Annotated in this window: 33 protein-coding genes and 1 pseudogene (1 of these 34 running past the window's edge); 14 read left to right on the forward strand and 20 right to left on the reverse strand. The window is 68.5% G+C overall.

Annotated features, from left to right (window positions below; translation table 11 throughout):
- From ACTHNC_RS04680 to ACTHNC_RS04735, 12 genes and pseudogenes are all read right to left on the reverse strand, one after another.
- Positions 1-274 (reverse strand): annotated as a pseudogene (locus tag ACTHNC_RS04680) (lysine--tRNA ligase); the annotation flags it as partial.
- Between the two features lie 109 nt (positions 275-383).
- Positions 384-656, reverse strand: a complete 273-nt coding sequence (locus ACTHNC_RS04685) for a PTS sugar transporter subunit IIB (protein ID WP_440293437.1) — start codon at positions 654-656, stop codon at positions 384-386.
- A 31-nt stretch (positions 657-687) separates the two neighbouring features.
- Entirely contained in the window at positions 688-1,161 is a 474-nt protein-coding gene (locus ACTHNC_RS04690) for a PTS sugar transporter subunit IIA (RefSeq protein ID WP_440293438.1), read from the reverse strand.
- 56 nt (positions 1,162-1,217) lie between these two features.
- Positions 1,218-2,357, reverse strand: coding sequence for an adenosine deaminase (locus ACTHNC_RS04695; RefSeq protein WP_440293439.1), 1,140 nt, complete (start codon positions 2,355-2,357; stop codon positions 1,218-1,220).
- A gap of 87 nt (positions 2,358-2,444) precedes the next feature.
- The gene (locus ACTHNC_RS04700) at positions 2,445-3,728 is read right to left on the reverse strand and encodes a thymidine phosphorylase (RefSeq protein ID WP_440293440.1); all 1,284 of its coding nucleotides are present in this window, start codon (positions 3,726-3,728) and stop codon (positions 2,445-2,447) included.
- Positions 3,721-4,146 (reverse strand): cytidine deaminase, encoded by a 426-nt coding sequence (locus ACTHNC_RS04705; protein WP_440293441.1) that lies wholly within the window; start codon positions 4,144-4,146, stop codon positions 3,721-3,723. Before ACTHNC_RS04705 ends, ACTHNC_RS04700 begins: the two co-directional genes overlap by 8 nt.
- Before the next feature lie 37 nt (positions 4,147-4,183).
- Positions 4,184-5,479 (reverse strand): ABC transporter permease, encoded by a 1,296-nt coding sequence (locus ACTHNC_RS04710; protein ID WP_440293442.1) that lies wholly within the window; start codon positions 5,477-5,479, stop codon positions 4,184-4,186.
- Entirely contained in the window at positions 5,476-6,789 is a 1,314-nt protein-coding gene (locus ACTHNC_RS04715) for an ABC transporter permease (protein WP_440293443.1), read from the reverse strand. The genes ACTHNC_RS04710 and ACTHNC_RS04715 overlap by 4 nt, the downstream gene beginning before the upstream one ends.
- Positions 6,786-8,354, reverse strand: a complete 1,569-nt coding sequence (locus tag ACTHNC_RS04720) for an ABC transporter ATP-binding protein (RefSeq protein WP_440293444.1) — start codon at positions 8,352-8,354, stop codon at positions 6,786-6,788. Before ACTHNC_RS04720 ends, ACTHNC_RS04715 begins: the two co-directional genes overlap by 4 nt.
- A gap of 99 nt (positions 8,355-8,453) precedes the next feature.
- Positions 8,454-9,536 carry a BMP family lipoprotein gene (locus tag ACTHNC_RS04725; protein WP_440293445.1) on the reverse strand — a complete coding sequence of 361 codons (1,083 nt, stop codon included), beginning with the start codon at positions 9,534-9,536 and terminating at the stop codon, positions 8,454-8,456.
- Between the two features lie 175 nt (positions 9,537-9,711).
- Entirely contained in the window at positions 9,712-10,830 is a 1,119-nt protein-coding gene (locus ACTHNC_RS04730; protein ID WP_440293446.1) for a mannose-1-phosphate guanylyltransferase, read from the reverse strand.
- 30 nt (positions 10,831-10,860) lie between these two features.
- Positions 10,861-11,649: an LLM class flavin-dependent oxidoreductase gene (locus ACTHNC_RS04735; RefSeq protein ID WP_440293447.1), complete on the reverse strand. Its 789-nt coding sequence runs from the start codon at positions 11,647-11,649 to the stop codon at positions 10,861-10,863.
- A gap of 183 nt (positions 11,650-11,832) precedes the next feature.
- Between ACTHNC_RS04735 and ACTHNC_RS04740 the strand changes: the two genes are divergently transcribed.
- The 5 genes from ACTHNC_RS04740 (at position 11,833) to ACTHNC_RS04760 (ending at position 16,444) form a co-directional block, all read left to right on the forward strand.
- Positions 11,833-12,657, forward strand: a complete 825-nt coding sequence (locus tag ACTHNC_RS04740) for a hypothetical protein (protein WP_440293448.1) — start codon at positions 11,833-11,835, stop codon at positions 12,655-12,657.
- Between the two features lie 279 nt (positions 12,658-12,936).
- Positions 12,937-13,359, forward strand: a complete 423-nt coding sequence (gene sdhC / locus ACTHNC_RS04745) for a succinate dehydrogenase, cytochrome b556 subunit (protein ID WP_440293449.1) — start codon at positions 12,937-12,939, stop codon at positions 13,357-13,359.
- Positions 13,356-13,808 (forward strand): succinate dehydrogenase hydrophobic membrane anchor subunit, encoded by a 453-nt coding sequence (locus ACTHNC_RS04750; RefSeq protein ID WP_440293450.1) that lies wholly within the window; start codon positions 13,356-13,358, stop codon positions 13,806-13,808. Before sdhC ends, ACTHNC_RS04750 begins: the two co-directional genes overlap by 4 nt.
- Positions 13,809-13,853: 45 nt before the next feature.
- Positions 13,854-15,656 (forward strand): succinate dehydrogenase flavoprotein subunit, encoded by a 1,803-nt coding sequence (gene sdhA / locus ACTHNC_RS04755; protein WP_440293451.1) that lies wholly within the window; start codon positions 13,854-13,856, stop codon positions 15,654-15,656.
- Positions 15,656-16,444 carry a succinate dehydrogenase iron-sulfur subunit gene (locus ACTHNC_RS04760; protein WP_440293452.1) on the forward strand — a complete coding sequence of 263 codons (789 nt, stop codon included), beginning with the start codon at positions 15,656-15,658 and terminating at the stop codon, positions 16,442-16,444. Before sdhA ends, ACTHNC_RS04760 begins: the two co-directional genes overlap by 1 nt.
- Before the next feature lie 18 nt (positions 16,445-16,462).
- Here ACTHNC_RS04760 and ACTHNC_RS04765 read toward each other — a convergent pair whose 3' ends face one another.
- Both ACTHNC_RS04765 and ptsP read right to left on the reverse strand, forming a co-directional pair.
- Positions 16,463-17,767, reverse strand: coding sequence for a GNAT family N-acetyltransferase (locus ACTHNC_RS04765; RefSeq protein WP_440293453.1), 1,305 nt, complete (start codon positions 17,765-17,767; stop codon positions 16,463-16,465).
- Between the two features lie 35 nt (positions 17,768-17,802).
- Complete coding sequence (ptsP, locus tag ACTHNC_RS04770) at positions 17,803-19,446, reverse strand: phosphoenolpyruvate--protein phosphotransferase (protein ID WP_440293512.1); 1,644 nt, start codon at positions 19,444-19,446, stop codon at positions 17,803-17,805.
- Positions 19,447-19,524: 78 nt separating this feature from the next.
- Here ptsP and ACTHNC_RS04775 point away from each other — a divergent pair, with 78 nt between their 5' ends.
- The 4 genes from ACTHNC_RS04775 to ACTHNC_RS04790 all read left to right on the forward strand — a co-directional run bounded on the left by ACTHNC_RS04775 (position 19,525) and on the right by ACTHNC_RS04790 (position 23,538).
- Positions 19,525-20,901, forward strand: a complete 1,377-nt coding sequence (locus ACTHNC_RS04775) for a YihY/virulence factor BrkB family protein (RefSeq protein WP_440293454.1) — start codon at positions 19,525-19,527, stop codon at positions 20,899-20,901.
- Positions 20,902-20,911: 10 nt separating this feature from the next.
- On the forward strand, positions 20,912-21,751 hold the full coding sequence (locus ACTHNC_RS04780; RefSeq protein ID WP_440293455.1) for an exodeoxyribonuclease III: 840 nt from the start codon (positions 20,912-20,914) through the stop codon (positions 21,749-21,751).
- A 24-nt stretch (positions 21,752-21,775) separates the two neighbouring features.
- The gene (gene trpS / locus ACTHNC_RS04785) at positions 21,776-22,786 is read left to right on the forward strand and encodes a tryptophan--tRNA ligase (protein WP_440293456.1); all 1,011 of its coding nucleotides are present in this window, start codon (positions 21,776-21,778) and stop codon (positions 22,784-22,786) included.
- Positions 22,787-23,052: 266 nt separating this feature from the next.
- On the forward strand, positions 23,053-23,538 hold the full coding sequence (locus ACTHNC_RS04790; protein WP_440293457.1) for an HAD family hydrolase: 486 nt from the start codon (positions 23,053-23,055) through the stop codon (positions 23,536-23,538).
- A 178-nt stretch (positions 23,539-23,716) separates the two neighbouring features.
- Here the strand turns inward: ACTHNC_RS04790 and ACTHNC_RS04795 are convergent, their stop codons facing one another.
- Complete coding sequence (locus ACTHNC_RS04795) at positions 23,717-24,274, reverse strand: hypothetical protein (RefSeq protein WP_440293458.1); 558 nt, start codon at positions 24,272-24,274, stop codon at positions 23,717-23,719.
- A gap of 947 nt (positions 24,275-25,221) precedes the next feature.
- Here ACTHNC_RS04795 and ribD point away from each other — a divergent pair.
- From ribD to ACTHNC_RS04820, 5 genes are read left to right on the forward strand one after another with little or no spacing between them, the layout of a single operon-like run.
- Positions 25,222-26,355, forward strand: coding sequence for a bifunctional diaminohydroxyphosphoribosylaminopyrimidine deaminase/5-amino-6-(5-phosphoribosylamino)uracil reductase RibD (gene ribD / locus ACTHNC_RS04800; protein ID WP_440293459.1), 1,134 nt, complete (start codon positions 25,222-25,224; stop codon positions 26,353-26,355).
- A gap of 2 nt (positions 26,356-26,357) precedes the next feature.
- Positions 26,358-27,062 carry a riboflavin synthase gene (locus ACTHNC_RS04805; protein WP_440293460.1) on the forward strand — a complete coding sequence of 235 codons (705 nt, stop codon included), beginning with the start codon at positions 26,358-26,360 and terminating at the stop codon, positions 27,060-27,062.
- Complete coding sequence (gene ribB, locus ACTHNC_RS04810) at positions 27,059-28,432, forward strand: 3,4-dihydroxy-2-butanone-4-phosphate synthase (RefSeq protein ID WP_440293461.1); 1,374 nt, start codon at positions 27,059-27,061, stop codon at positions 28,430-28,432. The genes ACTHNC_RS04805 and ribB overlap by 4 nt, the downstream gene beginning before the upstream one ends.
- The gene (ribH, locus tag ACTHNC_RS04815) at positions 28,429-28,908 is read left to right on the forward strand and encodes a 6,7-dimethyl-8-ribityllumazine synthase (protein WP_440293462.1); all 480 of its coding nucleotides are present in this window, start codon (positions 28,429-28,431) and stop codon (positions 28,906-28,908) included. The genes ribB and ribH overlap by 4 nt, the downstream gene beginning before the upstream one ends.
- A 53-nt stretch (positions 28,909-28,961) precedes the next feature.
- On the forward strand, positions 28,962-29,375 hold the full coding sequence (locus ACTHNC_RS04820) for a hypothetical protein (protein WP_440293463.1): 414 nt from the start codon (positions 28,962-28,964) through the stop codon (positions 29,373-29,375).
- Positions 29,376-29,382: 7 nt separating this feature from the next.
- Here ACTHNC_RS04820 and ACTHNC_RS04825 read toward each other — a convergent pair whose 3' ends face one another.
- From ACTHNC_RS04825 to ACTHNC_RS04845, 5 genes are all read right to left on the reverse strand, one after another.
- Positions 29,383-29,868, reverse strand: a complete 486-nt coding sequence (locus tag ACTHNC_RS04825; protein WP_440293464.1) for a DUF2269 family protein — start codon at positions 29,866-29,868, stop codon at positions 29,383-29,385.
- A gap of 45 nt (positions 29,869-29,913) precedes the next feature.
- Positions 29,914-30,747, reverse strand: a complete 834-nt coding sequence (locus ACTHNC_RS04830) for an ABC transporter permease (RefSeq protein WP_440293465.1) — start codon at positions 30,745-30,747, stop codon at positions 29,914-29,916.
- A complete protein-coding gene (locus tag ACTHNC_RS04835; RefSeq protein WP_440293466.1) occupies positions 30,744-31,634 on the reverse strand; it encodes an ABC transporter permease in 891 nt (296 codons plus the stop codon). The genes ACTHNC_RS04830 and ACTHNC_RS04835 overlap by 4 nt, the downstream gene beginning before the upstream one ends.
- Positions 31,631-32,557, reverse strand: coding sequence for an ABC transporter ATP-binding protein (locus ACTHNC_RS04840; RefSeq protein ID WP_440293513.1), 927 nt, complete (start codon positions 32,555-32,557; stop codon positions 31,631-31,633). Before ACTHNC_RS04840 ends, ACTHNC_RS04835 begins: the two co-directional genes overlap by 4 nt.
- Positions 32,558-32,632: 75 nt before the next feature.
- On the reverse strand, positions 32,633-57,671 hold the 3' portion of the coding sequence (locus ACTHNC_RS04845; RefSeq protein ID WP_440293467.1) for a matrixin family metalloprotease. It continues 3,890 nt past the right edge of the window; 25,039 of the gene's 28,929 nt are visible here — the last part of the coding sequence; the start codon falls outside the window, past its right edge — the gene reads right to left on this strand; its stop codon occupies positions 32,633-32,635.

Here is a 57,671-nt window from a genome sequence, read left to right on the forward strand (position 1 = left end):
AGCACAGCTTGCCGGTGTTGCGCAGGTGCACGACGCGGCCGGCGATGCCGACGAACTCGCCGGTGGAGGCATCCGCTTCCAGTTCGCCGTACTTCCCGCGAAGCTCGGGAATGGTCGCGGTGATCGGCACCCCGACCGGGTACGCCCCGCCCGCGGCATCCGCCTCCGCGAGCAGTCGCTCGCGCTTGGCGAGCCGCACGGCCTTCTGCTCGCCGATCTCGTCAGCTGCCAAATCGTCGGCGCTCAGTTCAGCGGCGGGCTGCTCGGTCGCCATGGGTCCTCTTCGTGTCGGTGTTGTGGATTTGATTTCGATACGCGGCCTTCGGCCGCTACTCAACCGGCGGAAATGGCATGAGCGGCGGACAGCGGGAACGACTGTAGCTTCAGCCGATCGCCTCTTCGAGCTTGCGCTCCAGCTCGGTGACGTCGAAGTAGTTGTCGATCACGACGATGTCCGCGTTCGTGCGGGGAATGCGCTCGACCAGCTCGGGCGACGTCAGGATGACCTGAGCATCCGCTCCCGTCGTTGCGAGGCCCGCGACATCGGAGGCGCTGACATCCGCCGTGAGCCCCAGCCGCTCGAGCGCCCGCTCGGCGTTCACCTTCAGGATCGCGGAGGTTCCCACCCCGGCACCGCAGATCGCGACGATCTTCATCAGCGTCCCTCGCTCGAGAAGTTGTCCGGGCTCAACGAACGGCAGACACGTCGCGCGGCAGATCGGATGCGCCGATCACCCGCCACACCTCGTCCGCGCTGGTCGCGCTCGCGAGCGCCGGGATGGCCTCCGGGTTATTGAACACGTTGGCGAGCTCCGCGACGGAGTGCACGTGGGCATCCGGTGTCTCGACGGCCAGGCCGACCACCACGCTGACGGGGTCGTTGTGCGGATGCCCGAACGTCACCGGAGTCGCCAGCGTGATGACGGAGAGACCGTCGGCAAGCACATCCGGGCCCGGTCGCGCGTGCGCGAGAGCGAGACCCGGGGCGATCACGATGTAGGCGCCGAACTCGTCGATGACCTGGATCATGCGCTCGGTGTAGCTGTCGCGGGTGGCACCCGAACGACGCAGCGCATTGCCCGCGAACCGCACGGCGGCGCGCCAATCCGCCGCGTGCACACCGAGGTCGATGGCAGAGTCGGGCAGCGGCGGAAGCGACATGGTCACAAGCGTATCGCGACCCTCCGTCAACGCTTGCTGAAGAGGAGCCGAGAATTCTACGCAGCGTCGAATCCGGCGGAGATCACCTCGGCGATGTCCTCCCGATCCTCCAACGGCAGGAACGACGACCTTGCCGCATTGAGCTGGAACGTCTCGAGATCGTCGAGGTCGTAACCGAATGCATCGGCCAGGATGGCGAGCTCGCGACTGAGTGTCGTGTGGCTCATCAGACGGTTGTCGGTGTTCACGGTCACGCGGAACCCGAGCTGATACAAGAGGTCGAACGGGTGGTCGATGAGCTCGTCGCCCCACGCCGCGATGGCGCCGGTCTGCAGGTTCGACGACGGGCTCAGCTCCAGCGCGATCTCGCGGTCCTTCACCCACTGCGAAAGCCGACCGAGCGAGACGTAGATGTTCTCGTCGTCCTGTCGCTCGATCGTGATGTCCTCGGCGAGCCGGACGCCGTGCCCGAGCCGGAGGGCCCTGCCGTCGATGAGAGCGCTCTGGATGCTCGCCGGTCCGTCCGCCTCGCCCGCGTGCACGGTCGCCGGGAAGTACTGCTCGGCGAGATAGTCGAACGCGACCCGGTGGTTGCTCGGCGGGAATCCCGCTTCGGCACCTGCGATGTCGAAGCCGACCACGCCGGCGTCGCGGTGGCGGACGGCGAGCTGCGCAATCTCCAGTGCACGATCCGCGTGACGCATGGCCGTGACGAGCTGACCGACGCGGATGCTGACGCCTCCGGCCCGCACATCCGCCACGCCCTGCTCGAGCCCGCTCTGCACCGCCTCGACGGCTTGGTCGAGGCTCAGGCCCCTCCCCAGGTGCTGCTCGGGCGCCCAGCGGACCTCGCCGTACACGACGCCGTCGGCGGCGAGGTCGAGCACGAACTCACGCGCGACCCTGGCGAGCCCGTCGCGGGTCTGCATGACGGCGGTCGTGACGTCGAACGTCTTCAGATACTCGACGAGCGAGCCCGAATCCGCCTGCCGGGCGAACCATTCGCCGAGAGCGTCGGCATCCGTCTCGGGGAGATCCAGGCCGATGTCGTCGGCCAGTTCGATGATGGTCTGCGGTCTCAGGCCACCGTCGAGGTGGTCGTGCAGCGACACCTTGGGGAGGGTCTGCACGTCGACCCCGTCGACGACGTGGTGGGCTGCATTCGAGGGTTCGGTGTCGACGGGCTCTGCGCTCATTGCTCCAGGTTATGGGTCGGTGGTGCGGCTGGGTAGGTTGCTGCGCAGACCGGGCGTTGCCGCTCGCGCACGTGAGCGGGAGCCCGCTCAGCCGATCCGCTCGACCACAAGCGGACCGCGCTGCGGGGCGGCATCCGCGATGTCCCACGCTCCGTCGAGCGCTTCGAGGGCGCGCTCGAACCGCACAGGGTCGTCCGTGCCGAGCGTGAAGAGCGGATCCCCCTCCGACACCCGGTCACCGACCTGGGCGTGCAGGTCGATGCCTGCCGCGTGCAGCACAGGGTCCTGCTGCCTGGCGCGCCCAGCACCGAGCCGCCAGGCGGCCACACCGAACGCGAGGGCGTCCTGTCGCGAGACGACACCCGAGCGCTCCGCCGTGACCGTGTGGGTCTCCCTGGGGTGCGGCAGCGGGGCATCCGGGTCGCCGTCCTGCGCGCGGATGAGGGCGCGCCATGAGTCCATCGCCCTGCCGGACTTCAGCGCGTCCTCGACGTCCGCGTCTGGCTGTCCGACCAGGCGCAGCATCTCGCGGGCGAGCGCGAGCGTGAGCTCCACGATGTCCGCAGGACCGCCGCCTGCCAGCACCTCGACCGACTCGCGCACCTCGTTCGCGTTGCCGATCGCGCGGCCGAGCGGGGCGTTCATGTCGGTGAGCAGCGCGGACGTCGCGACGCCGGCATCCTGCCCGAGCTTCACCATCGTGCGGGCCAGCTCGCGCGCCTTCTCGAGGTCGCGCATGAATGCGCCCGCACCGAACTTGACGTCGAGCACCAGCGAACCGGTGCCCTCCGCGATCTTCTTGCTCATGATCGAGGACGCGATGAGCGGGATGGCCTCGACGGTTCCCGTGGTGTCGCGCAGCGCGTACAGCTTCTTGTCCGCTGGGGCGAGACCGGCACCGGCCGCGCAGATCGCGCCGCCCACGTCGCGGAGCTGGGTCATCAGCTCCTCATTGCTGATGGCTGCCCGCCACCCCGAGATGCTCTCCAGCTTGTCGAGCGTGCCGCCGGTGTGCCCGAGGCCCCGCCCGGAGAGCTGCGGGACGGCCACGCCGAAGCAGGCGACGAGCGGCACCAGCGGAAGGGTGATCTTGTCGCCGACGCCTCCGGTGGAGTGCTTGTCAACGGTCGGTTTGCCCAGCTGGGCGAAGCTCATCCGCTCGCCGCTGGCGATCATGGCGAGCGTGAGATCGCGGATCTCACGGCGTGACATCCCGTTCAGCAGCACCGCCATCGCCCACGCCGACATCTGCTCGTCGGCGACGAAGCCGCGCGTGTAGGCATCCACCAGCCAGTCGATCTCGGCGGTGGAGAGCTCGCCGTGGTCGCGCTTGGAACGAATCAGGTCGACGGCGTCGAACCGCTCACCCATGGAACTCCTCGAGATCGCGGCGACCGAACGCGTCGGGGATGACCTCGTCGATCGAGCGGATGCCCGAAACGGTCTCCAGGAGCATGCCGGGCACCGAGTGCTCGTACAGCAGCTGACGGCAGCGGCCGCACGGCATGATGACCTCGCCGTCGCCGTTCACGCAGGTGAACGCGACGAGCTGGCCACCACCGGTCATGTGCAGCATGGAGACCAGCGAGCACTCGGCGCACAGCGTGAGGCCGTAGCTGGCGTTCTCCACGTTGCAGCCGGAGACGACACGGCCGTCCGTGGCAAGCGCCGCGGCTCCCACCGGGAACCGGGAGTACGGAACGTACGCCCTCCTCATGGCTTCTTCGGCCTCGGCGCGCAGCGCGCCCCAGTCGACCTCGCCCGAGAAGGGCGTCGTATCGTCACTCATCGCTTCGTCACTCCTCGTGCTTGGTTCCGTCACTGTCTCACGACTTGATGTACGGCTTTCCGGATGCCGCCGGCCCGCGCACGTATCCCACGAAGCCTGCGACCGCGAGGATCGTGACCACGTACGGCAGCATCAGCAGGAACTCGCTCGGCACCGGCGATCCGACCGCGGCGAGCGTGTACTGCAGGTTGCTGGCGAAACCGAACAGCAGGGCGGCGAGCGTGGCGCGGATCGGGTCCCAGCGGCCGAAGATGACCGCGGCGAGTGCGATATAGCCCTGGCCGCCCGTCATGTCCTGGCTGAACGAGCCGACCGACCCGAGTGTGAAGTACGCGCCGCCGAGACCCACGATGGCGCCGGCCAGCGAGACGTTCCAGAACCGGGTTCCGGTCACGTTGATGCCCACCGTGTCTGCGGCCTGCGGGTGCTCGCCCACCGATCGGAGCCGCAGGCCCCACCTGGTGTGGAACAGTCCGATGTAAACCGCGGCGACCGCGATGTACATGAGGTACACGATGATCGACTGGTCGAACAGCACGGGGCCGATCACCGGGATCGCTGACAGGCCGGGAATCGGCAGATTCGGCAGCCGGGGCGGGTTGTTCAGCAGCGAGGAGTTCTTGGCCAGCACCTCGCTGTACAAGAAGTTGGTCAGGCCGAGCACGAGAACGTTGATCACGACGCCGACGATCACCTGGTCGACGTAGTACTTGATGGCGAACGCCGCGAGGATGAACGAGACCAGAACGCCCGCGACCAGCGCCGCGATCAGACCGAGCCAGATCGACCCGGTCATGCTGCCGATCATGGCGGCGAGGAACGCGCCGGCGAGCAGCTGACCTTCGATGGCGATGTTCACCACACCGCTGCGCTCCGAGAGCACGCCGCCCATCGCGCCGAAGATGTACGGCACGCTCAGGCTCACCGTGCCCAGCAGCAGGCTCGTGATCGGAAGCGGTCGCGAGTTCGCGCCGGCCGCCCACGTGAGGAACGTCACGACGAACAGGAACCCGAAGACGCCGGAGTACCACAGCGGCGTCTTCGCGAACCGAGCCACCAGCCACCAGCTCAGCGCGGCCATGACGGCGAGCACGATCGTGAGGACGACGCACGTGGCCGTCGTAGGCAGCACGAGTTGCGGCAGACTCGGCGCGACGCGGCCTCCGGCGAACGTGAACGTCGTGTCCCCGCCACGGCGGAAGATCACGAACAGCACGATCGACAGCACGGCGACGGCCGAGAGGATGATCGGCGTCTTGTAGCTGCGCACGACCGTCTTCTCGAGAACGATCGGCGAAGCATCCGGAATCGTGTGATCGACGGTGGTCGTCACTTCGCCGCCACCTCCTTCGGTGCCAGGGATGCCGGGGTCGCCGGCGCCTTCTTCTTCGGTGGTCGCCTGCCGGGCGTGGGGAGCCGGAAGATGGCGCGCACCAGCGGCGGCGCCGCGATGAACAGCACGATCAGCGACTGCACGACGAGCACGATGTCGATCGGGATGTCGTTGGCCGCCTGCATGAGGAATCCCCCGGCCTTGAACGCGCCGAAGAGCACGCTGGCGATGAAGATGCCGAGCGGACGGGACCGGCCGAGGAGCGCGACGGTGATCGCGTCGAATCCGATGCCCGCGTCGATGCCTGAACCGAAGCCGGTGGTGGAGGTGCCGAGCACCTGGCTGGTCGCGGCGAGGCCGACCAGCGCGCCGCTGATGACCATCGCCCAGACGACGGCGCTGTTCACGCTGATGCCGGCCACCCGCGCGGCGTGCGGGTTCTCACCCACTGCGCGGAACTTGAAGCCCATGCTGGAGCGCTCGAGCAACCACCACACGAAGATGGTCGCGGCGATCGCGATCACGAAGCCCCAGTGCAGCGAGTACTGCGGCCCGAAGATCGGCGGCAGGATCGCGTTCGGCAGGATCGGCGGCGACTTCGGGTTGTTGGTGCCAGGCGCCTGCAGCGCTCCAGGCGTGCGCAGCAGGTAGGAGATGAGGTAGAACGCGATCCAGTTGAGCATGATCGTGACGATCACCTCGTGCGCGCCGGTCCGAGCCTTCAGCACACCCGCGACCGCAGCCCAGATCGCGCCGCCGACGGCTCCGGCGGCGAGTGCCACGATGAGGTGGATGACCGGCGGCAGGTGGAACGACCAGCCGATCCAACCGCAGAATGCGGCGGCGATGAGCATCTGCCCCTGCGCACCGATGTTGAACATGCCGGTGCGGAAGGCGAGCCCGACGCCGAGGCCGGCCGCGATGAGCGGCGTGGCGAACGTGAGCGTGTCCATGAACGGACGGATGCCCGAGGCGAACGTTGGACGCCCGAAGTTGTAGATGGATCCTTGGAACAGCGACGTGTAGGCGCCGGAGACCACGTTCCAGATGGCCTGGAACGTGTCGGTGGGCCGGGCGAAGAAGTAACCGGCGGCCCTCTGCACACCGGGATCCGTGACCGCGATCAGGATCGCGCCGACGATGAGCGCGAGCACGACGGCGAGGATCGAGATGACCACGCTCCCGCCCATGATCTGACGCAGCGCATCATTCCAGCGGTTCGGCTGCCGATTCTCCGGCGGGACCTGCGCGCCCGTCTCGAGCGCGACATCCGCTTCGCCGGCGGCCGTCGCCACGTTCTGCTCGCTCACGCGGCCTCTCCTCTCGCGCCGACGTCGTCATGACCGAGCGGTGGAGGCGGTGGCTCGTGCGGGGCATCCGGTCGTTCGCCGGCCATCATGATGCCGAGCGTCTCGCGGTCCGTGCCGCCCGGCACGATGCCAACGATGCCGCCTCGGTACATCACCGCGATGCGGTCGGCGAGCGCGTCCACCTCGTCGAGCTCCGTAGAGACGACGATGACCGGGATGCCCGAGTCGCGCGCCTCGACGATGCGCTTGTGGACGAACTCGATCGAACCGACGTCGAGCCCGCGGGTCGGCTGTGCCGCGACGAGCAGCCGAAGCTCGCGGCTCAGCTCGCGGGCGAGCACCACCTTCTGCTGGTTGCCGCCCGACAGGGTTCCGACCGGGGTGTCGATGCTCTGCGCCCGCACATCGAACTCGCGCACCTTCTCGGTGGCGAACTGCGCCCGGTAGCCCAACTGCAAGCCGCCGCCCTTGACGAACGGGGCCGAGTCGGAGCGGTCGAGCATGAGGTTCTCGGCGATCGAGAAGCCGCCGACCAGGCCATCTTCGTTGCGGTCCTCCGGGATGAAGCCGACCCCGGCGTCCAGAACCTTGCGCACGCTGAGACCGTTCAGCTTCTTGCCGTCGAGCAGGATGTCGCCCTCGACGTGCTCCTGCAGGCCGAGCAGCGCTTCGGTGAGCTCGGTCTGCCCGTTCCCCTGCACGCCGGCGATCGCCAGGATCTCGCCGGCGCGCACCTCGAAGTCCACATTGTTGACGACCAGCTGGCCGATCGGGTCGACGACGGTGAGGCCGCGCACCTGCAGGGCGCCGTCGCCGGGCTTCGCGGGCTCCTTCTGCACGGTCAGCTCGACGGAGCGGCCCACCATGAGCGAAGCGAGCTCGGAGTTGCTCGCCGTCGGCGAGGCCTCGCCCACCACCTTGCCGAGCCGCATCACCGTGATGCGGTCGGCCACCTCGCGCACCTCGCGCAGCTTGTGCGTGATGAAGACGATGGCGGTGCCGGCATCCCGCAGCTGCTTCATGATGGCCATGAGCTCATCGGTCTCCTGCGGCGTCAGCACGGCCGTCGGCTCGTCGAAGACCAGCACCTTCGCGTCGCGGGAGAGCGCCTTGATGATCTCCACGCGCTGCTGCACACCGACCGGCAGATGCTCGATCAACGCGTCGGGATCGACGTCGAACCCGAACCGCGAGGAGATCTCCTGCACGCGCGCGCGTGCATCCTTGTGGTTGAGGAAACCGGCGAATCCGGTGCTCTCGTTGCCCAGCATCACGTTCTCGGCGACCGTGAACACGGGGATGAGCATGAAGTGCTGGTGCACCATGCCGATGCCGGCCTTCATCGCGTCGCCCGGTCCGTCGAAGTGCTGCACGACGTCATCCAGCAGGATCTCGCCCTCGTCGGCCTGCAGCAGGCCGTAGAGCACGTTCATCAGCGTGGACTTGCCAGCGCCGTTCTCGCCGAGGATGCAGTGGATCTCACCCGGCTCGACGGTGAGCGAGATGTGATCGTTGGCGGTGAGGGAGCCGAATCGCTTCGTGATGCCGCGAAGTTCGAGCTTCATGGGGGTCAATCTACCTTTCGGGGGTCGCTCCGTTGCGACCGCAAAACGCTGAGCTCCCCAAGCATGCGGGTGCACGCTCGGGGAGCTCAGCGTTGCTGATCAGGACTTCGGTGACGCCGGAGACGTGACCTTGATCGAGCCGTCGATGATGCCGGACTTGATCTTGTCGAGTTCGGACTTCAGGTTCGGGTCGACCTTGGACGCGAAGTCGTGGAACGGGGCCAGTCCGACGCCGTCGTTCTTCAGCGTGCCCACGTATGGCGTGTTCGAGAACTTGCCGTCAGCGGCCTGCTTCACCACGGCGGAGGTCGAAGGCTTGATGCCCTTCATGACCGAGGTGAGCAGGATGCTGCGCACCTTCGGGTCGGTGTTGTAGACATCCGCGTCCACACCGATCATCGCGATGTCCTTACCGGAGTCGGTGATGGCCTGCGCCGCCGACTGGTAGATCGGACCGCCGACCGGCATGATCACGTCGGCACCCTGGTCGATGATGCCCTGCGCGACCTGCTTGGCCGTGTCGTTGGCGTCGAACCCACCGGTGAAGGAGCCCTTCTGGCTGTCGACGTCCCAGCCGACGACCTGGACGTTCTTGCCCTTCTGCTGGTTGAAGTACTTGACCCCGTCGACGAAACCGTCCATGAAGATGGTCACGGTCGGGATCTGCATGCCGCCGAATGTGCCGACGACGCCGGACTTCGAGTAGCTCGCCGCGGCGTAACCGCCGAGGAACGCGGCCTGAGCGGTATCGAAGATGATCGGCTTGACGTTCGGCGCGTTGATCGAGTTGTCGTCGATGATCGCGAAGTCGGTGTCGGAGTTCGCCTTGGCGGCGGCCTTCGTCGCGTCGGCGAGCAGGAAGCCGACCGTGATGACGAGGTTGCAGTTCTGGTCGACCATGCTGTTGATGTTGGGCGCGAAGTCGTTCTCGGTCTTCGACTCCGCACTCTTGTACTTCGTGCCGAGGCTCTTGGCCGAGTCGACGAGTCCCTCATAGCCGAGCTGGTTGAACGAGTGGTCGTCGAAGCCGCCGGAGTCGGAGACCATGCACGGCAGGAACTTGGATGCCGCTGCCTTCGTCGTGCTGCTCGACGACGGCGCCTGACCGCAGCCCGCCAGGAGGGCGAGCGCGCTGGCTGCGGCGAGTCCCGCGAGCGCTACCTTGCGTACTTTGAATGTCACGTTGTCCTCCACCTAGAAGAAGATGCGCGTGCGCGCGAGACGCCGCCCAAGCGACGTTACTCAACGTTACGAACGCCTTGGATTCAGGTATGGAGTTCCTGCCGTCGCCGTTATCATCTTGTTTCTTTTGAGCAGCGACGGCCAATCTCATGCTCAAAAGTGCAGGCCGTATGGGCTACAAGACCTCGGTCGAGCCGGTCAGACGCAGCGCCTCCACCACCGATTTCACGCGCTGGGCGTTCTCGCTGGTCGTCACCAGCAGGGCATCCGGGGTGTCCACGACGACCACGTTCTGGATGCCGATCAGGCTGATCACGCGACCGGTCTGGCTCACGACGATGCCGCTGGAGGCATCCGAGAGCACGCGGGCGTTCTCGCCGAGGATGGCCAGGTCGGTCGCCCGGCCGCCGCTGTTCAGCTTGGCGAGGGAGGCGAAGTCGCCGACGTCGTCCCAGGCGAAATGGCCGGGGATGACGGCGAGCTTCCCTGCCGCCGCGGCGGGCTCGGCCACGGAGTAGTCGATCGCGACCTTCGTCAGCGTCGGCCAGATGCGGTCGACGGCAGGGCCTCGCGTGGCGGGGTCGTCCCACGCTTCCGCCAGCTCGAGGAGTCCGGCGAGGAGCTCGGGCTGCGACGAGCCGATCTGCTCGAGCAGCGCGGACGCCTTCGCGATGAACATGCTCGCGTTCCAGAGGTAGTCGCCGCTCTTCAGGTACTTCGTCGCGGTCTTCAGATTGGGCTTCTCGACGAAGGAGACGACCTGGCGCGCCGACGTGGCGCCCTCGATCTTGAGCTGCTCTCCGACGTGGATGTAGCCGAAGCCGATCGCCGGCTCTGTTGGCGTGATGCCGATCGTGGTGATGTAGCCGGCGCGCGCCGCCTGGACCGCCTCGATGACTGCTGCGCGGAACAACGGCTCGTTGCCGATCACGTGGTCGGCGGCGAACGAGCCGATGATCACACCGGGTTCGCGGCGCTCGAGGATGGCGGCGGCGAGGCCGATGGCCGCCGTGTTCTCGCGCGGCTCGCTCTCCAGCACGACGTTCGCATCCGACAGCGCCGGGATCTGACCCTCGACGGCGGCACGGTGCGCCCGGCCGGTGACGACCATGACGCGCTGCGCTCCGCTCAGCGGCGCGAGCCGATCCCACGTTGCACGTAGCAGCGTGGATCCCGACCCCGTGAGGTCGTGCAGGAACTTCGGCGCGTCGGCGCGGGACAGCGGCCAGAGCCGTGACCCGACGCCGCCGGCGGGAATGATGCAGTAGAAGTCCTGCAGGGGCAGCGCACTCATGCCTCTCAGGATAGGTGCGCGGAGGACCGCTCAGCTGAGCAGGTCGGCTGCCGTCTCCACGAACCCGAGGTGGTCGTCGACCGAGTCGGACGGCACGATCACCCGCAGCACCACCTCGTCGACCGCCTCGCGGTAGCGCTCGATGCGATCGCCGAACGTGAAGGCATCCAGCACGGTGTCCTGCGCACGGATGCCCAGGCGCGCGAAGTTCGCCGCATACGCGGGGTAGCCGGCGTAGCGATCCGCCTCCTCGGCGAGACGGCCGTCGGCCGCAGGATCGAGCGCGGTGCGCACGTAGAGAGCGACGTGGCATCCGGATGCTCCGTTCGCCTCCGCCAGCGAGCGCGCCGTGGACGCCTGCTCGGCCGCCACCTCGGGCGTCAGCCAGCTCAGAAGCACACCGTCGCCCTGCTCGGCTCCGAGCCGTCGCATCTTCGGTCCGAGCGCGCCGACCAGCACGCGAGCGCTGGTTCCCTCGTGAAGCTCGGCGACCGCGGTGCCGACCAGGAACAGCGCGCCGTTGCGGGCGCCTCCCGCTCCGATGCCGAGCACGAGACGGTCCTCGGGGAGCTCGTGCCGCTTCACCGTGTCGACGACCTCGTCGGGATGCCTGCGATCCACCGGGATGACGCCGGTCGCGAGAGTGAGCCGGCTCGTGGCATCCGCTGCCGCCGACAGTGCCTTCAGCGAGTCGCCGCCCGGGGTGTCGTTCACCCAGAGTGACCGGAAGCCGCAGCGTTCGACCACAGGGGCCAGCCGCCCGATCGCCTCTGGGCCGAGCGTCCCGGCGACGCCGATGGAGACATCCGCAAGAGCCATGTCTCGATTCTGCTCCGCCGGGGCGCGCCGGCGCTCCAACCCCTCCGGTTCAAGTCGCGAAGTCTGCCGCTACGAGGCCGCTATAACGGCACACTTCGCGACTTGAACTGCCGGACGGAGCTCGATCCGGCGCCCGGTGGATAACTCAGGTGGCCGCCGCGGGCATCCGACCAGAGTGGAGCGATGAGGAAGCCGCTCGCGTTGCCCACCAGCGTGGGAACGGAGTTCAGCGTCGCGCAGGCGTTGAACGCGGGCGCGTCGTACAAGCGACTGCGCGCCTCCGACTTGTCTCGTCCCTTCTACGGCGTGCGGAGCCGACCGCGCGAGGAACCGCAAGAAGAGGAACAGGACGAGAAGATCGATTGGTACGAGATGCAGAAGCGCGCGCGGCTCGCACGTGCGCGAGACTACTTGCCGCGCATCCGGCCGGGGCACTTCTTCAGCCACCACACCGCCGCGGCGGTCTACAGCGCACCGCTCCCGCTGGTCTTCAACGAGCGCGGCGAGCCGGCGGACGAGCCGGACCTCGATCTGCACGTGAGCGTTCTCGGCTCCGGTCCCATCCCACGTACGCGAGGAATCGTCCATCACCGAGCCCAGCCGAAGATGGCCTCCGTTCGCGAGGTGGATGGCCTGCCGGTCGCCTCTCCGGCCACCACGTGGGCGAGCCTTGGAACGCTTCCTCTGCGCGACCTGATCGCCCTCGGCGACTATTTCTGCCGAGTTTGGCGTCCTGGTGTCGGCAGGCCGGACGTGGGCAAGGAGCCTCTGGCGACCGTCGCTCAGTTGCAGGCCGCTGTCGACGCAGGACGGCGCCGCGGCGTGACGAACCTCCGGCAGGCCCTGCCCTTCATCCGTGTCGACTGCTGGTCGCCGCGGGAAGCGATGGTGCACTACGAGCTCGTTGCCGCCGGGTTACCCGAACCCGAGCTGAACGTGGACATCTTCGACGAATTCGGGCGCTTCCTCGGCTGTGTCGACCTGGTCCGCCGGGCTCTCGCACGCTGACGGACCACGTTTCCCGTCTCGGTTTCAAGTCGCGAAGTCTGACCTTATGGCACCCCCATACGGGCAGACTTCGCGACTTGAGGGGGAGCTTGTCGGGCTCGGCCCCGACCGTGAAGAACGGGGACGACTGGGGAGTGAAAGTGTCTCGACGTCGAGACAGTTAGGCTGGCCTTAGGAGCGAGGCTCCGGACGCGGGACGTAAACTGACTGCGCGCCGGATTTGCAGGCATCCATGCCGCGTGAGGCGCTCGCCAAGGTACCTACCAGGGAGGGTTGTCCGTGTCGGCAGAAACGGCAGACACTCTCGAGCCGACCACGCATCGGCCCGGGGGAACGCTGTATCGGGGTCGGGAAGGCATGTGGTCGTGGGTGCTGCACCGCATCACCGGCGTGGCCATCTTCTTCTTCCTGCTGGTGCACATCCTCGACTCGGTCGTGCTCAACATCAGCCCCCAGGCCTACAACGCGGTCATCGGCACGTACAAGAACCCGATCATGGGACTCGGTGAGACGGCGCTCGTCGCGGCGATCGCGTTCCATGCGCTGAACGGCATCCGCATCATCCTGATCGACTTCTGGAGCAAGGGCGCCAAGTACCAGCGGTTCATGTTCTGGACCGTCATCGTCGTGTGGGTCATCCTCATGCTCGGCTTCGTGCCCGTTCAGCTGCACAACGTCTTCACCGAGGGGGCCGCGTCGTGACCACCATCGAGGCTCCCCGCACCCCCACCCGCCCGGCACGCTCGAAGGGCGTGAACTGGGAGAAGTGGGGATGGGTGTACATGCGCGTCTCCGGCGTGCTGCTCGTCGTGCTCATCTTCGGGCACCTCATCGTCAACCTCGTGCTCGGCCAGGGGATCAAGGCCGTCGACTTCGCGTTCGTCGCGGGCAAGTGGGCCGACCCGTTCTGGCAGGTCTGGGACGGCCTGATGCTGTGGCTGGCGCTCATCCACGGCGGCAACGGCATGCGCACGCTCGTCAACGACTATGCGCGCGGCAAGACCGTGAACCGCACTCTGAAGGTGCTGATCCTGCTGGCGGTCATCGTTCTGATCGCGCTGGGCACGTACACGGTGACGGTCTTCAACCCGTGCCCCGGCGGCACGCCCGCGCACCTGCTGCCGCAGTTCTGCTCGACCATCACCAAGTAAGCCCGCGACGGCTAACGCGAAGAACCGAAAGCTACGGACATCCACGTGACTGAACAGATCGCAGACGGAGCCGTGATCGACGGCGTGCACTACCACCAGTTCGACATCGTCATCGTCGGCGCCGGCGGCGGAGGCATGCGCGCGGCCATCGAGGCAGGCCCGCACGCGAAGACCGCGGTCATCTCCAAGCTCTACCCCACCCGCTCGCACACCGGCGCAGCACAGGGCGGCATGGCCGCCGCGCTGTCGAACGTGGAGGAGGACAACTGGGAGTGGCACACCTACGACACCGTCAAGGGCGGTGACTACCTCGTCGACCAGGATGCCGCGGAGATCCTCGCGAAGGAAGCCATCGACGCGGTCATCGACCTGGAGAACATGGGTCTGCCGTTCAACCGCACGCCCGAGGGGAAGATCGACCAGCGCCGCTTCGGCGGCCACACCCGCGACCACGGCAAGGCCGCCGTTCGCCGTGCGTGCTACGCGGCGGACCGCACCGGGCACATGATCCTGCAGACGCTGTTCCAGAACTGCGTCAAGCTCGGCATCAACTTCTTCAACGAGTTCTACGTGCTCGACCTCATCATGAACGAGGTCGACGGCAAGCGCCGCCCCGCCGGAGTCGTCGCGTACGAGCTCGCCACCGGTGAGCTGCACGTGTTCCAGTCCAAGGCCGTGATCTTCGCCACCGGCGGCTTCGGCAAGATCTACAAGACGACCTCCAACGCGCACACACTGACCGGCGACGGCGTCGGCATCATCTGGCGCAAGCGCCTGCCGCTGGAGGACATGGAGTTCTTCCAGTTCCACCCGACCGGTCTCTACGGACTGGGCATCCTGCTCACCGAGGGCGCACGCGGTGAGGGCGCCATTCTGCGCAACGCCTCGGGCGAGCGGTTCATGGAGCGGTACGCCCCCACGATCAAAGACCTCGCACCGCGCGACATCGTCGCCCGCAGCATGGTGCAGGAGGTGTTGGAGGGCCGAGGCGCCGGACCGCACAAGGACTACGTGCTGCTGGACTGCACGCACCTGGGCGCCGAGGTGCTGGAGACGAAGCTGCCCGACATCACCGAGTTCGCCCGCACGTACCTGGGCGTCGACCCGGTCGTCGAGCCGGTCCCTGTGATGCCGACCGCGCACTACGCGATGGGCGGCATCCCGACGAACAACAACGCTGAGGTGCTCGCCGACAACACCACGGTGGTGCCCGGTCTGTACGCCGCGGGCGAGTGCGCGTGCGTGTCGGTGCACGGCTCCAACCGCCTCGGCACGAACTCGCTGCTGGACATCAACGTGTTCGGCAAGCGCAGCGGCCGCAACGCCGTCGAGTACGTGAAGACCGCGGACTTCGTCCCGCTTCCGGACGACCCGGCCGCCGGCGTCCGCGACATGCTCGAAAGCCTTCGCAACTCCAGCGGAACCGAGCGGATCGGAGCCATCCGCAAGGAGCTCCAGGACCAGATGGACCGCAACGCGCAGGTCTTCCGCACCGACGAGACGCTCGCCGCGGTCACCGAGACCATCCACGGCCTGCGCGAGCGCTACCGGAACGTTCAGGTGCAGGACAAGGGCAAGCGGTTCAACACCGACCTGCTCGAAGCGGTGGAGCTCGGATTCCTGCTCGACCTGGCCGAGGTCGTCGTGTTCTCGGCGCGCAACCGCAAGGAGAGCCGCGGCGGTCACATGCGCGACGACTTCCCGAAGCGCGACGACGAGAACTACATGAAGCACACCATGGCCTACCTCACCGGCGACCCGCACTCGTCGAACGCGGCAGACCACATCAAGCTCGACTGGAAACCCGTCGTCGTGACGCGCTACCAGCCGATGGAGAGGAAGTACTGATGGCCACCGCCGTCGCCGACGCCTCGACCGACGCGCCCGAGAAGGCACAGGCATCCGACGCGTCCGAGACGATCAAGTCGTTCATCGTGACGCTGATCGTGCGGCGCTTCGACCCCGACGTGGACACCGAGCCGCACTGGCAGGACTTCGACGTCGAGGTGTATCCGACCGACCGCGTGCTCGACGCGCTGCACAAGATCAAGTGGGAGCAGGACGGCTCGCTCACGTTCCGCCGCTCCTGCGCGCACGGTGTGTGCGGGTCGGATGCGATGCGCATCAACGGTCGCAACCGGCTGGCGTGCAAGACCCTGATCAAGGACCTCGACGTGCAGAAGCCGATCTACGTCGAGGCCATCAAGGGACTCCCGCTGGAGAAGGACCTCGTGGTCGACATGGAGCCGTTCTTCGCCTCCTACCGTGAGGTGCAGCCGTTCCTGCAGGCCAACTCGGCTCCGCCGGAGGGCAAGGAGCGCATCCAGTCCGTCGCGGACAGGGCGCGCTTCGACGACACCACCAAGTGCATCCTGTGCGCGGCGTGCACGTCGTCGTGCCCGGTGTTCTGGACCGACGGCCAGTACTTCGGGCCTGCGGCGATCGTGAACGCGCACCGATTCATCTTCGACTCCCGCGACGACGCCGCGCAGGTGCGCCTCGACATCCTGAACGACAAGGAAGGCGTGTGGCGCTGCCGTACGACCTTCAACTGCACGGATGCCTGCCCGCGGGGCATCCAGGTGACGCAGGCGATCGCCGAGGTGAAGCAGGCGATCATGCGCGGGCGCCGCTAAGCGGCGAAGGCCGGAGCGCTAGTACCAGAAGCTCAGCGTCGGCGCCTCGTCGGCGCGGAACGCCTCATCGAAACGCCGGGCGGCGCCCTCGGTGAGCTCGGTCACGCGGCCCGCGTGCGCGAGCGTCGAGGTGCGCCACGCGCCGAGGTAGAGCGCGGACAGGGTCGCGACATCCATGCTGAGGTCGGGCGCGGCATCCGTGGTCTCGACCTCTGCCGAGCCGTCGGCCCGCACGTCAAGCCGGTACGTGCCCGACGCGAAGCCGAGGCGGTCCTCGATGCGCAAGGTGAGCCATCCTGGCCGGGCGTACCTGCGCGCCTCGAGCGCGGACTTCACGTCCAGGATGCGCAACCAATGGTGGTCGCGCAGCACGACGGTCGCCGCGCGCTGGTTGCGGATCATCCACAGCACCGGCTCGTCGGCCGTGGCGACCTCGTTCTTCACCGTGCCGACCAGGTCGAGCTCGAGCAGGAAGCGCCAGATCGCGGCGTAGGCGTCATCCGTCGCGGCGCGCAGGTAGCGGATGTCGACCGTGTGATTCGAGAAGTCGCTGTGGTCCGCCTTCAGCGAGTAGACGACGAAGCCCTGCGGCACGCCGTCCGCGTCGTCGTAACGGACCGCTCGCAGTGAGGCGCTCTTCTTGTCGCGGTCGCCGAGAACACCCGCGCGCTGACCCCAGATGAAGTCGTCCATCGACATCTCGCCAGGCGTGTTCAGCCGCGCACGCCCGAACACGTCGCGGCAGGTGTCGGCGAAGGTCTGCAGCGACACGAACGCGAGGCGGCCGGTGGATGCCTCCGTGCGCGCCCACCCCGCGCGCCGGACGTCGATGGTGAGATCGGCCGTCTGCGTAGCGGGCCCGAATCCGTAGCGCTCGTAGATGGTCGCCTCCGACACCGTGAGCGACGCCATCGGAACGCCCGCAGCGGCGGCCGTGCGCAACTCTCCCTCGAGCATGGCTCTGGCGACACCGCGACGACGGTGCGTGGGGGCGACGGTGACGGAGCTGACTGCCCAGGAAGGCAGCGTCGCGCCACCGGGCACAGTGAGATCGCCGACCCACGTCGAGACCGTCGCGACCGGCACATTCGGCTCGGGGATGCCGTCGTCCCACACGCCCACGATGCGCCGGTGCGCGGTGTGCCGCACGTGCTCGTCGATCGTCTCCGGCTCGGGTCTGCGGTCGTGGAACCCGCGGTAGTCGGCCTCGTCCCACGCGGCCAGCGCGTCGCGATCCGTTCCGTCGACGAGCCCGAGGCGAAGACCCCCGGCGCTCAGTGCGTCCGCGGAGGTGCGATCGAGGGGCAGCTGCTTGGCGTCCATCGATCCAGACTAGGGCGCACGAACTCGCCTGCTGGTCAGCCGAGGGCTTCGGCGACGACGGCGCGGGCATCCGCTGCGCTCGTCTGCACCAGGGTGCGGGCGGCCAGTTCGCGGGCCTGCTCGAGCGTGACCCTGGCGAGCGTCGCCCGCACGTCGGCGAGTGCCCCAGGCGACATGGAGAGATCCTCCGCACCGAGCCCGACGAGCACGACGGCCATGAGCGGGTCGGATGCCGCCTCGCCGCACACCCCCACGGGTGTGGCGGACGCGTGGCCGGCATCCCCGATCAGCTTGATCAGGCGGAGCACGGCGGGATGCCACGGGTCCTGGTACTGGGCGACGGAACCGAGCATCCGGTCGGCGGCGAGCGCGTACTGCGTGAGGTCGTTCGTTCCGATGCTGACGAAGTCGCAGAGCGGCACGAGCTGGTCGGCGAGCACCGCGGCGGACGGTACCTCGACCGTGATTCCGACCGTGCTCAGCTCGAGCGACCTGGCGAGCTCCACGAAGTACGCGGTCTCGGCGACGTCGGCGACCATCGGCGCCATCACCCACAGGTCCGCGCCGGTGTCTTCCTGGGCGCCGGCGAGCGCGGCGAGCTGGTCGCGCAGCACGTCCTCGTGCTCGCGGAGGGCACGGATGCCGCGGCGCCCGAGCGCCGGGTTCTCCTCGTGCGTGTGCCCGAGGAAGGCGAGTTGCTTGTCGGCACCGGCATCCAGCACGCGCACGACCACCTTGCGACCCCTGAACGCGGCCATGAGGTCGCGGTAGCGGGATCGTTGGAGGTCGACGGGCGGTGCCTTGCGGGCATCCAGATAGAGGAACTCGGTGCGGAACAGGCCGATGCCCTCGGCTCCCAGCGCGACGGCCGGCGCGGCCTCCTCCGGGGCGCCCACGTTGGCCAGGAGCGGAACGGGCGTGCCGTCGGCCAGCGCGCCGGGGGTCAGCGGGCGGGGTGCAGCGACCGTCCCGCCACGCTCCGCGGCGGCGGCCACGGACGACTCGTCCGGGTCGATCACCACGCGGCCGTGCTCGGCGTCCACGATGACGGTCTGCCCGTTGACGATGGCATCGCTGCCGGCCGCACCCACCACCGCGACGAGGTTCTTGTTGCGGGCGAGGATGGCCGTGTGCGACGAGTTGCTGCCGTCGCGCGTGACGAATGCGAGCACCTTGCTGAGATCGAGCGTCGCGGTGTCGGCGGGAGCGAGGTCGTGCGCCACCAACACGAACGGAGCGTCCGACTGCGGGACGGTCGGCAGCGCGACGCCGCGTAGCCTGGCGATCACGCGCCGTGCGACGTCGCGCACGTCGGCTCCACGGGCAGCCGGATTCTCGCCGAGACCTTCGAGCACCTTCGCGTACTCCTCGTACGCCTCGAACACGGCGCGCTCTGCGGTCTTGCCGTCGCCGATCCTCAGCCGGATGTCATCCACGACCGCCGGATCCTGCGCCATCAGCGACTGGGCCTCGAGGATCTCCTCGGCGTCACCACCGGCCTGATGCCCCAGCTCGACGAGCTCGCCGGTCACCGCCTCGAGTGACGAGACGACCCTGCGGTACTCGTCGGGCGCCTCCGCCTGCGACTCCACGTCGTCGGGCTCGCCGATCGGGTCGGGCATGCGCAGGGCGGGTCCGACGGCGATGCCGTTGCCAACGCCGATGCCTGCGATCTGGATCGACACGAATCCCAGCCTATGCCGCGCGGTGGAGCTCTCGAACCCCTGGCCGTGCCCTGTCGACCATAAGCTGATGCCGTGGCGCGGGGGAACGCGAAGTCGACGGATGCCTCGCCCGGTGGCCGCGGGAGGGGCGCGGGCGCTGCGGCACAGGCATCCGTCACCGTGCGCGCGGGCGGACCAGAGCATCCGCGCATCGACCGGCTGCGCGCGGAGGCCGCTCAGGAGCGGGAGGAGCTCACCGAACGGCTGGAGGAGCTCGCCGACCCGCTGCGCGACAGGCTCGCCAGGCCGGTGCGAAGGGTCAACGGCTGGTGGCGCTGGGTCACGGCGCTGAAGCCGTACCGCGTGTGGATCCAGTTCTCGCACAACGACGGCAACCTGCGCACGGCCGGCATGTCGTACCAGTCGCTGTTCGCGATCTTCGCCGCCCTCTGGGTGGGGTTCTCGATAGCCGGCTACTGGCTCACGAGCAACAAGGACCTCTTCACGGCGCTCGTGAAGATCATCAACGAGGCTGTGCCCGGCCTGATCGGAATGGATGACGAGAAGGGAGTCATCAGCGAGAGCGCGCTGCAGTCGCTCGGGACGACGTTCGGGTGGACGAGCATCATCGCCCTGATCGGATTGCTCTGGACCGCGATCGCGTGGCTCTACTACACACGCCAGGCGGTGCGGGCGATGTTCGATCTCGAGCGCGACGAGCGCAACTACGCCCTGCAGAAGATCACTGACTTCGGGCTGGCGCTGGTGTTCGGGGTGGTGCTCATCGTTTCGGCATCCGTCTCGGTGATCACGACGGAGGCGACCGCTTTCGTGCTCGACCTCTTCGGCATCGGCAGCGACTCGTTCTGGACCAACTTCTTCACCTACGTGATCGGATTCGCCGTCTCGATCGCGCTGAACTACTTCGTGCTGGTGGCGATGTATCGCGTGCTCTCGCGGGTGGTCATCCCGTGGCGGTTCCTCGTGCTCGGTCCGTTGCTCGGCGCCATCGCGCTCAGCGGCCTCGGCGCGCTCGGCGGCCTGCTCATCGGTGGCGCGACCCGCAACCCGCTGCTGGCAACGTTCGCCGTGTTCGTCGGGCTGCTGCTGTGGTTCAACATGATCTGCCGGATGATCCTGCTGGCCGCCGCCTGGATCGCGGTCGGGATGTTCGACCACGGCATCGAACCCCGCAGGCGAACCCCGGAGCAGATCGCGTATCAGAAGGCGCTGGCCGAGCGCTCGGCGCGACTGCTCGTCGCCCAGACCGCGGTGGAAGAGGCCGAGCGCAAGACCGCCTCCTCTCGCGGGCTCGCGAAGTGGTTCGCGAACCGCGCCCTGCGCGATGCACGTGAGGAACTAGCGCGGGTGACACGGGAGCCGGCACCGACGCCGCCGACGAAGCGCAGCTGGTGGACGGAGACGTCCGCTGCCGACCCCGGCGCGAAGGATGTCGGCGGCCGCGGCTAGTCTTTTACGCATGCCCTCCCGCCGCACGCTCCGCATCGCCACGGTCAACGTCAACGGCATCAGAGCCGCATTCCGGCGCGGAATGGGCGCGTGGCTGGACGCGCGCGGGGTGGACATCCTCGCCCTGCAGGAGGTTCGCGCCTCCACAGACGACCTCACCGGGCTGCTCGGCGAGGAGTGGGATGTGCTGCACGACGCGGCCACCGCGAAGGGGCGAGCCGGGGTGGCGCTGGCGAGTCGCGGCAAGGCATCCATTCACCGCGTCGAGCTCGGCGACGAGGACTTCGACACCGCCGGCCGTTGGCTCGAGGCGGACTACGAGGTCGACGGCAGCATCGTCACCGTTGTCAGCGCGTACGTGCCGTCCGGAGAGGCGGGCACCGAGAAGCAGGTCTACAAGTACCGGTTCCTCGATGCGATGGATGCCCGCATGAAGGCACTCCCCGAGCACAACGAGCTGGCCGCGGTGATGGGGGACCTCAACATCGGCCACCGCACTCTCGACATCAAGAACTGGAAGGGCAACGTCAAGCGCGCCGGGTTTCTGCCGGAGGAGCGTGCGTACCTGGACAAGATCCTCGGTGCCGAAGACGACGAGCACTACAACGACGGCGCTGGCTATGGCTGGGTCGACGTCGGCCGCAAGTGGGCGGGCGAGGTCGACGGGCCCTACAGCTGGTGGACGTGGCGCGGTCAGGCGTTCGACAACGACACGGGATGGCGCATCGACTACCAGCTCGCGACGCCGAAGCTCGCGGGCAAGGTCGTCGACTACCACGTGGACCGGGCGCCATCGTACGCGGAACGATGGTCGGACCACACCCCCGTCGTCGTCGATTACGCGCTCTGAAGTTAGCACCATCAGAAGGAACCCATGAGCAAGCCACGCCTTTTCTCCGGCATCCAGCCGTCGAGCGATTCGTTGCACCTTGGCAACTACATCGGCGCACTGCTGCAGTGGCGCCAGTTGCAGGACAGCCACGACGCGTTCTTCTGCGTCGTCGACCTGCACGCGATCACGGTGCCGCAGGACCCGAAGGAACTGGCGGAGAAGACCCGGCGCACGGCGGCGCAGTACATCGCCGCCGGGATCGATCCGACGGCCTCGACGCTGTTCGTGCAGTCGCACGTGCCGGCGCACGCCGAGCTCGCCTGGGTGCTGAACACCATCACCGGGTTCGGCGAGGCCGGGCGCATGACGCAGTTCAAGGACAAGTCGTCGCGCTACGGGACGGACTCGACCAGCGTCGGACTGTTCACGTATCCGGTTCTGATGGCGGCGGACATCCTGCTCTACGACGCGGTGGATGTGCCGGTCGGCGACGACCAGCGGCAACACGTCGAGTTGACGCGCGACCTGGCTGAGCGCTTCAACTCGCGGTTCGGCGAGACGTTCGTGGTGCCGCGGGCGATCATCCAGAAGGACACGGCCCGCATCTACGATCTGCAGAGCCCGACGTCGAAGATGTCGAAGTCCGCGGACTCGGTGGCTGGCCTCATCCTGCTGCTCGACGAGCCCGGCGTGACGCGCAAGAAGATCATGCGCGCCGTGACCGACACGGACTCCGTGGTGCGCTTCGACCGCGAGGAGAAGCCAGGAGTGTCGAACCTGCTGGCGATCTACGCGGCGCTGAGCGGGCAGAGCATCGAGGCCGTCGCCAACGAGTACGACGGGCGCGGCTACGGCGACCTGAAGAAGGGCCTCGCCGAGGTCGTGATCGGCGAGTTCGAGCCCGTTCGTGCACGCGCCCTGGAGCTGCTGGCCGACCCCGCCGAGCTGGACCGGTTGCTGGCAGCGAACGCGCAGCGGGCATCCGAGGTGGCGGAGGCGACCCTGGCGAAGGCGTACGAGCGGGTCGGATTCCTGCGGCGCGTGCGCCTCTGACGGGCGACGGATGCCTACGGCCGCGAGCATCCGTGCCGTGCTCTTCGACCTGGACGACACCCTGTTCGCCCATCGAGACGCGGTCGAGCGCGGACTGCTCGCGTATGTGCGCGGGCTCGGACATCCGTATGACGCGTCGGATGCGGACGCCGAGATCGCGTTCTGGCGTCGGTTGGAGGAGCACCACTACCACCGCTATCTCGGCGGTGAGGTGAGCCACGAGGAACAGCGGCGGGCTAGGGCGCGCGAGTACGCCGCGGCACGGCGTGACGCTGACGCCCGAGGCAGCCGCGGCGTGGTTCTCCGACTACTTCGAGCACTACACGGACGCGTGGAGCTTGTTCGACGACGCGCTCCCCTGCCTCGACGACCTCCGTGATCGCCTTCCTGACGTGCGGTTCGGCATCGTCACGAACGGCGAGCTCGACTACCAGCTGCGCAAGATCGACGCGGTCGGCATCCGGGACCGGTTCGACGCGGTCGTCGCGTCCGGTGACCTCGGGATCACGAAGCCCGACGTGCGCATCTTCCAGGCGGCGTGCTCACAGCTCGGGGTGACGCCGGAGCAGGCCGTGTACGTTGGCGACCGACTCGGGACGGATGCGATCGGCGCGGCCAGGGCTGGCCTCGCCGGCGTGTGGATCGACAGGTATGGTGCCGAGGTGTCCGAGGCCGAGCGTGCCGCCGCCGACGAACTCGGCGTCGTGCGCATCACCGGCCTCACGGAGCTGGCCGCCGCGCTCGGCCTCTGACTGAGTCGCGCGGTCCCACTTCGAGGTGGACGTCACATCCCCGTTCGTAACTCCTGCAAGGTGCTCCCGGTCCTGCGCAATGGGCGCTGGACACCTCGGCAGTCCGGGAGGGGACGGACATATTGCAGGAGTTGCGAACACAGCAAGAACGCCCGCGTCGCGCAAGCGGGCAAGTCGGCTACCGCTTCAGCAGGGCGACCAGGCACTCGATGGCTGCGCTCACCAGCTCAGGCTGCTCCATCGTGTGCTGGTACGCCGGCCTGAGCGACGCGTAGCCGAGACGCGCTGCCTGAAGGTCTCGCTCACGGTCTCGTACATGTAGCGACCAGCCGTCATGATGGGCACGGCTATCCGCTTCGAGTACGAGCACATCTTCGACGACGATGTCCGCCCGTCCAAGGCCGTCCAGGTGAACCTGAATCTCGTAGCGCAGCCCAAGGCCCTCGACGATGAGACGCAAGACCGTCTCCTGTCCTGCCTCGGCGAGGGGATTGAGCCGTGATCGCATCCACGCGTAGCGCTGCGGCAGCCGAGCGAATAGCTCGGCGATCGCGTCCTCATCGATCAGGCCGAGGTGCCACGCGTTGTCGAGGGATGCGATCGCGAGGGATGACTTTTGACAGCGAACGACGTGCGCGAGAGCATCCAGGAGTCCCACTCGATGGTCGTCGCCCGCTGTTCGATCGATGAGCGGTTGCCAGTGCAGTACGACTCCGTCGCGGTTCTCCTTGGTCAAGCGCTCCCACTTCTCGGAGGGCGCCCGTAACCGACTGGCGGCTCGTTCTAGGTGAACGTGCGGTGCGCCCGGCTTCACCGCGAAGACCCCGTAGCTTCTCAACGCCGAGACACACGTCAGGCGGCCGCCGATACGAACCGCCGAACTGCCGTGTGCATCAAGCGATGGAAGGCAATAGTGGTCACGCCGAGGCCGGCGTAGAGCGCCACCGCGAACGGCGGCAGTCAGCGAGCGACTGGTCGCACCCAAGCCCATGAGTTCTGCTCGACTCAGTACGTCTCGGCCCGTCATTCGGAACGCGTCATCCCAACCCATCGCGCCAGCTTTGACGGGCGAACGACATGGCGGCTCGCGACGAAGCAGAACTGTGAAAACAACTGCCGGAGCTACGGATGGGGAGGACAAGAGTAAGCGACCCGCGCGATGCGCCCACGCCATCCCATGGTTCGCAACTCCTGCAGATCGTCGACTGCACGGGCGCAGAACCGCCAGTTTCCGCCTCCTCGCCGACAAACCGCAGGAGTTATGAACGGGGTGGGACCCGGCAAGCCGGCGAGTGACCCCGGCGGCGGCTGGGCCTGGGCGGCGGCGCCCCGCGACGCCGCGTGACACGGGAATACGGGGGCGCGGCGTGCGTTGGTAGGGTGTAGGCAGTGCTCCGGGGTCGGTGAGAGTCCGAACCGGCGGTGAAAGTCCGCGAGCCGAGGCGCCGATCGTTGCGAAAGCAGCGGAAGGCGGCGAGGTTGAGCCGGTGGAATTCCGGCACCGACGGTGATGGCGCGTTCAATTTCTGCTGCTTCGGCAGCGGGGTGGCGCGGCAGAGTCCGGATGGGAGGCAGCACACGCACGGTTGCGCAATCGTGCCGTCGGCACGTGTCCGAGGAACCCCGGGGTCCACGTACCGCTCGTCAGGACGACGAGCGGGATGAGGACAGACGGAGACCGGGATGACCGACATCGGGTTCGAGGCGCAGAGCTTCGACGCGGCGATGCGGCGCGCTCTCGAGCTGGCCGCTCTCGGTCCTGCGCGCGGTGTGAACCCGCAGGTCGGATGCGTCATCCTCTCCCCCGCTGGCGAGGTGCTGTCCGAAGGCTGGCACCGCGGGGCGGGCACGGCCCACGCCGAGGTCGACGCGCTGTCGAAGCTGGCGCCCGAGCAGGCATCCGGAGCGACCGCCGTCGTGTCCCTCGAGCCCTGCAACCACACCGGCCGCACCGGGCCGTGCAGCGAAGCGCTCATCGCCGCTGGCGTCGCGCGCGTGGTCTACGCCGTCGACGACCCGGGACACGCCTCGCACGGCGGCGCGAAACGGCTGCGCGAGGCGGGCGTCGAGGTCATCTCCGGCGTCGAGGCGGATGCCGCCAGCCGGCTCCTGCAGGACTGGCTCGTCGCCGCACGCCTCGGCCGCCCCCACGTCACGCTCAAGTGGGCGAGCAGCCTCGACGGCCGCGTCGCCGCCTCCGACGGCACCAGCAGGTGGATCACCGGTTCGGCCGCGCGGCAGCACGTGCATGAGCAGCGTGCTGCGTCCGACGCGATCATCGTCGGCACCGGCACCGTCTTCGCGGACGACCCGAGCCTCACGGCCCGTGGCGATGCCGACGAACTGCTGCCGCACCAGCCGGTGCCGGTCGTGCTCGGCGACCGGGTCGTGCCGGACGACGCCGCCGTGCGACGGCATCCGAACCCGCCGGTCTTCCTGTCCGGTCACGACCTCGCCGGGGCACTCGTCGAGCTGCGCGAGCGCGGGGTCCGCTCGGCCTACGTGGAGGCCGGGCCGGTGCTCGCCGGCGCCTTCGTGCGCGAGGGACTCGTCGACGAGTTCCACGTCTACCTCGCCCCCACACTGCTGGGCGGCCCGCGCACGGCCCTCGACGACATCGGCGTGCACTCGATCGCCGAGCAACGCAGCCTCTGCCTGCACCGGGTGGAACGCCTGGGGAACGACCTGCTCGTCGTGGCCACCGACCCGGCGGCGCGCACGCTCAATCCGTGGCACGCCGACACTGCGGAGCTCGCACCGCCCGGCTCAGCAGTGCAGCACACCCACCAGACTCGATCCGCTCGAGAAGGAGCTTGAGGATGTTCACCGGAATCATCGAAGAACTCGGCGAGATCACCGCCGTAGAGCGCGGTGCCGACGCAGCACGCATCACGGTGCGCGGCCCGCTGGCCGTGCAGGGCGCCAGGCACGGCGACTCGATCGCCGTGAGCGGCGTGTGCCTCACCGTCGTGGACCAGACCGAGGACTCGTTCACCGCCGACGTGATGGCAGAGACCCTCGCCGTGAGCACCCTCGACGACGCTGCAGCGGGCACCCCGGTCAACCTGGAGCGCGCTGCACAGGTCGGCGACCGGCTCGGCGGCCACATCGTGCAGGGACACGTGGACAGCATCTCCACCGTGCTGGCGATCACACCGGGTGAAGCGTGGCGCGTTGTGCGCTTCAGCCTCTCCCCCGAGATCGCCTCGCTCGTCACGCGCAAGGGATCCATCGCGGTCGACGGCGTCTCGCTCACGGTCTCCGCGGTGAGCGACGCCGGAGCGTCGCAGCAGTGGTTCGAGGTCTCCCTCATTCCGGAGACCCTCGCGGCGACCACCCTCGGGAGCAGGGAGGTGGGCGACCGGGTGAACGTGGAGACGGACATCCTCGCGAGGCACGTGGAGCGGATGCTCGCACTCGAGCAGGCATCCCCCAGGCACCGGGTCTCCGCAGAGGGCCCGGACCAGGAAGCGAGTCACGTCTCCGGCGTGAGCGGGGACACCGCGGTGAGGAGCGAGGCATGACACTGGCGACGATCCCGGAGGCGCTGGAATCGCTGCGCGCCGGACGGCCCGTGCTGGTCGCGGACAACGAGAGCCGGGAGAACGAGGGCGACATCGTGCTCGCGGCAGAGACCGCGTCGCAGGAGTGGGTCGCGTGGCTGGTGCGGCATTCCTCCGGCTTCATCTGCGCGCCGCTCACGAACGAGCTGGCCGACAAGCTCGAGCTGCCGGTCATGGTCGTCGACAACGAGGACTCCAGGGGCACCAACTACACGGTCACGGTCGACGCCGCCGACCGGCTCTCCACCGGCATCAGCGCCGCTGATCGCGCACACACGCTGCGCGTGCTGGCCGACCCGTCTTCGACCGCTAGGAGCCTGCACCGACCAGGACACATCGTTCCGCTGCGGGCCGTCGACGGCGGCGTGCGGGAGCGCGACGGGCACACCGAGGCCACCGTGGACCTGCTGAAGCTGGCCGGCATGACACCGGTCGGCGCGATCGGCGAGGTGGTCGCGGACGACGGCGAGATGATGCGCCTGCCCGAGCTGATCGAGTTCGGTGAGCGCGAGAACGTGCCGGTCATCACGATCGAGGCGCTTATCGCGTACCTGCAGGAGTTCCACTGCGACGCTCCGCTCGAAGCTGTCACACCGGTTCCGGAGAGCTCGCGCGTCATCTTCGAGGTCGAGACGACCGTTCCGACCACGCACGGACCGTTCCGCGTTCGGGCCTACCGCGACCGCATGACCGGCGCCGACCACGTGGCGATCATCGCCGGAGAACCCGGCGAGACCGGGTCGCTCGTGCGCGTGCACTCCGAGTGCCTGACCCGTGAGGCGTTCGGCACGCTGAAGTGCGAGTGCGGACCGCAGCTGGATGCCGCGCTCGACACGATCCAGCGCGACGGCGGAGTCGTCATCTACCTGCGCGGCCACGAGGGCCGTGGCATCGGACTGATCAACAAGCTGCGCGCGTACCGCCTGCAGGAGGATGGACTCGACACCCTCGACGCGAACCTCGCGCTCGGGCTGCCGATCGACGCGCGCGACTACGGCGCGGCATCCGCGATCCTCGCCGACCTCGGGATGCGTTCGGTGCGGCTGCTCACGAACAATCCCGACAAGGTCAACCAGCTCAATGAGCACGGCGTAACGGTCGAGGAGCGCGTGCCGCTCGTCGTGGGCCTCGGCGCGCTGAACGAGCAGTACCTCAAGACGAAGCGGGACCGGCTCGGACACCTGCTGCCGGTCGCGGACGCCGAGCTGCGCGAACTGGACAGCACGTTCGACGAGGATGCCGCCGCCTCCGACGATGAGCTGATCGCCCACCACGTCGTGACCAAGACGAACGTGATCCCGACCCCCGAAGAGAAAGGCGCGACCCGATGAGCGGAGCCGGCGCACCCGACCACGAGACCCTGAACGCGGAAGGCCTGCGCGTGGTGGTGGTCGCGGGCACGTGGCACGAGACCATCACGGAAGGCCTCGTCGCGGGAGCGCAGCGCGAGCTGACGGCATCCGGAGCCGATTGGAAACTGGTGCGTGTGCCCGGCAGCTTCGAGCTGCCGGTCGTGAGCAAGGCGGCACTGGATGCCGGTGCCGACGCCGTCGTGGCGCTCGGCGTGATCATCCGCGGCGGCACTCCGCACTTCGAGTACGTCTCCTCTGCGGCGACCGACGGGCTCACCCGCGTCGCCCTGGACACCGGCAAGCCGGTGGGCTTCGGTGTTCTCACGCTCGACGACGAGCAGCAGGGACTCGACCGCGCCGGTCTGCCCGGCTCGAAGGAGGACAAGGGCGCCGAAGCCGCGCATGCGGCGATCGCCACGGCGGTGGCACTGCGCGAGCTGCGTCAAGGAGCCTGACAGCCCCCAATTGGTCGCTCGTTCCGACGGCAAGGGGCACCTATGCTGTGCACGTGAGCAGGGCACGCAGGGTCGCACTCTGGATCGGCGGAGCGGTCGTCGCGATCGCGATCGTGGTGGTCATCGTCATCGTCGTCGCGCGTCCCGGCTCCTGGAACGGCACGCTGACCTCCGTGGCCTACAGCCAGTCGCAGGCCGTGCCGAACTTCGACGACTCGACGCGCACCACGACCGACGCCGGCCACCTCGCCGCGCTGCAGCGGGTGCTGCACGACGACGGCTGGCATCCGGGCGATGCGGGGCAGGCATCCAGCAACGGATGCGCCGGCGGCATCGCCACGCACCTGAACATGCGGCTCGGTGACGGGTCGACCGCGAAGCTCGACACCTACCGGTGCGGCAACGACAACGACCGCCTCACCGCCGACGTCACCCGGCTCATCTCTTCGTGGCGGGCGGCGGACTGAATCGGGCTTAAGGCTTCCAGACCATCAGCACGACGACGGCGAGAAGCAGCAGGCTGGAGATGCCGCTCGTCGCGGCCAGCGGGCCGTACCCGCGGTTCGGTGCAGGCGGGGCGGGCCTTGCGGCCGGGTCCTCCTCCTCGACGGCTTCTTCACCCTCGATCGTGTCCGCCGCGCGTCGCATGGCGGGCACGACCACGAACAGGGTGAGGCCAAGGGCGATCACGTAGAGCACGATGGACAGCCAGATCCACGTCGACGAGATGCTGGTGTGGTACTTCGGGTCCGACGTTCCCAGTGCACCGAATCCTAAGATGAAGACCGCGAGCGACAGCAGGCTGAACACATTGGTCGACCGCGCCAGCGTGCGCACCTGCGTCGGGGAACCGGCCCGGATGGCACGCATCGCGGTCATCGGAAGAATCGCCATCGGCCCCACGATGAAGACCGCCGCCGCAACATGCAGGATACCGAGAATCACGTTCGCCACACTCATAACGCCAGACTAGCGGCCGGTGTGAGTTCGCTGAACGAGCACCGCTCAATCCAGGAACAGCGCGCGTAGCCGCCGGGTCGTGAGGATCATGCCGAGCACGGTCATGACGCCGAGGTACAGCACGTGCCACAGCACGCCCACGTCGACCGCACCGGTCGTCAGCGATCGAACCAGATCGACGCTCTGCCACAGCGGCAGCGCCTGGATCACGACCTGAACGCCCTGCGGATACACCGACAGCGGATAGAACGTGCCGGAGAGCAGGAACATCGGCAGCATCACGAAGTTGATGATGTCCATCTGCTGGAACGACTTCATATAGCTCGTGATGCCCATGCCGAAGCTGGCGAACGCGAACGCGACGAGCAGCACCGCGGGCAGCGCCAGGAGCGCCCACCACGACAGGTTCAGACCGACGAACTGCATGACGATCATGAACGCGACCGCATAACCGGCGCCTCGCAGCAGGGCGAGCGCGATCTCCCCGAACGCCACGTCGAGGGGACCGAGCGAGGTGGCGAGCATCCCTTCGTAGAGTCGCGCGAAGCGGATCTTGAAGAACACGTTCCAGGTGGAGTCGTACACCGCGCCGTTCATCGCGGCGGTCGCCAGCAGCGCAGGTGCGATGAACGCGGCGTACGAGATGCTTCTGCCGTCGCCCGCCGAGACCGTGCCGACGAACGCGCCGAGCCCGATGCCGAGCGACAGCAGGTAGAAGATCGGCTCGAACACGCCGGAGACCACGACCAGCCAGTTCGTCGACTTGGTGGCCAGCCATCCGCGATACACCACGGATCGCCCGTTTCCCGCGTACAACGAACCGACGCCCCTGCGCCGAGCGGATGCCTGCACCGGCGCCTCGACGTCCACCCCGGTCACGTGTAGAGCCTCCGCTTCGCGATGCGGCGAGCGAGCAGCCAGCCGGGCACGAACAGCACGAACAGGTAGAGAACGTGCACGACGATCAGCCATGGCGGCACCTGAGCGCCGTAGGAGACGATCCTCGCCAGCTGCGTGCCGTGCCAGATGGGCGAGAGCCAGCCGATCCACTGCAGGTAGATCGGCATGGAGCTGAGCGGGAAGAACGTGCCCGAGAACAGGGTCAGCGGCAGCAGCACGAAACGCATCAGCATGGCGATCTGGCCCGAGTCCGTCTGGATCGTGGCGACGTACGCCATGATGGGCGCGCCGAACGCCAGCCCGACGAGTGTGGCGATCAGCACGCCGAGGAACGCCGTGCCCGACGGCGTCGCGCCGAACAGCTGCATGAACAGCCAGTAGACGACGCTGGAGGCGACCAGGCGAACGACGACGGAGATCACCATGCCGTCGATGATCTGGCCCGGCGTGATCGGCGACGAGCTGATGCCGAGGAACGTCGGATTCCACTTGAACCCGAGCATGACCGGATAGGTGAACTCCTCGGAGGCCACGGTCACCGCCGCCGTGCACAACAGCGCCGGTGCAACGAACTGCAGGTAGCTCACGCCGTCGACCGCGTGCGGACCGAGGTTCGCGCTGACCAGGGCGCCGAGGCCGACGCCCATCGCGAACAGGTACAGCAGCGGTGTCCCGACCGCGCCGATGAGCACCGTCGAGACGTAGGAGCGCATGACGCGCAGGCGGTGCTCCGCGACGTACCACGCCCCGAAGCGGCGCGCGCGCTGGACCTGAAAGCGACGGTCACTTCTGAGCGTCGCCGCGACGCCAGCGCCGACGGCCGTCTCGGCCGTCGGTAGGGACCCACGGCCCGAATGAGCGGTCATTCGATCAACGACCTTCCGGTGAGCCGCAGGAAGACATCCTCGAGGCTGGAGCGCCGCACGAGCGAGGTGAGCGGATGGATGCCCGCTTCGGTGAGCCGCGCGAGCTCGGCCTCGCCGTCGGCTGTGTACACGAGCACACGGTCGGGCAGCGCTTCGACGCGATCGCCGGCACCCTGCAGCCGCAGCGCCATCTCGGCGTTGCGGTCGGCACCGAAGCGCAGCTCGAGCACCTCGCGCGTCGAGTACTCCCTGATGAGCGAAGCCGGAGTCCCCTCCGCCATGATCGTGCCCTTGTCGACCACGATGAGCCTGTCGCAGAGCTGCTCCGCCTCGTCCATGTAGTGCGTGGTGAGCACGAGCGTCGTGCCCTGCTCCTTGAGCCGGAACAGCCGGTCCCACAGGATGTGCCTGGCCTGCGGATCGAGCCCCGTCGTCGGTTCGTCGAGCAGCAGGATGCGCGGATCGTTCATCAGCCCGCGCGCGATCGTGAGCCGCCGCTTCATGCCCCCGGAGAGGTCGGTGACCTTCGCCTTCGCCTTGTCCTGCAGCTGCGCGAACGCGAGGAGATCATCCGCCTTGCTGCGCACCTTCGCCATCGGCAGCCCGAAGTAGCGGCCGTACACGACGAGGTTCTCGCGAACGCGGAGCTCCTCGTCGAGGTTGTCGGACTGCGGTACGACTCCGAGCTGCGACCGGATCTCCGGGCCGAATCGGTCAGGGTCGAGACCGAGGATCTCCAGCCGCCCGCTCGTGCGCGTGGAGACCGCGCCGATCATGCGCATCGTCGTCGACTGGCCGGCCCCGTTCGGCCCGAGAAGGCCGAACGACTCCCCCGGCGCCACCTCGAACGTGATGCCGCCGACGGCCGTGACCTCCCCGTACTGCTTGACGAGGTCGGATGCGACGATCACCGGCGAAGACACGCTCACCAAAGTAGCTCCTACGGGTGACAGCGTGCAGGGCAGGGCGCGCAGCACTCGAAAAGGGCGTGCAGCAGCTCAGAGCGAGGACGAGAGGTCGGCTGCCCAGCCCTTCAGGAGCGTCGCGTAGGAGGAGGCGATCCACTTGCTGTTCGATGTGATGTCGGATGCGAAGGCGGCCAGCGCGGTCTTCGCCGCCGCGTGATTGTTCGACGCGAGCGCCGCCGCGGCCGCGCTGAGGTCGGACTGCAGCTTGGACGCCACAGACGACGACGTGATCCAACCGTTCGAGACGCCGTACGACACGGCGCCCTGCAGCCCGGTCACCGTTGCGCGCACCGTGATCGTGAGCGTCTTCGTGGACGTGTTGCCGAGCGCATCCACCGACGTGATCACGATGGTGTGCGTGCCTGCGGAGAGCGCCTCAGCCCGGATCACCGTGCCGCCGGCGATCGCGACCCCATCGAGCGTCGCCGTGACCGACGCGACGCCGGAGACGGCATCCGTCGCCCCGAACGTGACGAGGATCGACTGGGTGACGTCGTAGCGCGTGCCGTTGCTCGGTGCGGTGATGCTCGAGGCGATGACCGGCGGTGTGGTGTCCTTCACGAGACTCTGCGTGTACACGGTCGGGTTCCCCGCCGGGTCGGTCTCGGTGACCGTGAGTGTGATGACCCCGTCGGCGAGGGAGGAGAGCGAGCCGCTCCAGAACGTGGTCTTGCCGCTGCCGTTGAAGGTGGCGGACCCCGTGACCGTGTGCGTGCCGTCGCTGAAGACGTACGCCACGGTGGCGCCTCGTTCTCCCCACACGGGCACGCTCACGCCGCCCACATTGGACGGAACGATCGCCGAAGGCACCGGGGTGACGGTGAGCGAAGGTGGCGCGGTGTCGAGCGTCGCGGTCACGACGGTGGCCATGCTGTTGCCGATCCCGTTGGTGAGCGTGACCGAGACGCTGAAGACGCCGTCGATCAGCTGCGACACGTCGACCGGGATCAGCACGGTGCCGGTCGAGTCGATGATGTCCATGCCGTTCGCCACGTTCCCTGCACTGTCTGTGACGACGACGGAGGCGATGGAACCGGCCTGGCCCCGCACGGTGACCGGGTACGCCGCCTCGGTCGCGAGGTTCGCGTACGTGGGAACGGTCACGGTCGGCACGGTGGGTGCGACGCTGCTCTTGCCGAGGACGGAGCGGATGGTCACGGGCGCCTGGCCGGGTGCGGTGACGGTCGCCGTGACGGCGATGGCGCCGTCGACGAAACCGGAGAGGTCGAGCACGACGGTGAACTGTCCGGATGCCCCGATCGTGCCGGTTCCGGTCAGCACGGTCGACCCTTCGGTGAACGAGTAGAACACGGAGGAGCCGACGATCCCGCTGACGATGAACGGCACGGCCGGCGCCGTCGACGGAGTGATGCCGGACGGCAGGTTCACACCCGCCCCCGACGGCAGCGACATGAGCGGCGTCGCCGACGCGGCTCCCACGATGCCGGAGGACGACCCCGTTCCGGGCGAGTTGAACGGCCGGACGTTCGCGGTCTTCTGGATGTCGACCGCCGTTCCGCCGAGGTTCTCCGGCATCTGGTTGAACGGCGACCCCGTCTGCTGGTGCCAGAGCGAGTCGTGCTGCAGCACCAGGCTCAGCTCGCCGAACGGCTCTCCGTTGCGGGATGCGATGCCCTGGTAGCGGTCGTCGTATGGCGCGTACCGCGTCATGAGGGTCTGGTCGGCGCCGTCGCTCTTCGACAGCGCGTACAGGAACTCCGGCAGGAACGGCTGCAGAGTGCGGCTCACGGTCGGCATGCCGAACGGCGAGAACGGCACGTAGTAGCTGTTGTGGTTGCCGACCCAGTCGATGAGCCGGTCGCCCGCGGTGCCGGCGAAGTAGATGTCCTGCCCGGATCCGCCGTACGCCAGCGCCTCCCAGGCCGGCGTGCCCCAGACGAAGTTCGACGAGGCGAGGCTGTACGAGCCGTCGGCGTTCCGCGTCAGGTTCGGCACCGGTCCGTCGTTCAGGCCGCCGTCGACGAACGTGCTCGCCCTCAGGTCGATCAGGTCGTTGCCGTTGCCGCCGTAGACGCGCACCCTGCCCATGCCGGCCACGATGTAGTCGTTGCCGAGGTCGCCGAAGATCGCCTTGTCACCCGTGGTGGGCATCTGCGGGTCGCCCGTGCCCGGGTACCAGGTGGTATCCAGCGGCATGCCGGCATCCGTCGGGTCGAAGGTGAGGAAGAACGGCAGGCATCCTGCAGCCGTCGGCGTCTGGCCCGTCGCCCATGTGCACAGCAGCGGGTTCGGCTGGCCGATCGTGAACGTGTTGCTCACGACGCTGTTCAGCCACACCTGGCGCCGCGGGTCGGTCGGATCGAAGTAACTCGACTTGCCCGACATGCCTGCCCTGGCGGCGTTGCCGTTGCCATCGTCGGCTTCCGGATGCCATCCGGCAGGGTTGCCGGGGTTGAACGGGTGGTACCAGTCGGTCTCGTACGGGGTGGAGTTCACCGCGTTGCCGGACATGTCGAAGTTGTCGGCGTAACCGAGCTCCGGGGCCTCTGCACCGGATACCGCGGACTGGCCCGGTCCGGCGTGGATGACCCCGTTGCCCCAGCCGCCGTAGATGATGTTGTGGCCGTAGCGCGGCTGGTAGGCGTCGCAGATCTGGTTGTTCTTGCAGCCGTTCGCGAAGCTCGGGCTGCCGTTCGCGGCCGGATCCCAGTTGTACGGCCACAGCACCGCGGTGTACGAGAGAGCGCCCGCGACGTTGATGACCGCCTGCTGCACGTTGCCCGGGGTCGTGATGAGCTCGCTGAGCTGCGAGGCCGGAATGGGAGCGATCCCGTACAGCGGCTCGCCGTAGCTGGAGCTGTTCCGGCTGGCGAAGCACCGGCCGCCACCGCCGATGATGCAGGAGTCGCCGCGTCCGCCGGACACCCAGTTGTCGGCGTATCCGGTGATGATCGTGTCGTTCTGGCCGCCGCCGTAGATCACGTCGTTCGCGGGTCCGCCGTAGATGAACGCGTCGCCGGACTCCGCGTGGATCTCGCTGCCCTTCTGCTGGCACGGCTGCACCAGCTGCTGCGCCGTGGTCTCGGTGCAGGCCAGCGGCGTTCCTCCGATGTCGCCGACCCCGTTGCTGGCGGCGCTACCGGTGACGAGCGGCCCGACCTGACCTGCGAGGTCCGGCCCGCCCGGTGTCATGTCGAGCAGGTTCACCGCACGGGCGATGATGCGCTCGGTCGCGGCGAGGTATCCGTACACGTCGTAGTTGTAGTTGAGGTAGCCCACCGACATCGCCACGCCGTTGCCGACGCCGTACTGCCCGTTCGTGCCGGTGAGACGGATGATGTCGCCGTTGTTCGCGAGGATGACGTTGCTGTCGTGCGCGTGACCGTTCGGGTTCGTGATGCAGTGGTTCGTGGCATCCAGGACCCCGTCGCCGCAGTCCTCGCGGCCGGCGTTCAGCCCGGAGCCGCCGAAGATGAGGTTCGACCCGCTGGCCCGCTCGCTCGGCAGCGTGAGGCTGAACATGTCGGAGTTGCCGCCGACGATGTCGTTCTGTCCGCGGTTCGCGAAGATCGTGTTGTTCCCGCGGCCGCCCTCGATGTAGCTCTGGCCGTCGGTCGCCGCGACCGTTGTGGTGGCGGTGCACGGCAGTGACGTGCAGGATGCCGGTGCGGGGCTCCCGGTGACGGTGAGTGTGTCGAGACCGGTGGAGTAGTCGTGGCTGATCGCGGTGACGACACCGACGGCCGTTCCGCCGACGTTGAGGGTCTGTCCGACGGCGAATCCGGAGTCGGCCCACCACAGGCCCTGGGCGAGGGTCATCGTGTGGGCGCCGAACGTGATCGCGCCGGTGAGCGTGTACTCGAGTGCCGCGTAGTCGTCGACGGACGGGTTGATCAGCAGGTTGTTGCCTGCGTCGCGGCAGGCGCCCACCCGGTTGCCCAGGTAGTAGCCGCGGAACAGGCAGGTGGCTGCTCCCCCGAAGACGCTGTCGATGGACGGCGACCCGTTCGAGGTGGTCGGGTAGCCGGTCGGCGAGTCGGGGGCGGTGATATCGATCGAGCCGTGCGCCTGGATGATGTTGTCGTTCGACTCGCCGAAGATCATGGCCGACCCGGAGCCGCCGGCGATGTAGTCGGCCCCCTTCAGCTCCGAGTCGCGCAGCACGCTCGACCGAGTGGTGTCGTTCGCCGGTACCGAGAGCAGGATGCCCCCTGTGCCGGAGAGGAAGTCGCCCCACCACGCGTGCCCCGTCGGGTCGTTCTGCGCGGTTCCGTCGGTCAGGCTGTTCGTGAGCGAGCCGGGTGTCGTGCTGTAGATCTGCGTGCCCGTGAGGTCTTGGAACCGCGGGTTCGCGTAGTCGAACAGGTGCGAGCCACGGCTGAGCGCGACGCTGCCGGCGATGATCAGGTTACGGCCGGGACCGCCCTGGATGTCATTGTCGCCGTCGCCGCCGACGATGATGTTGTCGCCGCCGGAGGCGTAGATGCGGTTGTCGCCGTGGTTCGCCGGCTGGTCGCTGGAGGCGGCGAGGATGTCGCGGGTCGTCTGGATCCGCTCCACCCGTGCGTCACCCCACGGCGTCGTGCCGCTCGGAGCGCAGTACTGGTTCAGCGAGGCGGTGCCGGTCGGCCGGCAGTAGCCCTGCGCCGGACCGATCGTGAACATCACGCCGGTGGCGGATGCCGTGCCGATCGTTCCCCGCGACAGACGCGCCGTGGTGCCGTCGGCGCTCACCCACGTGATGATCGTTCCGACCGAGATCAGCGTGCCGGAGGCATCCGTGATCGCGAGCCCGACATCGGACTGCCGGAAGCAGTTCGCCGTGCTGCCACTCGTGCACACGACGGTGATGGTGGCGACCCCGTTCTGCGCCGGCGGCACGGCCGAGTTCGAGACGATGGCGCCTGTCACCTGACGTGTGGTGTTCGGGATGACGCCGACGGTCGCCTCCTGCGTGTCCTGCGTCACCACGCCGAACGCGCCGAAGATGAGGTTGTTGTAGTCGCCGTACCTGTCGGTCGTCGTGGCGCCCGGCCGGTCGCCGTAGATCAGGTTGTCGCCTGCAACGAGCGGGTCGGCATCCTGGTACGTGCTGGTGTTCACGGTCGGGAACCTCACGGAGCGTGCGATGAGGTCGGTGTTGAGCCCGTTCGCGCCGAGGATGATGTTGTCGCCACGCTCGCCGTAGATGGTGTTGTCGCCGGAACCGCCCGCGATCACGTCACCGGCCTGGCTGCCGTAGATCGTGTCGTCGCCAGGGCCGCCGTAGACGGTCACGCCGATCGAGGGCACCTGACCCTCAGGGACGTTCGCGAACAGGGCGCTCGCGTCGATCACGTTGTTGCCGGCGTGCCGGAAGGCGTTGGCCACGGGGAACACGAACTGCGGCGTGCCGACGCCGACCTGGTTCGGGAACGGCTTGGAGCCGAACACGCGGCTGGTCTGGGTGACCGGGTCACCCGAGTACCAGATGCCGTCCTGCGAGGTGCTGCCGTAGACCACGAGCGGCGACGGGGCGTAGCCGACGACCTTCGCGCCGCTGCCGTCCCAGGTGGTGATCTGCGGACCGCTGAAGGTCAGTGTCGCGTCGGTCACCGCGGTGATGGTCCACGCCGCGAGCCCGCCGATCTCGAGCACCATGCCGACGACGTAGCCGTCGGTGATCCACGAACCGCCGATGCGGGTGAGTGTCTGCGCACCGCCCGCGGAACCGAGGGTGAACGTGCTGGTGAGTGTCGGGGGCGTCGCGCCGGGTCCCGGGCCGCCGCCTCCGGTGATCGTGAACACGTTGCCGCCGTAGCGCACCGGGTTGTTCGATGCGGATGCGACGGCCACCGTGGCCGTGCAGGTGCCGCCGATCGTGCAGTTCAGTGGTGACGGCGCGCCGGAGACGGTGAGGATGTCGTCGGTCGGCCCGGAGATACCGGTGATGGTGCCCACAACAACGCCGTCGATCGTGATCAGCTGCCCGACGGCGAATCCGGCCTCACGCCACGACCGCATGTCGGTGCGGATCAGCTGGTAGCCGCCCGCCGCAGTGAAGTGGATGCGCGTGCTCACGCGCACGGCCGGGTCGAACACCGCGACGGTGCCGCCTACTGCGCTGCCGGCCGCCGGCCCGCTGCCCGCGAAGGTGAGCGTCGCGCCCGAGACACCGGTGATTGTGCCGATGGGCGCACCGTTCCACATGAGCTCCTGGCCGACCGCGAACTGGTCGGTGGCCCAGCTCGTTCCGTCGAGCCGCCTGATGGTGCTGCCGGTGATCGCGAACGTTCCGGTGATGGACAACGGCTCGGCGCCGCCGCCGTTCAGCGCCGTGATGCCGCCGTGCACGAACGTGGTTCCCGGCGTGCCGTCCTCGTTGGTGAAGGCGCCGCCGGTGAGCGTTCCTGTCACGCTCAGCGTGTCGTTGCCCTGGCCCTGCATGAGGTTCAGCACCTGGATCGTGGACAGCGACGCGTTGGTGAGGATGTCGCCGGTGGTCGGGTCGACGGTGATAGACCCGAAGCTGATGCCGCTCGGGAACTTCGCCGGCTCGCCGAACGTCGGGTGCGTCGCGTCGCCTGGAACGTATCCGTTGTGGTGGGTGAAGTCGACACCGGGGCCCATGCCGAATCCGCTGAGCGCGGTGCCGCTCAGGGTGCCGGTCTGGTTCTGCTGCGATCCGTCGTCGAAGATGTTCAGCACGTTGACCTGCTGCGCTTCAGGCGGCTGCACGCCGATGCCGAAGGGCAGCGAGTTGCCCTCCCCCGGCAGCATGACCGGCAGGTTCAGCGCGGCGTGGTTGTTCTGCGTCGGTCCGCCTTCCACCGACAGCGGACCGCGGATGCCGGAGAGCCGGTGCGGCATCTTCGGGAAGGTGAGCAGCGACTGGTTGCCGGCCGGCACGTTGTAGTGCGGGTCCGCGACGAGCGGGACGACGACCGGCTGGTTCCAGTTGCCCGGCGTGAACGTGATCTGCGCGGCGTACTGCGTCATGGTGAGCGTGGCGGTGCCCGATGCGCCCGGTGCGTGACCGAGCAGCGCGGCGAGCGCGCTGGTCAGGGCCGACGGGTCGGTGACCGTGAGCACGTCGACCCGCGACGACGTGGTGCCGGTGAGCGCCTGGATCTTCAGCGCGACTCCGCCGATCTCGAACCACTGCCCCTCGAGGAAGCCGTCGTCCAGCCAGCTGGAGCCATCGAGCCGGGTGAGCGTTCCCGTCGCGGTGTTGTACGACACGGAGCCGTTCGAGTACAGGCCGTGGTGGGCGGTGCCGATCGCGCCGAAGGAGACGCGCCCGCCGAGCACGGCATCCGTCTGGCCGTCGGTCACCAGCGCGATGGTGACGTTCGACGACGGCTTCGTGGTGAGGCGCACGCTGAAGCTCGACCCGGGTCCCGGCGTGGTGCAGGCGGTGTCGGCGCACTTGGTCACGACCATGCCGTCCGGTGCCTGCACGATGGCATCCGCCGTGCTGTCCGCGTAGACCAGCACGTTCCACGGCGTCGAGCTGTTGTCGATGCCGAGGTAGTCGGCGTCGGCGGGAAGGGCGACATTGGTCACGGCGGCTGTGATGTACGCGTTGTGCGGGTCGGCGATGCTGTACCAGGGCGCGGCATCCTCGCGCACGATCACCGGCTTCGACCAGTCGGCCGGGCCGAATGTGATGGTGTAGACGCCGGCGTTGATCCCGTCGGGCTCGTTCACGACGTGGAAGCGCGGGTCGGTGCTCGACAGCCAGATGCGCGGGTCGCCGGCCGCGGTGACCGTGACGGTGACGACGCCGTTCGGCGCGGCGGCGAGGACCACCGAGGAGTACCCGGAGATGCCGGTCGCCGTCTTGCCCGTTGCCGTGGCGTCGTTGGGCGGCGTCACGCTGCCGCCGAGCACGACGTTGCTGGCGTTGCGGTCCGGAATGGCGAACACGACGGACGTCGCGCTACCGGTGGCGGCGAGCGAAAGCGTCGCCGAGGTGCCGTCGGCGGAGACCGCGACGATCGTCGCGCCGGTGGGAAGCACGTCGCCCAGGTCGGCCTCGACGACGGTGCGTCCGATGTCGCCCTGGTTGAACCCGGCGCTGGCGGAGGTGAGCGTGGTGGATCCCGCGGTGGTGACCCCGTCGCGGAACTGCACGGAGGATGCCAGTCGGCTCGGCAGCGTGAATCCGATGCCGGTTCCGGCGGCCACGGCGGCCGAGAGGGTGACGCTCGTCGCGCTGTTCACGGCCAGGATCACCGTGTTCGCGGGGATGTTCGCGCCTCCCCCGATCTGTGCGATCGGCTGCCCGACGTCGTCGAGCGTGAAGTGCGCGCCGGCCGAGGTGAACGTCGTGGAGCCGTCTGCGACGCCGTCGGTGAACCGCGGTGTGACGGCGGTGGTCGTGGTGTTGTCGTTGCCGAGGTTCGTCACCAGGATGCCCGGGCTGCCCGCATCGATCTTCGTCACCTCGACGTTGCGCACCGCCGCGTTCGCGTAGAACGGGTCTGCGCTGAGCACGCTCTGGCTCACCTCGTAGGTGCGGATGCCGTCGTTCAGCGCGTCGTTGATGGCGCCGACCCAGACCACCTGAGGCGTCTGCCAGTTGCCGGGGGTGAAGACGAGCACGAGCGAGCGCTGCGGCAGGTCGGTGGCGGTGGCATCCATGATGACGTGCTGGTAGAAGTCGCTGTCCGCCGTCGTCGTGCCGACGTTCGGCACGGTGCCGAGCGGCGCCGTCGCCAGCAGGATCGAGTCACCCTGCGGGTTGCGCTCGCGGTTCAGCCGGATGTCGGGCTCGGCTGTGATCGCGACATACACGGTCGAGGTCGGCGCCTGCGCGAGGCGCACCGTGTACGAGTCGATCGTGCCGATCGGCGGTCTCGACGGCGCGTTGTTCTGCGTCTCGTTGACGACCGTGCCGCCGGCGTGCTGGGTGACGATGACGGCGCCCTGCGATCCCTGTGCGACGCTCACCGAGACCCCGGGTATGACGAGGTCCTGGTACAGCTGGTCGCTCGTGATGACGTCGAGGTTGACGGTGCCGCTCGTGCCGTTGATGTCGCGCGAGTACACGTTGCCGCTCACGTCGCCCGCGACGTTGATCTGGTTGCTGCCGAGCCCGCCGATCACCCGCACCGCGACGCCCGGCGGCGTGGAGAGCACGTCGATCACGTCGTCGCCCTCGAGCGCGTCGACCTCGATCACCTGGATGTTCTTGAACGTGACCGACATGCCGGCACCGAAGATGCCGTGGTCGGTGACGACGATGTGGTCGGCGAACTCCGTGCCCAGGATGATCAGCTTGTTGAAGCCGGTCCCGCCGTCGACGGAGACGGGCGCGTTCATGTTGTATTCGACCTGGTTGTTGCCCGCGCCGGTGCGCACATCCGTCTGCGCCGCAGTGGAGTACCCGTTCGTCGTGATGGGGATCGGGATGCAGGCGGGAGCCTCGATCGTGGTGCAGCCGCCGGGCAGGATGATGTTGCCGCTGGCATCCGTCTGCGCGAGGGCGAAGCCGCGCACGATGAAGAGGTTGTTGCCGCCGTCGCCCTCCAGGTGCAGCACGGCGTGGTTCGAGTACACGGTGAACGTGTTGTTGCCCGTTCCGCCCTGGGCGACCAGCGGCGAGCTCGTGCCGCGCGACAGCCATCCGCGGGTCGTGGCGACCGTGGCGACGTCGAAGACGTTCTCGGATGCCAGGTTGCCGGAGGCGCCGTACGAGGGCTGCGTCGCGGTGCCGGACGGGACAGCGGATGCCGTGCGGCGTTCGCCGTAGAGCTGGCCGATCTGGAACTCGTTGTCGCCGGATCCACCGTCGAGGTAGGTCGGTGCGGCGTTGTCGTCGACGGCGAAGTAGTCGTTGCCGCCGAGGGAGTAGACGTGCAGGCCGCCGTTGATGGCGGAGTCGTAGTTGATGCGCTCGACGCCGAAGATGCCGTTGGTGCCGGTCGTGGTCGTTCCGCCGAGCTGTGCCTGCGTGGCCGCCAGTGTGGAGTGCAGCAGTGCCACGAAGCCGGAGCCTGCTGAGTACGGGTCTGCCGAGACCGGGCTGCTTCCGGTGCCCTGGTACACGCTCGGCGAGGTGGGCCGCGCGGAGGTCTCGCCCGGGATGCCCTGTGGTGTGCCGCGCAGCAGGAAGATGTCGTTGGTCGAGTACTCCTGGCCGGCGTTCGCGCCGCTGGTGGCGATGCCGGTCGAGTCCGGCGTTCCGCCGGTGTAGGTGTCGTACCCGTAGATGTTGAGGGTGTCGGTGCCGTCGTCGGGGGCGTGCGAGCCGAGCACGTTGATCTCGTAGTTGTTCGACGTGAACTGGCTGCCACTGGTGAACACCGAGTAGACGTTGCCGCCGGACTGGCCGTCGAGCGTGAGGGTGTCGGCGAGTGCGACATCCTGCCCGAGCGGCACCATCGACTGCAGTCGGTTGACGATGAAGGTGTCGACGCAGGTGTTCAGGGCCGGTGGGCCGTTGCAGGCAGGGGCGTACACGCCCGCTACCGTCGGGGCGCCGTCGCCGTATGCCCTGGTCTGCCCGACGAGCTGTGTGCGGTCGAAGATGAACGTGTCGGCCTCGCTGCCGCCGAAGACCCTGGTGAGGCTGCCGGCGCCGCCGTTCGAGATCTGCCCTGCGGCCATTCCCTGGCCCGGCTGTCCGCTGCGCAGCACGATGACCGTGCCGTCGCCGAACGTCGGGTCGGGCTGCGTGCTGTCGAGCACGGGCACGTCGCAGACGCCGGATGCCGCACCGTGGCAGTCGCCGTAGACGTCGATGTTGCCGGTCTGGTTCCTCGGGATGTTCGGGTCGGCGCCGCTGTACGGATGCGTGTCGGTGGCGGAGATCGTGGCGATGATCTCGCTCGACGGGTCGGTCACGATGTCGTCGGCCGATCGGAGCACCACGTTGCCGCCGTCGGCCTCGATGAGGCCCTGAGGCACCTGCTGGATGCTGTTCTCCACCACGAGCGTCGAGCCGGAGTGCAGCAGGAGGATGTCGTTGCCCTCGACGCCGGTCTCGGTCGTGGTGAGCCGCACGTTGTTCGGCGCGGCGACGCGGCCCGTGTTCTCGCCGGCGTGCGCCAGGAGCACGTTCATCGGCCCGCTCGTCTCGGTGAGATCGATGCTGCCGTCCGCCTGTGCGGCCACCCAGCAGCTGGCGGTCACCCGGCGGGACTGGTCGTCGATGTTCTGGTAGTTCGCGCCCTGGTAGAGCAGCGTGTAGGTGCTCTGGCATCCGCTGCCCGCTGCCGAGTCGATCTTGAGGTCGTTGCCGCCGAGCGGGTCGCCGATGCTGCCGTACTGGGCGAGCAGGTTGATGGTGTCGCCGATGATGTTCGGTGCGGTGCCGCCGGATCCCAGGTTGTGGCCGTCGGTGATCGAGCCGTGGAAGTTCGTCAGCGAGACGTTGGCGCAGGTGGCCGAGCTCGACCCGTAGCACGTGGTGACCGTGTCGACGTGCAGGTCTCCAGTGGTCTGCGAGACACGGATGACGCCGGGCGCCTGCGCATTCAGCACGCCGAACTGGTCGTACGACGACCGGATCTCGAGGAAGTTCGAGTTCTCGCCGATGGTGCCGTTCTGCGCGGTCAGGGTGATGTTCACGCCGACGACCTCCGCGGTCGGCGTCGGCTGCGTCGGGTGCCCGTTCAGTGGCGGGTTGGGCGACGGCTGCGGCGCGTCGTAGATCGATCCTGGCGAGGTCAGCGTCACGTCGTCGTCGGTGGAGCGCACGAGCCCGACGCGCAGATCGCCGGTCTGTTCGGTGAGCGTGATGAAGCCGTTGGTGTCCGCATTCACGGTGCCGTACGTGGCGGCGGTGACGCCGGATGCCGGCTGCTGGATCTGCACGAGTCCGATGATGTTGATGCGCGTCGCGCCCTTGTCGTCGTTCGCGGCGAACACGTCGATGAGTCCGTCGGTGCCGTTCGAGCCGGCATCCAGCAGGCTGAAGTCGTACGTGCTGTCGATGGCGTTGCCGCCGGTCGCGAACGCCCCGGGCTCCAGCACCGGGTGTCCGCCCGTGCAGCCGTCCGGGTAGAAGCAGTACGTGCCGTCCGGCTGGTAGAAGGAGACGAACGTGCCCGAGATGTTGTTCGGGTTCGTCGCGTTCACGGTGATGCCGGGCACCGCGCCCGTCGAGGTCTGGTACTGGGTGGCCTGCAGCCGCACGTAGATGTCGGTGCCCGCGACAAGGTGGTCGATCGGGATGACGTACGCCGGCGTGTTCGTGTTGGCGATCGCCGGGTCGCGGAGCAGGGTCTGCAGGTCGAGGTACTGGCTCGTGCCGGAGCCGGCGGTGAGATCCTCGTCGTGCCCGGCCCATTGCACGAGGTCGATGTTGAGGTACGTGCCGGATGCCCCGATCGAGGTTCCCGCGTTCAAGTGAAGGATGTTCGTGCGCACGAGGTCGGTGTGCGTTCCGTCGCTCGCCAGAGCGCCGCGTGCCGACGACGACGAGATCGAGCCGGTGCTGGAGATGTCGGTCTCGCCGATCGGGTTCAGGATCGAGCCGTAGATCAGCAGGTCGGGCGCCGCCGGGCCGTCGTTCGTGATGGTCACCAGCGTCGGGTCCACGTGCCGCACGATCGCGAACAACGGATGCGTGTTCCCACCGGGCGCGTTCAGCGTCACGGTCGGCGATCCGGTGTTGAGCACGTTGATGTCGTCGATCACGAGCTGCAGCGCCGAGTGGTTCAGGATCGTCACCGACTGCCAGTTGTCGCGGTAGAAGAACGTGCCCCAGTAGTGGCTGCTCGGGCTCGGGCCGCCGGCAGCACTGGACTGGATGAGTCCGTTCGTCGAGCTCATCAGCACGTTGCCGGTGTCGTGGTCGATCAAGTCGTCGACCACGATCGGGCCGCCGCTGACATCCGTTCCCGGCGCGGGGTTGTGGATGCCGTCGACCGTGATGTTCACCGCGTGCAGCACCGTGCCGTCCGGAGCGATGACCAGGTACGGACTCGGGCCCTCGTAGATGACGACGTCGGCGTTCCAGTCCACCTGTCTCGGCTGGCTCGTATGGTCGACGGCGTCTCCGGCGTTCGTCTCGGCCTGCACATACAGCGCGATGTCCGGCAACTGGTTGTTGCTGTTGTCCACCGGGTGGGCGAGGTGCCACACCGACGGGTCGGCCGGGTCGAGGCTCGGATCGTTGGTGTTCTGCCCGTTCACGATGCGGGTGCCGGCCGTGACGGTGACTCCCGCGTGGGCGGCCGCCGTCTCGGAGAAGTCGAAGTTGTTGCTGCCGTTGTTGTGCGACGGTCCCAGGCACCAGCACTCTGCGTCGTCGTCCTGCGACCTGGTGTTGCCAGCGTGCAGTGCGCGTACGTCGACGCCGCTCGTGCCGATCACCCAGCTCGGCTCGGCGGGCGAGCCGTCGAGCAGGGCGGTGTCGTAGCTCGTCAGATGCGAGTCGGCCTCCGCGGTGGCGAATCCGGCGAACGCGATGAAGATCGACCTGGAGTGGCTGGTGAGGTTGGACTTGGTGGTCGTGGCGAGCACGTTCACGGTGGACCCCGTGACGTGCGCGCCGGCCCCGATCACGGATGCCGTCTTGTCGGTCAGGTTGATCTCCGCGCTGGAGACAGAGCCGCCCGCGAGTCCGCCGCTCTCGGTGTCGCCGTCGGCGTTGGCCTGCAGCGTGCTGGTGGAGGCGACGCGCACCATGCCGCCGGCCGTGATCGTGACGCCGGAGGCATCCACCTGGATCGCCGAGGAGGTGCCGGTGATGCCGTTCGGTCCGGTGCCCACGTATGCAGACGTGGTGTTCGTGCCGTTCACGCTGCTCGACACCCCTGCGCCGGAGATGATGCCGCCCGAGCCGTTGCTCGTCGAGGCGCCCGAGTTCGTCTTCGTGGTCGCCGTGATGCCCACGTTGCCGCCCGCCTGGATGAGAGTGGCCGCCACCGTGGCGAGCACCGTCGGGTTGACCGTGGTCGTGGCCGACTGCGACGTGAACGATCCGAGACCGCCGCCTCCGCCGTGCGCCGAAGCGACGGTGATGCCGTCTCCTGGAGGAGGCGACGACGCGCGCAGGCCGGATCCGTCTGCTGCGTGCAGGTACTGCGCTCCGGTCATCGGGCCGGTGAGCCGAAGGTAGAGCTCCTGAGCGCCGGAGCCCGCGGTGAGCGGGATGCCCGCCAGGAACAGCGTCTGCGTGCCCTGCACATACGCGGTGCTGAGCGTGGTGCCGACGAGGCTGATGTGCCCTGGGTCGACCCGCGAGACGGTGTACGTGTCGCCGTCGGTCAGTCCGATGCCGGCGGGTGCGATCTGCTGAACTGCGGTCGACTCGGGTGGAGCGCTGAGCGGGATCGCGTTGATGGCGATGTGGGTGCTGCCGTTGACGCAGCTGTTGTCGGCGGCCCAGCCGACGGCCTCGCAGTACGAGTTCGCGAGCTGGATGGTGTACGGGCTCGAGGGGTTGTAGATGACGTAGTAGACGTGGCCGGGTTGCAGCTGGGGAATGCGCTGGGAGCCGTCGCTGATGTTGTAGACGACCTTCTGTCCGCTCCGCAGATCGTGCGCGGTGATCGTCGCGGGCTGTCCCGGCTGGGTGAACGTCGTTGTGGCGAGGTAGATGTTGTTCGCGCCTGAGTTGTCGCCGGTGACGTGACCGCTGCCGTCGACCGAGACATCCACGGTGTGGTTGCAGTAGGAGCACGCCGGGTCGCTGCTGCTCGTCGCCGGACGTCCCGCGCCGTACGTGAAGTCGTACGACGTCGCCGACCGGTAGGTCACCTGGTCGCCATCGTTGAAGGTGGTGTTGGCGATGGTGTTGCCGGTGACCGCGCCGGTGGTGAATGTGAACGCCTGCGAGGTCGCCGCGGCGTACGTCGTGTAGAGCTCGATCGTGTACTGGTCGATGACGCGCACATAGAGCAGGGTGCCGTCGGCGATGCCGGAGCTGATCGACGAGCCGTTGTAGCGGTAGATCACGGCGTCGCCGGTCTGCAGGTGGTGCGGCGCGCTGAAGCGCAGCATGGAGCGGGCGGCGTCCGTGCCGGACGGCGGCGGCGTGAGGCTGAAGGCGTCGATGGATGCCGAGGTCCAGCTCACCCCGAACCGCAGGTGGTCGGGGTCGGGGTCGCCGGAGCCGAGCCCGGTGGGATCGAGCGTCGGCACGATCACCGAGTAGACCTGGCCGCTGCGCAAGCCGCCGATCGCGGTGTTGCCGCCTGCGTCGTACTCCACCTGCTCGCCGGTGACCAGCCCGTGCTGCGGGAACAGCACCGAGTCGTCGGGAGCGGAGCCGCCGTCGGCGTTCAGCGCCTGGATCTGGTCGGTGAGAACCGCGCCCTGCGGGTCGGAGAGCGACTCGGCGTCGATGATCACGGTGCCGCCCACCTTGATCGTCGTGCCGGTGTCGACGGTCGCCTTCACGGTCGGCGTCGAGGACGCCGAGGCGCTCGGCAGGCCGACGTTCGCGATGCCGCCGCCGACCACCTTCGCCGTGCCGACCGCTTCGGCCCGGTGCGAGATGGCGGTGAGGGTCAGCCCGTTCGCCGACGACGTGTCGAGCACGACGGCCACGTTCTTGCCGATGGCCGCGGTCACCGTCGGGTGCGCCTCGGCCGTGCCGACGGCGCCGCCGATGGCGGCCACGAGCGCGCCGGCGATGGTCGATGCGGCGCCCGCGGTGACGGCCGCGTCATCGGCGGTGACGCTGAGCGATGCCGGCCGTGCCGACGTGGTGCCGATGACCGCTCCGTCGCCGATCTGTGCCGAGACGGTGCCGCCGGCGTTCGCGTCGGCCGACATGCTCGCACCGGCGAGTCCGATGCTGCCGGAGCCGCCCTTCACCGTGGAGAGCACGAGGGCGCCGCGGCCCGAGTGGGCGACGATGGCGGTGCCTGCACTCTGGATGCGCGTGGTGCCGTCGAGCGACACGGCATCCGTTCCGTCGACGAGGCCGTTCGCGGCGGCGTCCGAGGCGCCCGCGATGAGTCCGACGGCCACGACGAACAGGTTGGAGTTGACGGTGTGTTGCGCATCGACGGTGACGGCGAGCGATGCCGCCTGGGTGAGGGTGCCGCCGAAGGAGGCGGAGCTGCCCGAGTGGTCGTCGGCGTTCGAGGAGACGAATCCGAACGCCGCGCCGAACGACGCCGAGACGCTGCCTGTCGTTGCCGTGATCTGGTTGTGCGTGTCCGCCTCGATCGTGACAGCGCCGGGCGTCGCGATGCTCGAGGTGGAGGTCACGGCCGCACCGGTCGTCGCATCGCTCGTGATCGTGGCCTGCGACACGTCGGCGGCGGCCGAGGCGGCTCCGGCGAACGCGAGAACCTGGACCGAGTTGGTCGCCGTGTTGTTGCTCGTCGCCGTGGCCGACAGCGACGCCGCCGACACGTCGTCGCCGACCGAGACGTTCGTGGCACCGGCGACCACAGCGGTCGGCACGCTGACGCCGACGCCGAACAGGCCGCCGATGGTGGCCATAGCGCTCGAGGTGTCTGCGGTGTTGTGCGATGTCGCGGAGAACGTGACACCGCCCGTGCTGGTGATCGAGTGGGTGTTGGCGGCATCCGCCGAAAGCGCCTCGGTCTTGGCGTCGGTGCCGATCTCGACGTAGGTCACGCTGATCGCGATGGCGCCGCCGAATCCGCCGGAGGCGACGTCGAGCTCTGTGTGGGCGTAGTCGGTGCTGTTCGCTGTGACGGCCACGGAGGCGCTGGAGACCACGGTTCCGTCCAGCCGCGCGCGCACTGCCCCGTCGAGATGCCCGACCGCGGCGAAGATCGACGCCCCGCCGAACAGTGCGAGTCCGAGCGACCTGCCGATCGCTACGGCCTCGTTGCGGTCGCCGCCCGACGTCTCGGCGAGGATCTTCAGAGCGCCCGACGTGGTGATCGACGCCGTGGACGTCGCCTGTGCCTGGATGTCCGCCCCCGACGCGACCGTGGCGACCGCTACTCCGACGGTGAGCCCGATCGTGCCGGAGATGTTGAGCACGTCGACCTCGGCATCCGCCTTCTTCACGCCCGCGGCGTGCACGGTGACGGCCGTCGACCCGGCGATGGTGCCGCTCAGCGTCGCCGTCGTGTGGCCGCTCACGATGGCGATCGGGATCATCGCGGCGATGGCTGCGGCTCCGATGACGGCACCGGGAGTGAACGCAGAGGCGACATCCGACGCCGTCGACTCGACGTCGACCGTGGTGGTGGACACGTTGCCGCCGAGTTCCGCCTCGGTGTTGCGGCCCTGCGTGGCCACCACGAGCGTGAACCCGACCGAGATGCCGCCACCGACGGCGATGTTGACCGCGACCGGTGCCAGCGGTCCGCGTGAGCCGGTCGCCTTGACCGTGACGCCGCCCGAGCCGATGGTGCCGCTGTCGTGCGCGAAGGATGCCGCGCGTGTCGTCCCGGTGTAGCTCACGACCGCGACGATGCCGCTCAGCGCAAGGCCGACGCCGGCGACGACGCCCACCGAGAGGATGCTCGTGGTCACCTGGTCGGTGGCCTCGACGTCGATGCCGCCGACCGGTCCCGTCGGTCCGACGGTCACATCACCGATCAGCGCCTGCGTGTCGCCGCTCAGCTGGATGATCGAGACGGCGGCGCCGGCACCGGCGGCGGCGATCGTGATGCCGATCGCGTATGCCGCGAGCGTGCGGTCGGCGTTCGCCGTGACCTGCAGCAGCGTTCCGGCCATCGGCACGGAAGCGCCGTCGTCGATGTGCGCCTTCTGCGAGCTCGAGTCGTTCAGCACGACCACCTGGGCGCCGACCGCGATGCCGCCCGCGGCACCCGCCACGCCGATGTCGGTGACGTTCTCGTCGTACTCCGTGTTCACGCCGACCGTTCCGGCGGCGCTGACCGATGCCCCGCCGTACACGCCGGCGTCGACGACGTCGCCGATGGTGAACACCGTGATGCCCGCTCCGAACGCGCCCGCGCCGCCGGCTGCAGCACCGGCCAGTGCGAACACGTCGAGGTGCTCCGTCGCCTGCACCTTCACGTCGCCGGCGAGCGAGTGGACCGAGCCGCAGACGGCGGATGCCGTGCCCTCCGGAGCGTGGGACGGGTCGCACTGTACGACGGTGCCGGCCGGTGCGCTGAACTCGTTCTGCGTGGGCGTCGTGCCGGAGTAAGAGCCGTTCAGCGTGTTCTGGCCGGTGGTGCCTGCGGATCCGACCTGCAGCTGGTAGTTGTCGTCGCTGATCACCCAGTCGGTGGTGTCGGTGCCTGGAGTGGTCCCGGCCGACGAGGTGAAGGCATCCTGCGCCTGGTAGTAGTGGCCGTTGTAGCTGACCAGGTCGCCCGCGTTGTAGGCGTGGGCGGCTGCGTCGTACGGCGTGGCCGGGTTCGGTGCGCCGCCCAGCGCCGACTTCCACCCGCCGCTGCCGCCGGATGCCGCGGTGTCGGCCTGCGCCTTGGAGTCGGCTCCGTTGCCCTGGGTCGAGTCCTGCGGTGCATCCTGCTTCCAGTGCGAGGTGTCGCTGAGCGGCGTGCCGACCGGCGGGTTGTCCTTCGCGATGTACTTCGGGCCGTTCACGCCGTCGTGCACGACGTCGCCGCTCTCGTACTGAACACCGGACGCCCACGCGCCCCTGTCCGGTCCGTTGCCGTCGGCCGAATACGTCGCGTTCGGTGCAGTACCGACCGACCACACCGAGACGGCGCCGGCGATGCCGGCGAATCCGACGCCGATGCTCACGGCGTACGTCTGCACGTGCTTGATCGACAGCGCGTTCACCCGCACCGTGCCGTTCGCCCAGACATCCGTGTTCGAGGCGAGCATGCCGAGCACACTGATCTTCGCGACGCCGATGTCGACGCCGCCGGCGGCGCCGACGAAGCCGCCTGCGGCGCCGCCCGCGAACGTGAGCGAGTCGAAGTGGTCGGTGCCCGAGACGTCGACGCCCTGTGCCGCGGAGACGCCGCTGACGATGCCGCCGCCGCCCGTCTTGCGGTTCACGGTGGTGCCCGAGGCGAGGAATGCCTGCGTGTCGACGGTGAAGATGGTGACGCCGACGTTGCCGGTCACGCCGACGAAGCCGCCCCCGACGCCTGCGACCAGCCCGAACAGCGTCTCGTTGGAGTCAGCCTGCACGACGAGACCCGGGACGGTGGCGGTGTCGAACGAGCTCTGCCCGACCGTTCCGCTGTCGGCGCCGGCGATCCCGTTGCCCTGTCCGAGCACGACGACCACGTTGTCCGTGCCGAGGTACGCGAGCGTCTGCTTGGAGACGATGGCCACATCCACTCCGACGCCGACTCCGACGTAGCCGACGGCGAGGGTCGCGGTGATGAGGAGCAGTTTCGTCGACGACGTGGCGACGACGCCGACGCTGCCGTTCGCGCGGAGAGTGGTGCCGGTGCCGGTGAACGCATCCGTGTACTCGTTGACCACCGAGACGCCGACGGTGCCGGCGACCCCGACCGTGCCTCCGCCGACCGCGGCGTTCACCGAGACGACGGCGTCGCTCGCCGTCGCCCGGATCTCCGTGTTCGCGCGCGAGTTGACGACGACGTCGTCGCCGAGCGATGCGTCGTCGTGCAGCTCGACGACGCGAACGGCCGCCGAAGCGCCGACGCCCACCGAGCCGCCGACGGCGAGGGATGCCGCGACGCCGAGGGTGCGGAAGTTGTTCACCGCGGACACCAGCACCGACTGGTTCTGGTCAGCGGCGGGGTCGTTCGTCGCGCACGCAGTGTCGCCGACGGCGCAGTCGATGTGCGTTCCGTTGCCGATGCTCGCGACGGTGTGCACCGTGACGACGGCGACGGTGCCGGCAACGCTCACCGCTGCGGTGCCCGCGCCGCCCGCGGCGACGCCGAGCGTGGAGATCATGTCGCTGTTGGATGCCGCGACCGCGACTCCCTGGAAGCCGGTGCGGGTCGGCGAGGTGACCGTCTGCGGGCCTTCCTCGGACGCGCTGCCGGCAGGGAGCATCCCGGCGGGCACGAAGCTCTGCGAGCGGCCCGATCCGGTGGAGGTGAACGTGATGACCTTCACCAGGGCGGGGTTCAGCGCCTGGACGTCGTCGCCGCCGTAGCTGACGCCTCCGCCGGACTTCGGCGAGGACTGGCAGATGCCGTCGGCGCCTTTGTCGATGCCCATGGCGTCGCAGTACGTCGCTGCGATCTGGAAGTGGTCGGGGCTCGGGTTCACCACGTAATACGTGGCTCCGTCGACGAGGCCGCCGATCGCCGCGCCTCCGCCTGCGCTGTAGACGACCGGGTCGCCGACGTTCGGCGTGCTGGAGGCGGGCCAGTTGTAGGGAAGAACGATGTAGTCGCCCGCGACGTCGTTCGCCGCGGAGAAACGTGGAGAGGTGTCGGATGCGACGCCCGCCTGGTCGGTGGGCACGAAGCGCTGGTTCTCGCCCATGCGCTGGCCCGCGGGAAGCGACAGGTTGCAGACCAGGTTCGGGTCGGCGCAGGTCGGGTTCGACGGGGGGCCGCGCTTCGTGTACAGCCGGATCTCGGTGCTCGACACCGGGATGACGTAGTACGTGCCGCCGTTGGCGAGCCCGACGATGTCGGCACCGCCGCCGTCGTCGTACACCACCTGCTGGCCGAGCGCGAAGCCGTGCGTGTAGCCCAGGTTGATCGTGACGCCGTCGGCCTCGAGTCCCTGGTTCGCCGGCGGGTTCGGCGGCGCGGTCGGCCATCCGCCCTGGTATCCGCGCGGGTCGAACCGGGTGTCGGTGCCCGTGGTCGAGTACGAGCCCGCGTTCACGGTTCCGTTCGTGATGTGGCTGGCCGCGGCGAGTGCGGTGACGGTGGCGTTCGCGCCGATCGTGGCATCCGTGTTCTTCGTGACGACCGGCACGGCGACGCCTGCCCCGACGGCCGCCGTTCCTGCACCGGAGACGTTGCCGGCGAGCACGAGCAGGTTCAGCGCCTCGTCGGCCGAGACGATGACGTTGCCGCCGGCGCGCACGTCGGCCGAGTCGCCGATCGACGCGTCGGTGCGCACGCTGATCACCGGGATCGCCGCGTTCACCGAGACCGCGGCGGTGCCGCCTGCCGAGCCGCCGACGGAGATCGACTTGATGGCCTCGGACGAGATCGACTTCGTGACCACGTCGCCGTTCGCCCGCACGATGGCCGACGAGCCGATGGACGCCGTCGTCGTCTTGTGGATGTCTTCGACGTCGACGCCGATGCCGACGCCGGCCGTGCCGCCCACGGCGAGCGCACCGGCGAGGGCGAGGATGCTGCTGGTGTCCTTGGCCTGCACGACAACGGCCTGCGTTGCCTGCCCTGAGGAGTTCGTGCAGGTCGCACCGCTGCAGTCGATCGTCGCGGAACTGCCGATCGACGCGGTCGTGACGTCGGTGAGCACATCCACGACGACCGAACCTCCGACGCCGGCCGAGTCGCCCCCTGCCCCGGCGATCGCCATGATGAGCAGGTCGACGTTCTGTGTGGCGTTGACGGCGACGCCGTCTGCGGCATCCCCCTCGACGCTCGCTCCGTCGGCGATGGTCGCGGTCACGGTGCCGTTGCGCACAAGCACGGCGACGGATGCCCCGACTCCGGCGCTCGAGGTCGAGATCGCGACGTTGCCGGAGACGATGCTGAGCTTGTCGGCCGTGTCGGACGCCGCCACGGCGACCTTGCCGTCGGCGTGCACCTGGGCGCCGGTGTCGATGGTTGCGGCCACCGCGTGCGTGCCAGGGTTCAGCACGATGATGTCGATGGTGCCCTGCACTGCGACGCCGCTGGTGCTCGCGGATGCCCCGGCCGTCACGTCCGTCATCGCCTCGGTGGCCGTCGCCGAGACGCCGACGTCTCCCCCTGCGTTCACCTTCGCGTCGGAGCCGATGCGTGCGAGCACGTCCTTGGAGACGATGTCGACGATCACCGATCCGCCGGCCGCCGCCGATCCCATGCTGAGCGCCACGGTTCCTGCGACGTTGACGATGGTCGTGTCATCGGTGGCCGCCACTGTGACCGACTGGGTCGAGTCGCCTGTCGTGGTCTGGTTCACCAGTGCCGAGTCGTTGATGTACGCCTCGGTGCCGAACGAGTACACGTCGACCGCGATGGTGATGGCGACGGCGCCGCCACTCTTCGAGGCCGATCCGCCGCCGACGATCGACGACAGTGCCGGGACCGGCGACCCGCCTGATGGATCCTTGTAGTTGTCGATCTGGGAGATGCCGGTGACCGGCACCAGCGGCGCGAACGTGTCGGTGGCGTTCACCGCGATCGCGCCCGACGCCTGCACGGTCGTGGGATGCGCGAGGCTGGAGTCGATGTACGCGCGGGTGATGTCGTGCGTGATGACGTTCACCGCGAACGCACCGCCGACGCCCACACCGCCACCGGAGGCGAGCGCGCCGCCGAGGGCCAGGTTCAGCAGTCGAAGGTCCGTGGTCGCCCCCACCGTCACACCCGCGGTCGAAGTGATGTCGGAGCCTGCGCCGATCGTCGCGTTGGTCTCGAAGTCGAGAACGTGGATGCCGACGGATCCGGCCACCGCGGCATCCGACTTCGCTGCCGCCGCGGCGAGCGCCCAGGCGATCACGTCGTCGTGCTTGCCGGTCGGTGTGATCGCCTGAACCGAGACGCCGGCGCCGGTCACGGTGCTGCCGGTGCCGATGCTCGCCGTGTTGTCCATGGTCTGCACGTCGAGAGCGACGGCCGCCCCGATGCTGGTGTCGTTGTTCAGGTCGACCGCGATGCCGTACGCCTTGGTGGTGGAGCCGTCGACGACGGATGCCTGCACATCCACGCTGCCGGCGCTGGCGTCGACAGTGACCCCGCTTCCGATGTCGGCGGTGGTCGATGCAGACACCCAGTTCACCCCGACCGCGGCGGCGATGCCGGTGCCGCCGCCCTTGGCTCCCGACTTGCCCGAGGAGCTGTTGTTCGCGCTCTGCGTCTCGCCGTTGGAGCTGGGCGTTGTGCCCGTTCCGGCGCCGCTCGCAGAAGGGGTGCCGGTGATCTGCTGGTTCGTCTTCGCGTCGGCGGTGTTGTCGGACTTCTTGCCCTCGTTCTTGCTGTTGTCCTGGGTGCCCTTCGCGCTCGCCTTGGATGTCGCCGACGTGCTCAGCTCGCTGGTGGCGTGCACCTCGACCGACGCGCCGGTCAGCGACGTGGCGAGCTCGGACGTGTTCGCCCAGTCGAGCACGACGTTGATGGTGACGACGGCACCGATCGCGACGTCACCGCTGGCCGCGTCGCCGTCGCCGGCCGCCTCGAACTCCGAGGTGTGCTCGGCGTCGATCTTCACCGCACCGCTCGCCGTGAGCGTGGATGCCCCGGTGCCGAGCCGCGCGATCACGTGGTCGTGGTTCGAGATGGTGAGCGCTACGGCAGGCGTGATCGCCGGGTCGTTGCTGCCCGACTCGGTGCCCGCCTCGGTCTCGGTCTCGACCTGCCGGAAGCCGGTGGCGTCGATCGTGACGTTCGCGACGGGAGTGTTCGCGCCGCCGGTGATGGTGGCGCCGTCCTGCACCTCGGAGCGCACCTGGTTGTGCACGGCGTCGAACATGAAGTTCATCGCGACGGCTGCGCCGACGCCGACGGCATCCCCTACCTCGGCCTTCGAGGTCGCCTTCGAGACGTCGCGTTCGTTGCTGAGGCTCTTCAGCGTGAGGTCGCCGCCGGTCAGTGTCACGTTCGCGCCGGTCTCCACGAGCGCTGCCGTGTCGTTCTGCACGATGTTCAGCGACACGGCGCCGGCGATGCCGACCGACGACGGGTCGCCCGAGACGCCCGCCACTCCCTGGGCGGTGACCTCGTGCTCGTCGAGACGGAAGATCTCGTCCGTGGTGCCGGTCTCCGGCAGCGCGATGCCGTGCGGGATGCTGCCGCTCACCGCGTTCCAGACGTGGCCACTCGAGGAGAACTTGTAGAGCCCGGCGGCGTGGCCGAAGTCGTCCGCGGTGGTGAGCTCGAAGTAGTCCTTGTCCTTCGGGCCGCCCGACGGGAGCGCAGCGCCGGAGTCGGAGGTGCGGAACACCCAGTTCGTTCCGTCGTACTGGTAGAGGCTGCCGTACGGATGCCCGTCCTTGACCTTGTCGAGCACGTACCAGTCGTTCGTGCTGGGCGACGTCGGGAAGTCGGTGCCCTCCGGCGGTGTCGTCGCCGTCGGGTTCTGCGCGTCCCAGCTGCCGGACCCGTTGTACTTGTACACACCCTTCTTGTGGCCGCTCGAGTCGTCCTGCGTGAGCACGAAGTACTGGCCCGCGTACGGTCCTGGCAGGTCCTTGCCGCGGTCGACGACATCCCAGCCGGTGCCGTTCCAGTGGCGTAGCACCGCGTGGTTGTCGGGATCGGCGATGTCCGTCATGCCCGCCTCGACGTCGAGGCCGGAGGCGACGACGGTGGATGCGCCGACCGTCGCGTGGTTGGTGATGCTCACCGAGTTCACCCCGACGCCGATGCCGGCGCCGATGCTCGCCTTCGCGGTGCTGTCGCCCTTGCCGTTCGCCGACGCCGTGGTGTTCGCCGTGCTGCCCACGGTGACGGTTCCGGTGTCCGAGGTGATCGTGAGGGAGTCGTCGATCCACGCCTGGTTCACGGTGGTGACGATGTTGATCGCGAGTGCCGCCGCCACCGAGAGCGATGCAGAGCCGGTCTTCGACTGTCCGTCCGCCGTGCCGTCCTTCGGCGTGCTCGTCTTGCCGGAGTCCTTGCCGCCGTCGTTGGCGGCCTGGGTGGTGTTCGCGTTCTTGAGGTTGTCGTCGGCCTTCTTGTTCGAGTCCTCGCCGTCATCCTGAGCACCGTTCGCGGCAGCCTGCGCCTCGGTCGTGGTCTGCGACCAGCCGGTGGCGTTGAAGCCGATGGCGCCCGTCGCGTGCAGGCTGCGCGACGTGTGCGCGTCGACGGTGTGGTTCACGATGGCGAGGGCGAGGGAGATGCCGATGCCGGCGGTGCTTCCGACCCCGGTGTCGCCCTTGGCGGTGGTGGTCACCGACCCGTGCAGCGTCGCGTTCGCGGTGATGGCACCGGTCACCGTGACGAGGGGACCGGCCCCGAAGGCTGCTGTCGACGATTCGTTCGCGATCGATACCGCGACGGAAGGTGTGACGGAGACCTTTCCGCCCTTGCCTCCCGCTTCGGTCTCGTTCGTCAGCGCATCGGCGTTCGACGAGGTGAGCGTGATGGAGTGCGCGCCGGTGACCGGTGGACCGTTCGCCCCGCTGGAGTTCAGGTCGAAGCCGGTGAACACGTCGTTGTTCACGAGGTTG

This window comes from Humibacter sp., assembly GCF_051954055.1.
Taxonomy (GTDB): domain Bacteria; phylum Actinomycetota; class Actinomycetes; order Actinomycetales; family Microbacteriaceae; genus Humibacter.

Excerpts from the sequence above, each read along its gene's own strand:
- ACTHNC_RS04685 (WP_440293437.1), bottom strand. The coding sequence starts at position 656 with ATGAAGATCGTCGCGATCTGCGGTGCCGGGGTGGGAACCTCCGCGATC.
- ACTHNC_RS04690 (WP_440293438.1), bottom strand. The coding sequence starts at position 1,161 with ATGTCGCTTCCGCCGCTGCCCGACTCTGCCATCGACCTCGGTGTGCAC.
- ACTHNC_RS04695 (WP_440293439.1), bottom strand. The coding sequence starts at position 2,357 with ATGAGCGCAGAGCCCGTCGACACCGAACCCTCGAATGCAGCCCACCAC.
- ACTHNC_RS04700 (WP_440293440.1), bottom strand. The coding sequence starts at position 3,728 with ATGGGTGAGCGGTTCGACGCCGTCGACCTGATTCGTTCCAAGCGCGAC.
- ACTHNC_RS04705 (WP_440293441.1), bottom strand. The coding sequence starts at position 4,146 with ATGAGTGACGATACGACGCCCTTCTCGGGCGAGGTCGACTGGGGCGCG.
- ACTHNC_RS04720 (WP_440293444.1), bottom strand. The coding sequence starts at position 8,354 with ATGAAGCTCGAACTTCGCGGCATCACGAAGCGATTCGGCTCCCTCACC.
- ACTHNC_RS04730 (WP_440293446.1), bottom strand. The coding sequence starts at position 10,830 with ATGAGTGCGCTGCCCCTGCAGGACTTCTACTGCATCATTCCCGCCGGC.
- ACTHNC_RS04735 (WP_440293447.1), bottom strand. The coding sequence starts at position 11,649 with ATGGCTCTTGCGGATGTCTCCATCGGCGTCGCCGGGACGCTCGGCCCA.
- ACTHNC_RS04740 (WP_440293448.1), top strand. The coding sequence starts at position 11,833 with ATGAGGAAGCCGCTCGCGTTGCCCACCAGCGTGGGAACGGAGTTCAGC.
- ACTHNC_RS04760 (WP_440293452.1), top strand. The coding sequence starts at position 15,656 with ATGGCCACCGCCGTCGCCGACGCCTCGACCGACGCGCCCGAGAAGGCA.
- ACTHNC_RS04765 (WP_440293453.1), bottom strand. The coding sequence starts at position 17,767 with ATGGACGCCAAGCAGCTGCCCCTCGATCGCACCTCCGCGGACGCACTG.
- ACTHNC_RS04780 (WP_440293455.1), top strand. The coding sequence starts at position 20,912 with ATGCCCTCCCGCCGCACGCTCCGCATCGCCACGGTCAACGTCAACGGC.
- trpS (WP_440293456.1), top strand. The coding sequence starts at position 21,776 with ATGAGCAAGCCACGCCTTTTCTCCGGCATCCAGCCGTCGAGCGATTCG.
- ribD (WP_440293459.1), top strand. The coding sequence starts at position 25,222 with ATGACCGACATCGGGTTCGAGGCGCAGAGCTTCGACGCGGCGATGCGG.
- ACTHNC_RS04805 (WP_440293460.1), top strand. The coding sequence starts at position 26,358 with ATGTTCACCGGAATCATCGAAGAACTCGGCGAGATCACCGCCGTAGAG.
- ribB (WP_440293461.1), top strand. The coding sequence starts at position 27,059 with ATGACACTGGCGACGATCCCGGAGGCGCTGGAATCGCTGCGCGCCGGA.
- ribH (WP_440293462.1), top strand. The coding sequence starts at position 28,429 with ATGAGCGGAGCCGGCGCACCCGACCACGAGACCCTGAACGCGGAAGGC.
- ACTHNC_RS04825 (WP_440293464.1), bottom strand. The coding sequence starts at position 29,868 with ATGAGTGTGGCGAACGTGATTCTCGGTATCCTGCATGTTGCGGCGGCG.
- ACTHNC_RS04835 (WP_440293466.1), bottom strand. The coding sequence starts at position 31,634 with ATGACCGCTCATTCGGGCCGTGGGTCCCTACCGACGGCCGAGACGGCC.